Here is a 57,671-nt window from a genome sequence, read left to right on the forward strand (position 1 = left end):
GATCAAACTCTCCATTGTAAAGTTCTTGGCTCTCCTTAAACAAAAGGAAAATAATCTCTATTTGCGTCCGGCTGACCAATCGGAATCAATCCCGATCACAGCCTTCCCGCTTATCTTATTGTGTCTACATCCTTTCAAAGAACTTTTCCGCCCCGCATCCATACCACTCGGCATGCACCGGACAAATCGGCCGCGGACGTTTCCGCGCCATGCAACGAACCGGTCCTGAAACCGCTTCCCCGCTTTTGGGATTGCAAAGGTAGAAAGTTTTCCTACATCCGCAAAGGTTTTTTTTGGTTTTTTTTTTCGAAACAAAACCCGAACATATACCCAGCAAAAACCCTTCTAAACCCCTTTTCAATTCCGCCTTTCAGCGCTTATCCCCCGTTTGGGATTGCAAAGGTCACCATTTATCCGGAACTTCCAAGGGGTAGACGCAAAATAATTCATAAGCCTCCACAAAAGCTCTGATGATCAAGCGAAAAAAATCAATACTTAAATCCAGGGATCACCCGATCCCGCTTCTTGCCAAGCTTGTAATTTAAAAAGGTATAGCGAATAGAGAGCTCATGGGCCCCTCCGGAATTTCTCAGGCCTAGCTTGGAAACCGTAAAATCATAACTGTAGCCGACATCCAAATCATTCGGAAGGGAAAAACCGAGCAGCGCCACGATGGCCTCGTTGTTCGGCAACGCATTTTTCGTAGGAAGGCCGCGGTACCAAAATCCCAATATCACAGGTTGAAAGTAAAACTCTGCACCTATATCCAACTGATCGAATACTCCCTGTCTCTTGTAATTAAATGCGAATGCCAAACTCCGCTCCTGCTCTACATTGTTCAGGTACTCCCGGATCATCCCATCCCGCAAGGGGATTTTATACCCCCCATGAATGGAATAGCGAATAGGCAATCTGTTCATCTCTATTTCCATGAAAGAGATATAGGGTTGGGTGAGGTGGTGTGCAGCCACTCCCAACCAAAATCGGTTGTCGTAGTAATACATCCCTACATTGAGATCTCCATGACTGCGCTGACTATCATCACTCACCCAGGAAGTAGCATCCAAATCGATGGAACCCCGGTCTATATCTAACTGAGTCCCCAAGATGATTTGTTCCACATTTACATACCTGTTTACGAAACTACCCTGGGCTCCAGCATGCAAAAAACTAGATTCTCCGAGTTTTAATCGATAGGAATATAAAAACCCCACTTCCACATTCTGAAGGTCTGCGAAGTTATCCCTTGTAGCATTTGCGATAAAGCCAATCCCACTGTTACGGTGATCGATGAAATGATCGAAGTAGGCCGACATCGTATAAAAGGAATAATCCAAGCCTGGCCATTGATTTCGAAAATTCAACCCTACCCTGGTCCATTCGGTGCTGCCGGCAAATGCCGGATTCAGGTACAAAGGAGATGCATAAAACTGAGAAAACTGCAGGTCTTGCGCTCTCAGACCTCCCTGCACCCAAACAGTAAATATCAATATGTAAACCAATGCCCTCATCGCACCATCAGAAATTTACCTGTCTTGACGATTTCCTCGCCATCTTCTGCCACCATATTTACACGATACACGTACGTACCTGGTGGCGCATCTTTGCCATTTACATTTCCATCCCAACCTAGGGTGTTCAAATCATCGGACTGAAAAAGCAGCTCTCCCCAAACACTGAACACCAAAAGCTCCATTCGGGAAATCCCTTTCGTTTTCGGCCTAAAATGAGTGTTTTGGTTGCTGGTAGGGGTGAAACCGGTAGGAAACATCACTCGATAAGAGCGCTCTATGGCAATATTCATTTGAGCAATGGACTCACAATTTCCCTCACTTCGCACGGTAAGCGTCACTAAAAAATCACCCTTTTCTCCGTAAATATGCACAGGATTTCTTGTTCTACTGGTATTGCCATCTCCGAAATCCCATTCCCAGCCAATGATGGAGCCAGTAGATTGATCTCTGAACCAAATGGGGTCCACCGTCAGCACAAAACCATCGTCATCGGCTTTCCGATCGCTGCCATCTATGCCGTAATCAAAAGCCGCCTCCACCGGTCTGGGGACCACTCTTATCCGAAACTCCAAATTTTCGGACCAACAATCGGTTCCCTTATTCTTGACAGACACATAATAGAGACCCGCTACATATTGCGACATCATCGCCTCATTCACGAGCTCATCCCCGTCAGGAGTGAACACCCGATAATCATAAACTTCTTCGTCATAATCCTCAATGTATTGCCTCACGTCAACCAATTCTTCAGGGAAACAAGCCACAATGGGCGACTCGATGGCCAACTCCGGAAAGGGAGGTTGCTCTACGGTCAATATACTGGACTTGGCGGGGCATCCCAACGCATTGTAAGCCCACACTTCGTATTCGCCCGCGCGGGTTATGACATATTCATTTTCCTGCGTGGTCTCCAACAGTTCCCCAAAACGGTACCACTCGTAGTACTCGTACGTGTCGGTGCCCTCCGCCGTCAACGGAAGCTCATCTCCAGGACAAATATTCCAGGTGGCTATGGGCATTGCATTTACCAGTAAATCAACCGGATTGGGGGTAGTATTGATCGAAAAAGAGAGTTCGGAACCTGCGGAAGTTTTCCCGTAGTTATCCGTAACGGTATAATACAACGATACTTCCTGACCTTCCGAGCCGACAACCGGAAAGAAGGTGATACCTGTACCTGAGTCATCTACCTGGACAACCCCTTCAGCGAATTCCAGTAGTCTGTTGGCATCCCCGCATATTCCCCCTTGAAGGCAAATATCTTCCTCGTCTGTCAGAATGTGATCCAGACTTTGATATAGCCGAACACATTGAATAACGGAGTTATCATTAGGCAACGTTACATCATCGGTGGTCAACGCATAGTTGTTCTCCTGCCCCGCGCAGGCTAGGAGACCGAGCAAGTCGGACCCTACCGGTAACTGCAAATCATCCTCTGCTGATACTTCCACCTGTAAGTTTCTGATTTCGTGAAAATTGGTATTCCCTCCCGTGGAAGCAGAAAAGCCAATCTTTAAATTGGGCGGAGGGGGATAGGGATAGGCAAAATCCCGAAACAAATTAACCATCCTGGGAGTACCTGCCACGGTGGTCACCTGCATATCCATGGTCAACAAAAAACCAACCCCGCTTGGGGAAGGACGAAGGTCGATGAATACCTTCCGATATCCCACTTCATTGGGCCCGTTTACCCTGCCTCGTTCAGATTCTATGCGAAACCGATCCGCTACTGGCAGTCCAAAATCTCCCCCTTGGTTTACCCTCTTACCCGTAACAAAAGGGTACCCTGCAGAGGCTGGGCCCCTCACCACGATGCTGTTTGGCTGCAATTGGTCAAAAGCACCTGGAAAGCCTCCGTTTTTCCCCTCGACCTGATTTCCAAAATTACCAAAGGAATCCAACCCTACCCCAAGATACGCACCAGAAAGGCCCGCCCTGCCATTTCCCTGAGCGTATCCCAAAGACCCGCCAAAAGCTCCGGGAGTGAATGCACCAATTCTTCCATCAAACAGAAACATCGTGAGACCATCGGCCCCATCGCCTCCATAGATAAAATATTCAAAACTGGCCTTGATACCGAAAGAAGAAGCAAAGGGAATATCAATGTACACATAGCCATTCTGATTGGGACTGGCTTGGGTCAGCTGTAGGACCTGCCCAGTCAATCGCGCATTGCCCCCCACGATCGTTTGCTGACGTAGCGTAGTAGACTCAAATGATTCACAATAGGGGAACCCGACCTGGCCATTGGCCAAGTTGGCGATTAGGGCAAACCATGCCATTACCAGGTAACGCAGAAAATATACCGTGGGCCTCAAGGTTAGATTTGGGAAATCATGGGTAGTCGTTATTTTGCATTATTGCCAAAGGGCCTTTAAATTAACCAAATATCCCAGAAAAGAAAAAAGGCTTCCACTTTATGTTAAGGGAAGCCTTTATTTGGGCAATGAATGCTTATCGTATAATGGTCTGTTTCCGGTCTGGCCCCACTGAAACCATCTTGATGGGCACCTGCAGCTCCTCCTCCAAGTAAGTGACGTATTCCCTTAGTTCCTGAGGAAATTCCTCGTAAGAGGTTACGGCTGCCAAGCTAGTATGCCAGCCTTTCATCGTTTTATATACCGGAGTAACCGCAGCCGAATCTGACTCGAAGGAATATCGGTCAATCACCGTTCCATCGGCCAATTGATAGTGGGTACATACCTTGATTTCCTCAAAGATATTCAATACATCAGCCTTCATCATAAACAACTGCGTCACGCCATTGATCATAATACTATACTTCAATGCCGGCAGGTCTATCCAACCGCACCTCCTTGGCCTACCGGTCGTAGAACCAAACTCATTTCCCTCTCGCCGCATCGATTCGCCATCAGAATCAAAAAGCTCCGTGGGAAAAGGACCACTGCCGACACGGGTGCAATAGGCCTTAAATATCCCAAAGACTTCTCCTATCTTCGATGGTGCCACGCCCAGCCCGCTGCAAGCCCCAGAGGTCATCGTGTTGCTGCTGGTAACGAATGGGTAACTACCAAAATCAATATCCAACAACGACCCTTGTGCTCCTTCGGCGAGAATTTTCTCCCCATCCCGGAGAGCCCTATTTACTTCAAACTCGCTCTCCACCAGGTTCAAGCCCTTGAAAAAGTCTATTGCATCAAAGAATACCGACTCCAAAGCCGGCAACTGACTGGTATCAAACCCATAATAATTCAAAATGGAGAGGTGCCGCTCGACGAGTGAATTGTATTTCTCACGAAAATCAGGTGAAAGCATATCCCCTACGCGAAGCGCAACCCTGCCGATCTTATCCTGATAGGTAGGCCCTATCCCTTTGAGGGTAGACCCAATTTTCTTGTCACCCTTGGATTTTTCATAAGCCGCATCCAACAACTTGTGGGTTGGAACGATAATAGTTGCCTTTTTGGATACAAAAAGGTTCTTCGAAAAATCGATATTGAATTTCTTAAGTCCTTCAATCTCTTTTTTTAACACGACGGGATCTAATACCACGCCATTTCCAATTATATTTTTCAGATTACTTCGAAAGATGCCACTGGGAATTTGGTGTAAGACATGCTTGATGCCATCAAATTCCAACGTATGTCCTGCGTTAGGGCCACCCTGAAACCTCGCAACAACATGATACTTCGGGGCGAGGTAGTCAACGACTTTTCCTTTTCCTTCATCGCCCCACTGTAGGCCTAAAAGAACATCCATTTTCATTTGTATAAGCTAGAATTCTTATTATTTACGTTGTTTTTTTTAAAAGACCCGCAATTACGTCAAAAAAAACCAACTGCAATGGTTTTTTGACGGGAATTTCCCAAAGCCTCCATTAAGGTATATTGGCCAAGGCCTCTTCCAGATTGTCATACACGGTAAAAATATTGTTGAGCTTGGTAATGATCAGCAGCTTTTTTACGTGCTCTGAGGGAGAAGTTAAGAAAACTTCTCCGCCTACGTTCCGCATCTTCGTCAAAATAGTAATCAATACACCAATACCACTGGAACTGATGTAACGAACACGGCTCAAATCAATAATGCAATTTCTGGCCCCATCATTAATCGCATCTGAAACCAACCCCATCAACTTGGGACCGGTTTCATCTCCGATTAGATCGCCTGCTATTTTTACGATAAAATTATTTTTGTCTAAGCTGCTCTCAACGTTCACGTTCATTGGTTCAAAAATTCAAGGTTATTTAACGTAGTTGCTTTTGTGGAAAAACCGGAAGGCATGACTCACTTGGCCTTTACCTTCGGTTTAAATTCACAGGACTCGTCCAGGCAGTTGCCGTACAAAATCAGTGAATGGTGGATGATATTAAAATTCAAGACCTCCCCTACCGTGTTCTGGATCGTTTGGATTCTGGGATCACAAAACTCCTTAACTTGGTGGCATTCGGTACATATCAGGTGGTCGTGCTGCTTGTAGCCGTAGGATTTTTCATACTGGGCCAGGTTTTTGCCGAACTGATGCTTGGTCACCAAATCGCATTCCACCAATAAGTCTAGGGTGTTGTACACGGTAGCCCTACTTACCCGGTAGTTTTTGTTTTTCATACTGATGTAGAGGGATTCCACATCAAAATGGCCGCCCCTGCCATAGATTTCTTCTAAAATCGCATATCGCTCAGGGGTTTTTCTTAGTTTTTTGTTTTCCAAATAAGCGGTAAAGATCTTCTTTACCTTTTCAAACAGACTTTCGTTTAATGCCATCGGCGATTTGGTTTTTTGCAAATATACAGTAGAATTCGATATCCGGTAGGCAGAGGTCGTCAATCAAACCTAGATACCTTTAATACTCCACTTACCTTTGAAAGGTTATGGATCAATTTCTCCAGATGGCCGGTACTATGGACATACAGCTTGATAGAACCTTCAAAAATCCCACTGTCCGAGTCCACCGTGATCGAACGCATATTGACTTTGAGTTCATTGGATATCACCTTGGTCAAATCGCTGATAAGCCCCACCCGGTCGGTACCGACAATCCTTAGCCCCGCCAAAAAAGCAATTTCCTGCTGACTGGTCCAGCGTGCTTTAATCACCCGGTTTCCATGGTTCGAAAGCAGCTCCAGGGCATTGGGACAGGAAGTCCGATGTATCTTTATCCCCTCATTGACGGTCACAAAACCAAACACGTCGTCACCCGGAATCGGATTGCAGCATTTTGCCAAGATATAGTCCACCACATCCATATCCTCGCCGATGAGAAGCTGATCGTGTTCGGGACCCTTGAGATTTTTGATTTCCTTGGTAAAGGAGGACTCATCAGTTATCTTGCTCATGGAGCTCTTCTTGTCCTTCTTGTCCAGCTTGAAATCCTTAAACGCCTTAATAGAAGTGGGATCAATAATTCCCTTCCCTACCTTATAATAGAACTCCGTGGTAGTTTTGGTTTCGAAAAAAGCCCTTAGCTGCTCTACCACCATCGAAGAAAACTCCATTTTCATCTGCTTGAGCTTCCGCTGAACAATTTCCTTCCCGTCCAGTATATACTGCTTTTTCTCCTCCTTAAGTGCATCTTTTATTTTGGCTCTGGCCCGGGAAGTCATCACATGCTTGAGCCAATCTTCGTTGGGACGCTGCTTTTTAGAAGTCAGAATCTCCACCTGATCCCCGTTTTTGAGCACGTGGCCTATGGGAACCAGTTTTTGATTGACCTTGGCACCAATACATGAACTTCCTACCTCGGAGTGAATCTCAAATGCAAAATCCAATGCCGTAGCTCCAAAAGGAAGTACTTTTAGGTCTCCTTTAGGTGTAAAAACAAACACTTCATCACTAAAGAGGTTGCCCCGGAAATCGTCCATAAACTCAATCGCCGACCCATCGTTATTTTCCAACACCGTTCGAACCTGGGTGATCCAGTCATCCAACCCTACGGCGCCTTTTTCGGGAGAATTTTCTTTTTCCTTGTACTTCCAATGGGCAGCATACCCCCTTTCGGCGATGTCATCCATGCGTTGGGTCCGGATCTGTACCTCCACCCACTGCCCAGTTTGACTCATTACCGTGGTATGCAAGGACTCGTACCCGTTGGCACGAGGTGTGCTGATCCAATCCCGCAGGCGATCGGGGTTGGGCCGGTAAAAGTCCGTGACCACCGAATACACCTGCCAACAATCCGCTTTTTCGTTTTCCAACTCTGTATCAATGATGATCCGGATGGCGAACAGGTCATAAACCTCCTCAAAAGGGATGTTTTGCTTCTTCATTTTATTGTAAATGGAAAAAATAGACTTTGGCCTCCCTTTGATAAAAAACTTGAAATTCTGCTGCTTTAACTCCGTTTCGATTGGGGCCACAAACGTTTTAATAAACTTATTTCTGGATACCCTGGTTTCCTTAATCTTATTGACGATAAATTCGTACGTTTCCTTATCGGTAAACTTGAGGTAAAGATCTTCCAATTCCGACTTGATACTGTAGAGACCTAACCTATGGGACAAGGGGGCATACAGGTATTTCGTCTCCGATGCAATCTTGAGTTGCTTGTGCCTGGGCATACTGTCCAAGGTCCGCATGTTATTTAACCTATCTGCCAGCTTGATTAAAATCACCCGTACATCGTCGGAAAGGGTAATTAGCATCTTACGGAAATTCTCTGCCTGCTGCGAAGTACCGTATTCAAACACGCCGGAAATCTTAGTCAACCCGTCGATGATCGAGGCTACCTTGGAACCAAACTCACGCTCTATATCTTCCAGTTCCATCTCGGTATCCTCCACCACATCATGCAGCAGCGCGGCAATGATACTCGTGGTACCCAGACCAATCTCCTCCACACAAACCAACGCGACTTCTAGTGGATGGTAGATGTAAGGCTCCCCCGACTTCCGCCGCATGTCTTTGTGGGCATCATTGGAAATATTAAATGCCTTTTTGATTAGCTTTGCGTCATTGTCCCTCAGTAGGGGTTTGGCTACCCGCAACAGCCGTCTATATCGCTTGAGGATTTCCTTACGCTCCTCCTCTATATCTACCTTAATCATACAACTAAATTACATATTAATACGTCCCAAATCGTGCTTTGGTGCAATTATTTTATACTTTTTTAGGCGGCTCTATTGAATCTTAAAAATTCATTTGTACATTTGCATCCACATTGATCAAACACATGGAAAAGGTTGCTTTTCGGCAAAGTTCCAAGTGGTTGAAACCAAGGCGATAATTGATCATTACAGTTGTATTGGCTAGTTGTTTCCTTTATTTATTTTGCGGATGTGGCGAAATTGGTAGACGCACTAGACTTAGGATCTAGCGCCGCGAGGCATGGGGGTTCGAGTCCCTCCATCCGCACACTTCAACTCCCTCGATCTAGATCACTACTTCTACGTAATGGTTCAGATTGAGGGTTTTTGTTATCGGTAACTTTAAACATCATCCCATTGGAAATTACATTAGATAAGCACGCTGCCAATGAAGCCTTCATTAAAATTACGTTAAATGAGGCAGATTATCAACCAAAAGTTGATGCCAAAATAAAGGACTACGCTAAAAAAGCCAACATCAAAGGATTCCGACCCGGAAAAGCTCCCTTTGGCATGGTGAAGAACTTATACGGCACATCGGTATTGGTAGAAGAGATCAACAGCATCCTTTCCAATTCCTTGGGAGATTTTTTGAAAAAACAGGAGTTCAAGGTATTGGGAGATGCACTGCCAATCATCGAACAAGACAAGCAGATTGACTGGAAACATCAAAAGGAGTTTGATTTTAGCTATAAAGTAGGGTTCGTCGAGGCCGTCTCGGTAGATCTAGATACTGCCAAGCAGGTAAAAGCCTACAAAGTAGCGGTTTCCGAAAAAGAACTTGAAGACGCACTCACCAATATCAAGCGCCAATACGGAAAGATGACCAACCCGGAAATCAGTGAGGAAAATGACTTTCTCTATGGTGACCTAAAGTCCGCAGATGGCTCCTTTGAAAAAACACTTTCCCTTCCCCTTTCCAAAATTGACGGCAGAACGGTAAAGAAATTTATCGGCGTGGAAAAAGGTGCGGTGATTGAGTTTGACCCTGCAAAGGCGCTAAAGGACGAACTCACCTCGGTACTGAATATCTCCGAAGAAGAAGCCAAAGTGCTCGCTGGAGAATTTACCTTCACGGTCCAAAACATTAACCGAACCGAAGAGGCGGAACTCAACCAAGATCTGTTTGATAAACTATTCGGACCGGATCAGGTAAAATCGGAGGAGGAGTTTATTGAAAAAGTGAAGGAGATCCTTGCGGAAAATTACAACAAGGAAATGAAAATCTTCAGTGAGGAAGAGTTGAAAAAGCAGCTTATTGAAGGTGCGAAAATCGAACTTCCGGAAAGCTTCCTCAAAGAATGGCTTGTAAAGGCAAATGAGGGCAAAGTAAGCGAAGAAGAGGTGGAAAAGGAATACCCGGCTTATGCACGACAACTTACTTGGTCTTTGATCTCCAATAAAGTAGCTGAAGACAATAGCATCAAAGCAGAACACGAGGATGTGATTGAGAAGACCAAGGAGATGATCCGCGAACAATTGGCTTCTTCTGGACTCGGTGCGCAGATGGAGAGCAACATGGACATGTTCGTGAACAACTACCTGCAGGGCAATGAGGGGCAAAACTATATGCAGATGCTGACCTCCGTCCAAAACGACAAAGTTTTGTCCTTCATCAAGGAAAAAGTCGGGCTTGAAGAGGAAGTTATCTCCGTCGAAAAGTTCAATGAGCTTCTGGAAAACTAATTCCAAGAATTAAATGTTAAATAAAAAGTCCTTTTTTAAGGGCTTTTTTTATTTTTGTAACATTCATAAACCGCAAAGTATGTTGAATAAAAAAGAATTGAGAGATTTTGCCGTCAAACACCGAGGCGTTAACGGTATGGCATTTGACCAATATACCCAACATGTGGAGAGCATGACCAGGGCAGTCATCGAGGAACGGCCTACCAATTTCCGGGAAATAGATGTTTTTTCCCGATTGATTATGGACCGAATCATTTTCCTTGGGACGGGAGTGGACGATCACATTGCCAACATCATCACGGCACAGCTGCTGTTTTTGGAATCCGTTGATTCCAAAAAAGACGTACTGCTCTATATCAACAGCCCCGGAGGGTCCGTGTATGCAGGGCTTGGTATCTACGACACCATGCAATACATCAACCCGGAAGTGGGCACCATCTGTACTGGACTCGCTGCCTCTATGGGCGCTGTACTGCTAGCCGGAGGAGCAGCCGGTAAGCGCGCGGCACTTCCGCATTCCCGCATCATGATCCATCAACCTTCAGGAGGCATGCAAGGCCAATCCAAAGACATGGAGATCACGGTAAAACAGATCTTGGAATTGCGAAAAGAACTCTATGAAATCCTAGCCCATCACAGCGGACAGTCCATAGAAACAATCGAGCGGGACTCTGACCGGGATTATTGGATGAGAGCAGATCAAGCAAAAGAATACGGGTTGGTGGACGAAGTACTGACCAGAAAAAGTAAACAATAAGTAATGGCTCAAACAACGTGTTCCTTTTGTGGTAGGAACAAAAAAGATGTAGACCTAATGGTTTCGGGGATATCCGCCCATATCTGCAATTTTTGCATAGAGCAAGCCTATCAGATATTGGGTGAAGAAGACCGCACAAAAAAGCAAACCAAGAAGCCTAAATTTAAACTACGGAAACCCAAAGAGCTCAATGAGTACCTAGACCAATATGTCATTGGTCAGCAGGAAGCTAAAAAGGTGCTGACGGTAGCCGTATATAACCACTACAAGCGTCTAAGCCAAAAGGATTTTGACGAAGATGAGATCAAGATTGAAAAATCCAACATCATCATGGTGGGCGATACCGGAACCGGAAAAACCTACCTGGCAAAAACGTTGGCAAAAATCTTGGAAGTTCCCTTCTGTATCGCCGATGCGACGGTGCTTACGGAGGCAGGATACGTGGGAGAGGATGTGGAAAGCATTCTTACCAGACTGCTACAGGCAGCCGATTACAACGTGGAAGCCGCCGAACGGGGCATTGTCTACATCGATGAGCTGGATAAAATAGCCCGCAAGTCGGACAACCCCTCCATCACCCGGGATGTAAGTGGGGAAGGCGTGCAACAGGCCCTGCTGAAACTGCTGGAAGGAACGGTGGTTAATGTACCGCCGCAAGGAGGGAGAAAACACCCTGATCAAAAGATGATTGCTGTAAATACGGAAAATATCCTCTTCATCTGCGGGGGGGCATTTGACGGTATTACCCGCCACATCGCCAACCGTCTGAATACCCAGCCCATGGGGTTCAGCAAGAAGTCGGAGACCGAGTTTATCGACCGAAACAACCTGTTGCAGTACGTAACAGCTCAGGATCTGAAATCCTTTGGGTTGATACCCGAATTGATCGGCAGGCTACCGGTGCTTACCCACTTGGATCCGCTGGATCGGGCTACCCTCAAAAAGATCCTGACTGAACCAAAGAATGCGCTGACTAAGCAGTACATCAAGTTGATGGAAATGGAAAATGTAAGCCTGTCCTTCGATGAGTCCGGTATAGATTTTATCGTAGACAAAGCGGTGGAATTTAACCTGGGAGCCAGAGGCCTGAGGTCCATTTGCGAGGCCATCATTACCGATGCCATGTACGAGCTTCCGTCAGACGAGACCGTAAAGGAACTCACCATCGACGAAGCTTACGCAAAGTCGCAGTTCGAAAAATCCAAGTTCAAAAAACTACAGGTGGCTTAGGCGCCTACAGTACATTAGCGTATATCAGCCTCGCAGTTTCCTGCGAGGCTTTTTTTGTGCCCAGTTTTTCCTGGATCAACACATACCCTTCCAATATGCGCTCCCTTCCCGCTCCTTCCTCCATAAGCATTTTCAGTTCGTTGCCCAGATGCTGCATAGTGTACTCATGCTGGATCAGCTCTCTTACAACTTCTTTGTCGGCAATCAGGTTTACGAGGGAAATAAAGGGAACCTTCACCAAGTTTTTTGCTATGGCATAGGTGAATGTGCTGGTCCGGTAAACGACCACCTGCGGCACGTTGAACAGTGCAGTCTCCAGCGTAGCCGTGCCAGACGTAACCACGGCGCCATGAGCGACAGAGAGCAGGTCATAGGTTCGATCAAAAACAACGTTAACACCCGCCTTCCTAGCCTCTGCGTACACCTCCTCTGGGAGATTACGCACACCAGCTATTACAAAATCCCACTGCTGTTGTTCTCGCACCAGCCCGATCATGGTGTCTAGCATGGCCATCACCTCTTGCCTTCTACTTCCGGGAAGAAGCGCTACTATGGGCTTCTTCCCCAAATTATACGTTGCCAAAAATTCCCTGTCAGGAACAAATTTGTCCAATTCATCCCTAAGCGGATTGCCAACATAGGGAACCTCCATCCCAAATCTCTTGAAAAAGGCAGGTTCAAAAGGCAGTATGGCGTAGAGTCGATGACAATACTTTTTCAACGTAAGTGCACGCTTTTGATTCCAAGCCCAGACCTTTGGGGCGATGTAATAGTGTACCGGAATATCTCTGGACTTTGCAAATTTGGCTATGCGCATGTTAAACCCGGCAAAATCGACCAAGATAATGGCATCTGGCCTAAAAGTCTCGATATCCACCTTGATCCGTTTCAGGTACTTGAACACCTTGCGAAACCCCATTAATACCTCCAAAAAGCCCATAAGGGATACCGCTTCATAATGTGCCGCAACCTGAAGGCCCTGAGCGATCATATAGTCTCCACCCATACCCCGAAACTGGGCATTTGCATCCAAGCGTTGGATTTCAGCCATCAGATTGGCTGCGTGCAGGTCACCGGACCGTTCGCCGGCGATAAGGTAATATTTCAAGGCTTACCGGATTAGGATAAAAATCATTCTCCAAAATACTCCACAAAATTCCGAGGGGTTTCGTAAAGCGTCATCTTGTAAAGTCCTCCCTCCTTCACCAACGTGTCCACCTTAGGCTGTAGAATCTTCCAAAACTCAATCACCAGGTTCTCACAACTGGCCATCTTACCTTCCATGAAGGGGACATCCAGGTTAAGGTTTTTATGATCTACCTTGGCAATGATTTCTTGTCGAATCAACGTACTGAGTTTCTTGAGATCCACTACAAAACCCGTCTCCGGATCGGGCTTCCCTTTGACGGTCACGATCAGCTCAAAATTATGGCCGTGCCAGTTCGCATTGGCACAGGGTCCGAACACTTCTGTATTCTTTTCCTCCGACCAATTCGGGTTCCATAACTTATGGGCGGCGTTAAAATGCTCTTTCCTACACACGTGTATCATGGCTGCTTACTATTCGAGGTCCAAAGTTAGGAAAAAAGAAAGAGAATAGACACCTGCTAGCGTTTTGCCTGGACATAATACGCTGAACGGGTTTTTCTTCCAGAAAACAACAACCTGACGTATCTAGGAACACTGCAATCTTGAAAGCTCAAGGTAATGTTACCCAGATAATGGCAGAACCACCACAATAAACAGTGATTTTATAGAAAGTATTTAGACGGATCAGCTCCGACATGCTTAATCATATTGCCTACCCAACTCCAAAAAAGAGATCAGCTCTACTGTTTTACCAGCTTATACTGCACGACCTCCGAGCCAGCCCGAATAATCATCAAATAAAGCCCTTTCACCTCCGGCATTTCCATCTCGTGGGTAACCTGCTGCTGGTTTTTCATCAGTTCAAAGCTGCTGACCAAGACACCGGAACTGGAGTATAGTCCATAGTGAATCATCCCTCTATACCCATTATTGACCGTAACAGTGATTTCCTCGTCGAAAGGATTTGGCCCGATCGAATACCCCCTCCGCGCCAATTCCGGTTCGGGAGCCGGCTCTATGCTGGAAATGACCACAGCCGCAGATAGTCGGTTGCACTGATCATCAATCACAGCTACTTGAAACGACCCTCCTTCTTCTGCCATTAGGGAACGGGAAGTCTCTCCAGGTAGCATCACTCCGTTTCGGTACCACTGATAACGGGAAGCCGGTACCAAGGAAGTAAGTTGTGAGCCATTGACCACAATTTCGGGACGCCTCAAGCTGTTGGGAGTGACTGTTATATTCTGCTGAAACGTACGCTGTCCTCCTGGACCCCTGACCAATAACGTGACCGTGTAGTTCCTGGCATTATTGAACATAAAGGTGGGATTCTCCGCAGTGGAACTACCGAGGTTGCCGAAATTCCAACTATATGAGGTAACTGTTCCCTCCGTGAGATTGACAAATTCTGTTAGACCACCTACACAGGAAAACCGAACCTCAAAATTCGGGAACAACACGTTGTCACAAGAGATGTTCAGCCAATTTGCACTGTTACTGATACTAGCTCCCGGACCCAAGTTGATGATGGCATCTCCTGCCAAATCCACGTTAGTGATACTAATCTGTCGAAAGCAATACTTGCGATAAACTGGATGGGTGATCGTGGCACGTCCCGAAGAGCGTATGCGGGTCGTGCCCGAGCCTACTTCGTCGTGCTGAATACTCGAAGCCACACGTAACGTAGATCCGTCAGCAAGTGACAACTCCACTCCGCGTAGCAGGGCCCAAGTATTTACTTCTACCAATTCTTGGCTGATATTTACGATTCCACTGTTTTGGCGAAGATCGCCAACGCTACCGATGGATTGTAGGTCAATACTTCCTCCATCGGCTGTAAACCCGGAAATGGGGGACCTAGTATCATCATTGAAACTCCCATTGGATCCCGTAAAACGATACGTAAACTGACCGGAAATCGCGGCGTCTGCCGCTATGTCCACTGATCCAGAAAAAACCAATTGCTCCAAACGCCCTTGGATGCTCGCATTCGGGCCAACTGTAAAATCCCCTACCGAAACGCTCGAAAGGTCAAAATTGACCTCTGCATCCGAGAGTACCAAATCGCGCAACGACGGGGCTGTCAAAACCCGCCATCTTCCATTTCGAATCCGTACGCCTACCTGATTTAGGGAAACCTGCCCAAAATCCAACACGTTTTCACTCGTACCTGTATTATCAAAAACCAGCGACCCGTTACTGACCCTCGTTTGGGCATTGCTTGACCTAAACCCGCTTTCCAAGATAAGCTCATTCCCCCCTAGATCAAGATCCAAGGGGCTATTTCCAAATACATTTAGGCTAAACACACGGGTGTTGGAAGTTAACGCAATCCGATTTCCGGGTACAGGCTGGTCAATGACCACGCGGGTACCCTCTCCTGGAATCAATCCAGCAGCAGGTCCATTACTGCTCAATGACCAGTTAGTTGGATTATTCCATCCGGCATTTTGTCCGATCCAATACAGTGTATTCACCTGCCCATCAATCACCCCTGCCGAGAGCACCAAGCTAAATGGCTGACGTCCGTTTTGAAGTGCTCCTTTGTGGCTGACACGAACGGTGTACCGTTGTGATACCGGCGTCCGAATTTCGATTTTCTCCACATTGTCCCGTGCATTGTCGGTATTTCGGGAAGCTACGGCACTGATGCCATTATTTGGGTTTAATGACCATGGAAAGAACACCGTCCCATCCTCACCAATGATCCTTATATCCAGGTCATTGACTAATACCGGGATGCGGGGATTAACGGAAGGCGCCGGGGAGTTTCCCGGTGGATCGGTCCAGGCGATGGTTGCGACGACGGGCTCAACTCCGTCTGAGATAAAATCAAACTCATAGGTTTGACTGTTTTCCAAGGTCAGTTCCCGAATGGCTCTGGAAGAACCGTTCTCATCGATAATCATTCTGGCAGATGCTTCGGCATCCAACAATCCCCAACCAAACATGTAATCGGGTCCGTCGTTCATCCCTGCCTCCTTGGCTGTATGGATAGCTAATGCCTTGACTGTAGCAGAACGCATATACCTACCGGCATTACGGTTTCTATACAGTTCCTGCAATAGCAAAAGTGCCCCTGACACATTGGGAGCAGCCATGGATGTGCCGCTAAGAGAGGCATAACCGTCTCCTGCTCCGTCGTTTATGATCGAAGAGCTGAACACATTCACACCCATGGAAACCAAATCAGGTTTTATCCGTCCGTCATCCACAGGGCCCCAACTTGAAAAAGAGCTCATGACTACAGATTCCGGCCCGGTGTAATTGGTAACCGAGTTGACCGCTCCCACCACGATGTTATTTTTAGCAACTCCTTCCGGACCAATGGAATCTTCCGGGCCATCCGCATCCCGACTTCCATCACCCACATCATTGCGATCATTGCCTGCAGCCCACACCACGGTATAGTATGGCTTTGCAAAGGCTACCTCGTCAATCTGTCGGGTGCGGTTACCGTAAAATCCAAAGCGATAGTCCTCCCTAGGACTTACGCCTTCATTACCTGACCATGCCCAGTTGCCATTATTATCCCTAAACCAGCCAACCAGTATTCCATACGAATGATTGGATACCAAATGCCCGGTGGGTAACAGGTCGGGATCGTAGCCATTTTGAAGCATTTTGGAGATATCGGCATCCCAATTGAAAGCCCATCCCGTAGCTTCGTTGGCCATGCCCCTTGCATTTGGGTTATTTCCGCGTGCCAAGATGGTGCCCGTAACATGGGTGGCATGGTTGCTAATTGTTTCGGTAGACCCGTCAATCTGCGTTACCCTATTGCCAAATTCGTTATGGTTGGCCCGAGGGCGGGTCTGATCGTAAATTCCGATCACCATTCCCTGCCCTGCCAGTCCAAGATTCAAACTGCCACCGGCCTGCAATCCGCGCACCCCATTAGTAATCGCAGCGGCTACGTTATGGGTGGTAAAGTAGACCGGGTGCGCATCATCATCCAAGTATTGAAACCTAGCCTGCCTATCCGAGTCTAGGTCTATTACCATAGGGATTCCTAGCCGCGTCGTAATTTCCAGCTTCTCTTGGGGAGTTAAGGAATAGCGGGCCACCCGCTGCCGCAACCCATCCAACACCTCACGCCGGACTTCAAGCATCTCAGCGCGCTGTGCGTTGATATCCTGTGCACTCACTTGGAGAGCCAGTCCGATTAAGAATATGCAAATGATTCCTATTCTCATAGCCATTTTATATCATGGAGTCACCTTCCTTGTGGAAGCGACATTATTTACCTTATGCCCTCAGAAAGCCCTTAGGGTATTCTGGTCAGCGTTGTCACCCCACTTTCTTCGGCTTCGTTGCTCCAGCTAATCCGAAGCGTTCCGTCTGCGTTAACCCTGCCGGTACCATTGAACGCTCCGCCACCGAAAACCACATCGGGTTGGTCAGTAATGGTAATCTCTCCACAGAGTTCAGTGAATATAGCCGGGTTATCGCTGCCACCAAACACCTGCGAATACACTCCACCGGTAATATCGGAGATGCGATAGGTGAAGGGTTCGATCTCAGTAATCGTCACCTCGTAATTGGTGGTTCCACCAGGTCCTATGGTCACCGTGCTGTAGGTTCCTGCCAAATCGGAAGGACAGGACAACCGGATTTCAACCGTTACTTTGTTATAGTTGGCGCTGATCTTTGTGTTTCCTGCATCCAAGATGGCAAGCACCAAGTTTGGTTCCTCCTCAGAACCCAAATTGCCTGTCAGAATTTCTATAGGGACATCCACAAAACTGGTATTTGGGGCTATGGTTACCTCGCTGACAAGCAACCGAAAATGCACATTCCTGACGGCAGTGGAACTCGGATCTACTCCAATGGTAACTTCGATTGGCTCATTGATATGGGCACCCACCAGATTTACCCGTACGGTGGTTTGATCCACCTGATTAGCAGAGTTTTGTGTTACTACCCGACGCACCGCACCATTTGGTCTGGAAGCTTCTTCAAACTCTACTTCCAAGCCAGTCCATACGATGTTAAACCCAGAATCCTCCATACAGGAGACACCGACCAACCCAATCAGAGCCAACAGTATCGTTACATAAAAATTTTTCATTGCCAGTACCATCATTAATAACCTGGATTTTGGACCAAACGGTCGTTTAACTGAATCTGCTCCAATGGAATGTTTGAAAGGATACGATAATCTGTATAGGGAACTTCTTCAAAATTACCGTGTTTGGTAATGTTCAAACCATTCCGCTTTAGGTCAAAAAAGCGGTGCCCTTCCAAGGCAAACTCTAATCGCCTTTCCAGCAGGATGCGATTACGCAGCGCCACTCCGGAAAGCAGATTATCTACCGGACCCAAGCCCCGCTTTGATCTAAGCGCATTGATATCTGCCCTTGCCCCCGCTGGATTGGTTTGGTACCTAGCTTCGGCGCGGATCAGGTATAACTCTGCGGCCCGAAGAACCGGGATATTTTCCAAAAAGTCACCCTTGTAACCGGTCCATTTTCTGCTGGCATAGACAGGGCCTTCGATCCCGTCTCTTGTCGTTTCAGCCCAGCAGTTTCTCCGCACATCCTCCGGTTCGTAGGCTTCCATCAATTCATTGGATGCTGCAATGATAAATTGGGCATTGGGATCGGTGTTGGACACCAGGGAATTGAGGGAGTTATTTACCCCATCTACACTGCTCCAATCCACCACCCGCAGCTCCAGTTCAAAAATAGATTCCGGGTGGGGCGCACGGGAGAACCCTTGCACATACTGACCTGCTTCGGCTAGACCGTCTCCATTGGTCCGAAGGCCCAGCGCATTCATGACGGAAGTGGCTGCTGCTTCCGCGTCCTCCATTCTACCCCAATACAAATAAAGCCTGGCCAACAGGGTCAGGGCCGCACCCGCGTTGGCGAAATAGGCCCCCTCCGAGCCTACTGGCACGAGCGGCAGCAAGGAAATGGCCTCAAGGAGATCTGACTCAATCTGCTCATACACCTCCGTGACAGTGGCTCGTTCCCTGAAATCCGCATCTGAAGCTGCTACCGTGGGGGTTGTTCGCAAAATTGGACCTAAATTAAACCCGTCCACCTCTCTGCCGGGTTCGTAGCCATACACCCGGCACAGATCGAAATAAAACAGTGCCCGCATAAAATAGGCGTCTCCTTTTATAAAATCCTTTTCCTCCTGATCTCCCCTCACGTTCTCATCGTCTATCCCTGCTAAGATGATATTGGCATCATTGATACCACCGTATATAATGCCGTTCCAAAGACCAATATGGTCTCTATCGCCATTGGCTTCCTCTCCCTGATACCTTCCCGTATTGGCTACCAGTCTCAGGTTATCGGCCAAAATCTCCGGGGCAATCATCATTTGCTGCCCATAATAGGTAAATGTATTTGCCAAACTATACATGGAATTAGCCACCGCCTGATACCCGGCTACATCGCTTAGGGCTACTTCCGGGGTAAGGCTTTGCCTTGGTGTAGTCTCCAAATCTGTACAGGCAATCATCGACACCGTACAGATCACCGAAAATACTATTGATCTCGCATTCATAATCATACCGAATCAGAAATTCACGTTTATGCCAGCCGTCAATTGCCGGGAATTAGGATAGGTTCCGTACGTACTACCCAATGAGTTTACCTCGGGATCCAATCCGTTGTATTTGGTCAGCGTCCATAAATTGATACCTTGAATGAAAAACTTCGCGGATTCTATTTTGGCCTTTTGGGTAAACCGCTGCGGAACCGTATAATCCAAGGTAACTTGCTTTAAACGCACATAACTGCCATCAGAAAGCTGCTTGGTAGAAAACTGCTGATATCCAGAGTGACCGGGAAACCTTCCACCTTCATAGGGCTTTGGAACGTTGGTGATGTCGCCCGGTCTGCGCCAGAAATAAATTTGATCAACCGTCTGATTATCCTGTCCGATGGAACCAGCCTGTGCGATGTTATAGAGATCTTGGTTAAATGCCAAGTTGCCAAACTGGTACTGAAAAAACACTTCCAACGACAACGGCCCGTAGCGGAAGGTGTTGGATAGGCCTCCAAAATTCCAAGGCAAGGCACTGCCAATATACTTTTGGTCATCATCAGATAACAGGTAGGTATATTCTCCAAATTGATCGAAATACATGGGTGCACCATTCGCCGGATTAACGCCCGCATACTCGTATGCGTAATAAAAATCCACCGGCTTACCCACGATCAGTTCATTACCAATCCGATCCAAGCCTCCATAGAGCTCCAATAACTCGTTGGAAAAAATGGAAATATTGAAAGCCGTATTCCAGCGGAATTTGCCCCAAACCACATTCGTTGTCTGCAAGTCGAAGTCAATGCCCTGATTGCGAAGTTTTCCCGTATTTCTGGTGATGGCACCAAACCCTGAGTCTATGGGCAACTGCGTCTCAAACAGCAGTCTACGGGAGTCCTTTCTCCAAACATCGACGGTAGCGATGATCCTTCCATTAAAGAACGTTCCATCCACACCTATGTTGGTAGAGGCAGCTTCCTCCCAAGTCAACAAGTCGTTTCCAAGCTGTGAGAAACGGAGTGCGCCTCCACCCAAATATTGGCCGGAGGTACCTACGAGTGTTCTGGCTACAAAGTTGCCAATATCTGAGTTCCCTGTGATGCCGTATGAAGCCCTTAACCTTAAGTTGTCCAGCCAGGTAGTATTTTGTAGGAACGCTTCTTCTGAAATTCGCCATCCGGCTGATACCGCACCAAAGTTACCCCATCGGGTATTGGCACCAAATCGGGAGGATCCATCCCGCCGGGCGGTGATGTCGAAGGTATATTTGTCGTCGTAATCATACTTTGCCTGCGAGAAAAAACCCGCTCGCTTGTACTCCGTGAAAAAACCACCTACTTCAAAGGGCTGGGCAGCATTCTGAAGATACCTCAACACCGGATTGGGAAATCCGCGCCCTGTAGCAGAGGTAGCTTCCGAGGTTTCCGCTTTGTATTCGTATCCTAGAATTCCCGACAGCGTATGAACACCATTAAATTTCTTGTTTACATTGAAATTGCCATTGGCATTAGAGTTGATGATACGTCGGTCAGTATAGGTGGACGACCCACCGTATGCAGAGAAAGCAGGTATGGTGGACGGACGGTTGTTTTCATCCCGGTTATCCGAAAAATCGATCCCTCCAAAACCAGTGAAGCCCAGCCAAGGTAAAATTTGGTAGGTCATCTGCAGGTTAGATACGGACTGATAGGTCGTGGCCCTACGCAACTCCTGATTCACACCCTGCACAATATTGTATCCAAACAAGTGCTCGTTCGGATACTCGGCAAAGGTACCGTCTTCGTTGTAAATCGGCACATTAGGGCGGGAAACAAACCCCGCCACAAAGGGGCTATTGACGAAATTTCCCCGATCGATGGTTCCATTGGTGATTTGTCGGGACAGGGATATATTGGCATTGATGGTAAATCGCTCGTTTGCCCGGTGGGTGAGATTTAACCTGCCGGTAGTACGGCTGTAATCCGAACGAATAATCTGTCCCTGCTGAAAGGTATGGCCTCCGGATATAAAAAACTGGGTTCGATCATCCCCACCCGAGATAGACATATCGTAAATCCGGAGTCTTCCATCTCTGTAGAGTGCCCCTAACCAATCGGTGGTCTCCAAGTCCCGGTCACCAGGGCTACCAAATAGCTGTTCTGCCTCTAAGGGATTTAGCCCCGCATTGATGTAGGCCTGCCTTTTGATTGATGCTAGCTGATTCGCATCCATCATGTCGTAAAAGGCAATTGGCTGCACAATACCTTCTTGCGCACTGAATCGCACATTGGTTTTTCCTTGCTTCCCTCGTTTGGTCGTAATCAGGACCACCCCATTAGAGGCTTGTGCCCCGTAAATGGAAGCCGCAGCCGCATCCTTAAACACCTCAATGGATTCGATATCGTTGGGATTAATAGATGCCAGCGCATTTTGAGAACCTTGCCCAGAAAGCCCTCCCGGGGCTATCTGCACGCCGTCTACGATATACAAAGGTTGGGTTCCTGCGTTGATAGAGCCCACCCCCCTAATCTGCACGTTTAGGGTGCCTCCCGGCTGACCGGATCCAGCTGTTACCTGTACTCCCGCTACCCTTCCCTGCATCGCACGGTCAAAGGACTGCATGGGAAGATCCTGAAAAATCTCCCCTTTTACCGATGCAATAGCTCCGGTGACCTCCCGCCTCGTTTGATCCCCATAGGCGGTTACCACCACTTCTGAAAGGGACGTAAGCTCAGGCTGCATGGAAATGATCAGATTTGTCCTGTTGCCAATTGTCACCTCTTGGGTTTGCAATCCTACAAACCTGAACACCAACACATTACGATCCTCCGGAACAGAAAGCTGAAAGTTTCCATCCAAATCAGTAATGGTGCCCTGCGTCGTTCCTCGGATGACGACGGTTACACCTGGGATAGGCCCTCCGTCTTCGGCGGAGTTGACTACCCCGCTAATCGTTCGCACCTGAGCGTCCACGGCTAGAGAGATTCCAAGTAGGAAAGTTAACGCCAGTAATGCCTTCATGTGTTAATAACTTTTTTTAATTTCCCGGATGAAATCCCTGACTACCGGCATACAGGTCGCATGATTTATTATCATCCAACTAGGTTTCGATTGCGTCATGCTCGATTTCATCATATTAATTTTTCTAAGTAGTTTACGTCTTCCCAATATATCAAAATTACCACCATAAATAATCGGAGTTTGTCACTTTATTTCTTTCCTGACCGTTACTTTTTGCGCTAAATAAACATGGGGGACCCGATTATATCAGGAAAATTAAGCACGGTTAACGGCTTCACATCTCAAACAGCAAAAGACAACCAATTAAACGGCCTAGCTTTGAAATAAACTCGTTATATTCGAATGAGTTTTAAAAAATCACAAACAATCTGTCCCAAACGGTGAATTTTTTTCAACCGCTCTCTGAAAATCATAAAATAACCACCTCGATTCTTCTGTTCAACGCACGGCCTTCTTCCGAATCATTAGGTGCCAAGGGTGATTTATCGCCTTTGCCCAAAACATCTACCCGTTCGGCATTGATGCCTGCTTGGATCAAAAAATCCTTCACGCTTTCTGCTCGCTGCCGACTTAGTTTTTCATTGTAAGCTGCATTTCCAACGTTGTCGGTATGTCCTTCTATGCGAATGCGCAGGATGGGATTTTGCTTCAGAAAAGCTTGCAGCCTATTTAGAGAAGCCATGGAATTCTCCTTCAAATCAGCTTTATCAAAATCAAAAAACACATTTTCAAAAATAAAGTAGGTCCCACTTTCGATCGGATCCAAGGAAATCACGAGGTTGTCCCGATTCTTGAGGCTGTCTCGCTCCACATTGTAAATTTTGGGAACAAACCCTTCTCGCTCCACATATAGCCCTGCATTTGCTTTGTCCGGGTAGAGCATCAGAAAATCCCCCGTTTTCCCATCTGAACGAAATTCATATAAGGTGCTGTCATTATCCAGTTGCACCAATGATAGTCTTGCATCTATGGGCTGACCGGTTTTAGCATCCTGCACCACCCCTTCAGTGACCAGCAGTTTTTCACCAAGGTAGATCTCCTCTGGGAAATTAAACCGAAAAAGAAAACTACTGTCCGGCCTTCCTTCATAGAAGATATTTTCCGTATAATAGGCATAATCCATCTGTGCAGTAATAAAAAGTGCCAATTGGTCATTTTGGTCATTGATAGGATATCCCAGATTTTGGGGTTCTCCAAACTCCCCAGCGCTGAATCTGGACAAGTAAAGATCCTTGCCCCCAAAGCCCAAATGACCGTCGGACGCAAAGAACAACACCTCGTTGTTAAAAAAAATAAAGGGAGAAACCTCGTCCTTTTCTGTATTTACACGGGGACCTAGGTTCTTTGCTGTACTCCAAGATCCATCGTCCAGTCGTTCGGAATACCAGACATCATTTCCACCAATGCCTTCTCGCCGGTTAGAGGCAAAAAAAAGCACCCTTCCATCCGCCGAAAGAGAGGGCTGGGAGTCCCAGAAGCGTGAATTGACATTTTTTCCCATATTTGTGGGCCGTTGCCACACGCCCTTTGTTTTTTGGGAAATGTACAGGTCGCAGCTGCCATATGAGTCCGGTGTATCACAGGAGGTAAAGATAAGCACATTTCCATCTGCGGAAATGGTGCAGGTTCCCTCGTTGTACCGCGAATTAATGGATTGCGAAATGGGCTGCGGCGCAGACCAGTTTTCGTATTCATCCAAGTAGGAAACAAAGATGTCTTCGTGCTCGTGGTTTTGAAGACCGTCCCTTTTAGTAAATAGAATTTTCTTGCTATCTGCGGTCAAAACGGGAAAATATTGCAGCCGAAAACGATTCAGCGGATCCGGTAGGCGTTCCTTCCGGATATCACGCTTCTGCGCCAATTGCTCAGAAACAAATTCCAGCTGTAGGCTTCGCTGCCGGAACCGGTCAGAATCTCTTATTTCCTCCTGAAGCAGCGGAATGCTCTCCTCGAAGGTCTCTATTGCAGCCTGAAATTCACCTTTCTGAAAATGGATCTCTGACATCAGCCAGGCAAACCGACCTTTAAAATCTGACTGACCCTTAATTCTTCTCGCCCCTTTTTGGGCAATTTCCATCGCCTTATCCAGACTGCCCCTGGTCAATAAAACCTGGGAATGCCTCAGGTACGCTTCAAAAAAATCACTGCTCCGCTCATACGCCGCCTGAAAACTCATGGCTGCTTCATCCCATTGCCTTGTGCCTAAAAACTGCTCCCCCTCTTCATAAAATCGAATGGCACGGCGATCAATAATGGAATACGTTTGCCCAAGCGAAATCAAAGGACTCAACAAAAACAGCAAGAGAAGGGTATTCCGGGCAATCATATCTCAGGGAATGTTCATGAATTTATGGGTCTGCAGGGAAATCTGCCAGCTTGGATGGCTTTTTGCGTAAGCTATTATTTTTTCCAGCATTTCACTGGATTTTGACCATTCTGGCTGCAATAATTTCACACAGTCTGCCGAAACCTTATCCGCATGCTCTTCGGCAAACAAGAAATCACTCTTGTGGTACACCACCACCTTCAATTCGTCTGCCTTTTTATATATTCCAGGGTGCGGTGCCTTGAATTTCTTGGGAGAGAAACATACCCAGTCAAACTCCCCCGAAAAGGGATGTGCACCGGAAGTCTCTATATTGATCTTAAAACCATGCTGTTTCAGAAGCTGTGTCAAGGGACCCAAGTCGTGCATCAATGGCTCTCCCCCGGTGATCACCACCAACCTTCCTGGATACTGCAAAGCACCGGCAACAATGTCCCGTATGTCTACAGCCGGCCACTTGGAAACGTCCCAGGAATCTTTAACATCACACCATACACAGCCCACATCACAGCCTCCGAGTCTGATAAAATATGCGGGGTGGCCGGTATACCGACCTTCTCCTTGTATGGTATAAAAAGCTTCCATCAGGGGCAATTTAAGCCCTGGCTTAGCTACTATTGTTTCTTGCATGAAATTTTTGGTAAAGCGGGTGATTGAACCGCTAATGAATATATAGTAAACGGCTAACTCAAGGATAAATTTTGCGCTCCGCCGCCAAAAGCGTGTTATAAAGCAAAGAGGCGATCGTCATGGGTCCTACTCCACCGGGAACCGGCGTGATGGCCGATGCCTTTGGCGCCACTTCGTCGTACTTTACGTCACCGATCAAGCGAAAACCACTCTTCTTCGATTCGTCGGCAATTCGGTGTATGCCCACATCAATTACCACCGCTCCCTCTTTTACCATATCGGCAGTCACGAATTCAGGCCTGCCCAACGCCACAATGAGGATGTCCGCAGACCTTGCGATTTCGTCGAGATTTTTGGTACGGCTATGGGTGATCGTCACCGTGCAATTACCGGGGTAATCGTTTCTAGCCATCAAGATACTCATGGGCGACCCAACGATATGACTTCTTCCTATGACTACACAGTGCTTACCCGAGGTTTCGATTTCGTGCCGCTTTAATAGCTCCAGAATACCATAAGGGGTAGCGGAGACGTAGGTGGGCCAATTCAATGCCATTCGACCTACATTGGCAGGGGTAAATCCGTCCACATCCTTCTCTGGCTTGATCTTAGCGGTGACTTTCTCTACCGATATATGCTTGGGCAGAGGCAACTGTGCAATCAACCCATCGATATCTGGATCGTCATTGATGCGCTGCACTTCATGAAGCAATGCCTCTTCAGTGATCCCCGCATCCAACCTTACGAGGGTGGATCGAAATCCCACCTGCTCGCAGGCCTTTACTTTGGCACCTACGTAGGTTTGACTGGCGCCGTCGTCACCTACCAAAACCGCTGCCAGATGAGGGATTTTTCCTCCGGACGCCTTGATTTCGCCAACACGAGAGGCTATTTCAGATTTGATTTGCTCAGAGGTTTTCTTCCCGTCTATTAGTATCGCCATATTTTACCTTATCTTATCATTCAAAAATATATCCATAAACCTACCTAAGTCCCGTTTAGACCGACGCTGAAGCCAAGAAGCTAAGAAACTCCGGGGAATTTGTACGAAGCTAATCCAACTTAAGCACTGCCATGAAGGCCTCCTGCGGCACCTCTACGTTACCTACTTGGCGCATGCGCTTTTTACCCTTCTTCTGCTTTTCGAGGAGTTTTCGCTTACGTGAAATATCCCCTCCATAACATTTAGCCAACACATTTTTACGAAGTGCCTTGACCGTTTCTCGTGCAATGATCTTTGACCCAATCGCCGCCTGAATGGCAATCTCAAACATCTGCCTTGGCACAAGTTCTTTGAGTTTTTCGCAAAGCCTCTTTCCCCATTCGTAAGCCTTGTCACGATGTACAATGGCTGAAAGCGCATCCACCGGTTCTCCGTTTAGCATGACATCCAACCGGACCATATGGGACTGCCTGAAGCCTATTAGCTCATAATCCAAGGATGCGTAGCCCCTTGAAATGGTTTTCAACTTATCAAAGAAATCGAACACGATCTCAACCAGTGGCATTTCAAATGCCAATTCCACCCGCTCCGCCGTAAGGTATACCTGATTTTTTATCAGTCCACGCTTATCCATACAAAGCTGTATCACCGGGCCCACATATTCGGCTGCCGTAATAATGGAAACCTTCACAAACGGCTCCTCAATGTGCTTGAAGAGATTCGGCTCCGGCATGTCAGAGGGAGCATTGACGACTTTATATTGGTCATTGTTCATCAGGGCTCTGAACTGTACGGAAGGAACCGTGGTGATCACCGTCATGTCAAATTCCCGCTCCAGACGCTCCTGTATGATCTCCATGTGCAACATACCCAAAAATCCACATCGAAACCCAAACCCCAGGGCAGCAGAAGTCTCCGGTTCCCACACCAGGGAAGCATCATTTAACTGGAGTTTTTCCATAGAGGCCCTGAGTTCTTCAAAATCCGTGGTCTCTACCGGGTATATCCCTGCAAAAACCATCGGCTTCACGTTTTCAAACCCTTGTATACTGGACGCACAGGGTCTCTTCACATGGGTGATGGTATCTCCCACCTTTACTTCTTTGGCTACCTTTATCCCAGAAACCAAGTACCCGACGTTACCTGCTTTCATCGTTTGCTGAGGCTTTTGCTGTATGCCCAATATGCCGATCTCATCGGCTTCGTATTCCTTCCCGGTATTGACGAACTTAATCTTATCACCCTTGTTCATGGTGCCGTTAAAGATCCGGAAGATTACTTCCACGCCCCTAAACGGATTGTACACCGAGTCAAATATCATTGCCTGCAAGGGGGCTTCTTCGTCTCCCTTGGGTGCAGGGACGCGCTCCACGACGGCATTAAGGATATCCTCAATCCCAAGTCCTTCCTTTCCCGAGGCCAAAATTATGTCTTCTCTGTCACATCCAATCAAGTCAATCACCTCGTCAGCGACCACCTCGGGATCCGCTCCCGGAAGGTCTATCTTGTTTAGCACCGGGATAATTTCCAAATCATGGCCTATCGCCAGGTACAAATTTGAAATAGTCTGTGCCTCCACACCTTGGGATGCATCTACAATCAGCAAAGCCCCCTCACATGCTGCGATAGATCGGGACACCTCGTATGAAAAGTCCACATGACCGGGGGTATCGATCAAGTTAAGGGTATACTCCTCTCCCTTGTAGGTATATTTCATCTGTATGGCGTGGGACTTGATGGTAATCCCTCTCTCCCGCTCCAAGTCCATGTTATCCAGTAGCTGATCCTGCATCTCCCTTTCCGAGACTGTGTTGGTAAATTGCAATAAGCGATCTGCCAAAGTACTCTTACCATGGTCGATGTGGGCGATGATACAGAAATTTCGTATTCGTTGCATATCCATAATTGGGTGCAAAAATAGTAAATAGTTAGGGTATTAGAATGGTAACAGCGATTATATTCTTACCACTACTGCTGCCTGTCAAACCTAAAAACCGTTTGGACTGTTTATAATATAATTTTATTTCCCCTAAATTTGAAACATGCTGTTTCCCCCGTTCAAAATTGTTGCCTTCTTGTCTGTTTTATTGTCTCAGATCCATGGATCCTTGGCAGGAAAGGTGATAAATGACGATGAAAAAGTAGCCATTTCTCCCAAACGAACTTTGGAATGGAAGGATTTCAAAACCGTGAAGACCATTCAAGGTAAAAGCAGCATCAACGCACTTTGCTTAAGTACCTGCGATATCGAAATCAAACGGGTAATCCCAAAAGGCAGCTATGTTCAGTTGGAGGTTAAGGCCCTTGTAAACCATAAAAATGACCTTTCACAGGTAACCGAAAACTTCCTGACAACCAACGATGAGGCCACTAAGGCGCAGGTGCTGCACCATGAAAATGGGCATTTTCTCATCGCACAGATCATTGGATACCGTATCGTAAAAGATGCTCAAGGTTTTCAATTTCACCCCAAAAACTACAAAAGCCAGCTAAACCAACTCATCAGTGGGCATTTCCGATATTGGAAACAAATGGATCAACTCTACGACCTAGAGACTACCAAGCCGCGAAATCCTGCAATGCAAAAAAAATGGGATGAATACTTCGCCAAAGAACTCGCTAAATTGAAAGCTGCCATTAACTAACCCGTCCTAACTTGGAAAAAATCGCCCAACAAAAATTCAAGCAGAGCATCGGTGAATACCTCCTCTACATGTACCAAATGGAAGACCTGATCCGATCCTACCAGTTCAGCCTGGCGGATATTAAACAGTATGTGGTCTCCCATTACCCCATTTCAGAGGACGAAAAGAAACAAACCTTGGAATGGTTTGCCGATTTATGCTCGCAGATGAAAGCCGAAAAGATCGAGCAGCGGGGACATCTGGCGAGCGTTCAAAAACATGTAGATCAGCTTGCCGCATTACATTGGGAATTATTGAAATCCGATAGTACCTACTTCGACTTATACCAGTATGCCAAACCCCATGTGGTCGAACTGGTATTGGGCGCTGGAACAGCGGATCCGGGACACGAGATACAGGTGTGCATCCATGCGTTATATGGCCTGTTGCTGAGCCGACTGCACGGCAAGGAAGTGCCCGAACCGATTATCGAAGCCACGACGCATTTTGGAAAAGTCCTTCAATACCTGGATCAGGCCTATGTCAGGTGAACGTTTTTTAGCAAATTCAGGTAAGGGCTAATCAGGTATCTTGTAATTTGACATATCTTTGGGATGTCTAAGACGAAACCCAAACCAAATGCAAACAAACCTCTGCTATTTCTCTTGGCTCATTTTTGGTATATGCTGGATGCACCTCTCCACTTCATTGGCACAAACCAACGCAAGTACAGAAGCTTGGATTAATGAGCTTCAGCTTGGCATGCCCTTGGAACCGCTAAAACCGTCTGTTTACCTTATCACTGGAAAAGAGCAGGTGTATCGAAATAATCCGTGGATGGCACAGAGTTACCTCAGAAACCTAGACCGTGGGATCATAGAGGCAATTTATGAAGGAACAACCGCCAACTACCTCAATGGACGCAAAGCATCGGACACCAAACTTCATTTTTTCAACGAGCACCTCTATAAAATCCGCTGGACCTTCGAACGTAAGGATCTAGGTAATCCCAAAACACACCTGGAAGACTTTAAGGCTTACTTTATCAAAAGATACGGTAATCCTACAGAGGTCCTTTTGGGAGACACGTTTATTTGGGAGCAAGCTGGCCAACGTCTGCAACTCTTTGCCGACAATGAATCCCTACAGGTGGAACTGCGAGACAACGAAATTGAAAAGAAACTGAAAGCCCTTTAATTATCTAGCTTTAGCTGCCTTGCCTACATGGCATAAACCAAGACAAACCGCCATTCAGCTTTCCATCCATTCGTAGATGCTGCTATAGCCTGCTTTCTCATCCACATAGTCTAAAAAGCGTCCATAAAATGGGTGGCTTGCCAGCGTTGAACTGTCGCCCACCACGATCAACCGACGCTTTGCCCGGGTCAATGCGACATTCATTCGGCGTACATCCGATAAAAAACCAATTTCTCCCCCAGGGTTACTTCTTACCAGACTGATCAAAATCAGGTCCCTCTCCTGCCCCTGAAACCCGTCTATCGTGTCAATGGTAAGCAATGTCTCCAGAGAACGGAGGATAACAAAAGCATCCTCACCTGCCACCAATTCCTTGAGGTATTCCACTTGGGCTCTATAAGGGGAAATGACACCAACGTTCCACCCGTTTTCCTTAAAAACCTTATTTCCTACCCGTTTCACCAGGTCAGTCAGCACCTGCAGGCTAAACCTGCCTTCCTCGTTATTGCGTGTGCTCAAGGTTTCCTTGTCAGTAAACTCTGTGTAACCGCTTCCGGCGGTATCGATAAATGTCAGGATCGGCTCATCCCCGAGCTGATGGGACGCCGTATTGGGGGCGGCAATCAACTTATTTTGGTAAAAATACCGACTGGAAAAGCCCATGATGGTATCAGGCATTCTATATTGTGTCCAAAGCATACAGGAAGCCTTGGCTTGCCGGGCTATCACTTTTTCAAATAAGGTCTCGCTCAATCCCTTCTTGGCAGCCTCCAGTGACTTCACCGTCGGGGGCAGTTGGCGGTGGTCACCGGCCATAATTACCTTGTCGCTGATAAGCAACGGAATCCAAGTCGCCGGCTCCAATCCTTGAGAGGCCTCGTCGATAAATACCACCGGAAATCGCATCCCCTTAAGTACCGTAGAAGCTGCGCCTGACAGCGTGGTAGCGATCACCCGAGCCTGCTGCAGCACATCAAACCGAATATAATCCTCCAAATGTGTAATTTCTTCCTTAACCCGGCGGGACTCATCGTACAGACGCTGCTTTTGGCCCCTTTCCGCTGCTCCAAAATGCCTTTTGTATTTTCCAGCTTGCCGCTTCAGTTCTGCATGGGATTTCTTGAGTTTTTTTAGATCCTTATAGCTTGGATGCGTGGAAATCTTGGCGTCGAGGGTCTGACTGATGATCTGATCATCCACCCGGGCAGGATGACCGATTCTCAAGGTTTCCAGGCCAGCGTCTGACAACTTTTCTACCAGAAGGTCTACCGCTGTGTTGCTGGGAGCGCACACCAGCACCTGGACATGTCCTTTAAGTACCTCCAAAATGGCCGCCACCAATGTCGTGGTCTTGCCGGTGCCGGGAGGACCGTGAATAACGGCAACATCCTTGGCCCTTTCAACTAATCGAACCGCTTCGGATTGACCTTCATTTAGGCCTTCAGGTTGGTAATGCTGTTCCGAATGCTCCTCAAACGCTGCCTGCTGCTCTCCCAATAGCACGCTCTTAAGCGTAGCCAATCGCCCAGATTCGGCCCGCAACACGGCGTTTAGTGTAGATTCCATTTGGCGGTAAGTGTTTTCGTCAAATAGCAAATCCACACCCAATTTCCCCTCATAAAGCCAGTCCGGAGGGGTCTCCACGCCTAACGTTAACATCATAGCGTCACCCTTGACATAATTGACCACCCCATTCAGGCTGTCTTTGGAGCTGTCGCCCTCACCCGTATTGGAAAACAACGCGACCGACTTTCCCGACTGAAAACCATGGGACGGGGTACTCCCATTTTGCCGCACTTCGATCATCACCTTATCCGCCAACCCTGCCCTTACCCGCTGTACCTGCACGGGATACCAACAGGTTCCCGCCGTTTTTCTTTCGACAATGGACTTGCCCCAGGTACGTCGTTTATACTGCTCTAAATCCTCTTTCCATTCCGTCCTTAAAAGATTTTTAACGATTACTAATTCTTCCTGTATATTTGCCATGTTGTTTGCTTACCCGTCGTACTTATTATAGCAGTCGCCAAAGTTAATTGTTTTATTCTTTGTGAATTTTCTTGCACACGCATATTTGTCATTTGACCAACCAAAGGTACTGGTAGGCAATTTTATAGGCGATTTTGTAAAGGGAGACCTTACGAAACAGTTTGATTCGGAAATTATCGTGGGAATACAATTGCACCGGGCCATAGACCGGTACACCGATCTGCACCCCGTAGTGAAAGAATCGCAAAAACTGCTGAAACCCGTTTTTGCCAGGTATTCATCCGTGATCACGGATATGTTTTTTGACTATTTTCTAGCTAGAAACTGGCAATCATATCATATAAAACCGCTGGAGGAGTATGTGCAGTCCGTTTATCAACTATTACAAAGCCATGCCGCCATCCACCCGCCTAAGTTCCGAGAAACCTTTAAATATATGCAAAAAGAAAATTGGCTGGTTGCTTATGGAACTACCTCCGGAATCCAACGTGCACTGACTGGGATTTCCTATCGGACCACGTTCAAATCCCATATGGAAAAAGCACCGCAGTACCTGGAAAAACACCACAACGAATTTGAGCGTTATTTTAAAGCTTTCTTTCCGGAACTGATTCGCTTTTCAGAACAGAGATTACGGGAGCTTAGATCACAGAAGCCATGATACACTGCAGACCAAAAACCAACACCTACCTTTCTCTGGGTTTAATCGTACTGATTCTGACGGCTGGCCTAGTATACCTGCTGGTAGACTTTTCCCGAGGGCGAACTTACGCGTTTTGGTTTTACCTGATCGGATGTACACTGATTACCGTCGTTTTGCTTATGCTTTTGGTCAAGATGATGGCCGGGTTTAAATTTATTTCTGCGGGAAACAACGAACTAGTGGTACGCATCCCATTAAAGTCTCTGAAGGCCACGTATCCCCTCAGCTCCATACTGGGATGGCAGGAAGAAATCATTAAAGCCAACAACCGGCAATTCAAGCAATTAAGCATTCTTTTTGACCGTAACACGTCTTTTTCCATCAGCAACCATGAGCACGAACGGTACGATGAATTGGTAAAATACCTGCAACGAAAAATCCCGAAGAAAAAGATTAAAAATTAATTTCCTCCGGGATTTGGCAACGCGAAAAACCTTACTGAAAATCAATGGCTCCAGTCAAACTTATCGATTTTTTCCAAGCATGCCTTTAGCAAATCAATACTGGCTGCAACGTCTTCTTTGTGCGCCATTTCAATCACTTGGTGTAGATGTCGGGTTGGAATGGAAATGGCACCCGCAATAGCCCCCTGTTTGCCCATGCGTTGCACGCCTGCGGTATCAGTACCTCCGGCAGTCAAAATTTCCGGCTGCCACAGAATTCCACGTTCATTGGCTGTCTCTTTCATAAACGAGACCATCCGGTAGTCACATATGGCAGATCCGTCCATGATTTTAATCGCAGTACCCTTTCCGAGCTCTGTAATTTTCTCATGGGGTGAGGCCCCCGGCACGTCATAGGCTATGGTCGTATCCAGGGCGATTCCAAAATCCGGATTAATCAAATGCGCAGAGACACTGGCTCCCCGTAGACCCACCTCTTCCTGTACGGTAAAGGTGGCGTATACATCGTAAGCCGGATCTTTGAGGGTTCGTAGCGCTTCTAGGAGGATAAAAACCGCTACCCGGTTATCTATGGACTTGCAATTTACGCAATCACCCATTTCGATCAGCTCTCGTTCCCTCGTGATGGGATCCCCTACCGTAACGTATTTCTCTACCTCTTCCTTCTTCATGCCCAGGTCTATGAAAAAATCGGTGGTTTTAGGTAGCTTCAGCCGCTCCTCCTGTGTCATCACATGTATGGGCTTGCTGCCCATCACACCCACTAGGTCTTTCTTTCCATGTACAATGACCCGCTGTGCTGTCAGCGTCTTTGGATCAAAACCACCCAAGGTATGAAAACGGAGAAAACCGTTTTCATCTATATGCGTGACAATAAAGCCTATTTCATCCATATGGGCGGCGACCATTACACGCTTTTTTTCAGGGTTTCGACTTCCCTCTTTCACGGCAATGATATTTCCCATGTTGTCTATCTCCACGGTGTCTACCAAGGGACTGACTTCGGCCAAGATAAAATCCCGAACCTTCTTTTCAAATCCCGGAGCCCCCGGTAGTTCACAGATTTTCTTTAACAGCTCTATATTGATGCTCATGATGTGTAAGGGTTACTAATTTCATCGAAACAAGTCTATTGGCAAAATAGGCAGCTGCCTACTACCTGGACAAACCATGGGGAGCAGATTGCTATCAATAGGCTCTTACACCCTTTCCCTCCATGTAGTTGAGAAAGGCCCGGTTTACCACCTTCATGCCTCCATGTGTGGGAAAGTTACCAGTAAAATACCAGTCGCCTAAATGATCCGGACAGGCCAAGTTGAGATTTGCAACCGTTTGATAAATCACAGTCACCTCCGCCTTAATGGTATCGGATGTGATGATCTGGGCGATTTTATCTGAAATCTCCTGATCGGTAAAGTTGGCGTAGATTTCCTTGACAAAGTTTTCTTGGGCATTCGGATAAGCAAGGCATTTATCTTTGACCTGATCCAACACATAATCTTGGCCCCGTTCCTTGAGCAAAGCCACTGCACCGCGAAAAGCAATGAATTCTTTCATCTTTGACATATCGATCCCATAACAATCCGGAAAACGGATCTGGGGAGCGGAAGATACGATGATGATCCTCTTGGGATTTAACTTGTCTAACGTGGTCAGGATGCTTTTCTCCAAGGTAGTTCCCCGCACAATACTATCGTCTATCACCACAATGGTGTCCAATCCAGGACGAATCACCTCATAGGTGGTGTCATACACATTGGAAACCATCACATCCCGGTCATTGTCATTGGTAATAAAGGTTCGGAGTTTCACGTCCTTAGCCACAAGCTTTTCCACCCTGGGTCGAAAACTCAGCAGCTCTTCCAAATCATCCAAGTGTGGTTTCCCCTCTAGCAATACTTCTTTTCGCTTGGTGCAAAGATAGTCTTCCAAGCCTTCGATCATACCATAAAAGGAGGTCTCCGCGGTATTTGGAATGTATGAAAAGACGGTGTTTTTTACGTCAAAATCGATGGCCTTGAGAATCTGTGGCACCAGTGCCCTGCCGAGCTTCTTTCTTTCCTGATAAATATCCGGGTCTGTACCTCTGGAAAAATAGATCCGCTCAAAACTACACGACTTCTTTTCCTTCGGCGGCAGGATCTCAAATTCCCCGTAGCTTCCATCCTTGTTAACAATGAGCGCATGACCCGGCTGTATTTCCTTTATCGCACTGTATTCGATGTTAAACGCTGTCTTGATAGGAGGCTTTTCGGAGGCTATCACAACGATCTCATCATCCGCATAGTAATATGCCGGTCGGATGCCGATTGGATCACGAACCACAAAACTGGCTCCGTTACCAATCAGGCCCGCCATGGCATAACCCCCATCAAAATCGCGGCAGCTGCGGCGTAATATTCGTGCCACGTCCAACTCCTGCTCAATATATTCGGTAATGTCCTTATTCGGTAAGCCTCTGTATTTATCAAAGATTCGCTGATTTTCCTCGTCTAGAAAGTGTCCGATCTTTTCCATTACCGTGACCGTATCGGTTTTTTCCTTCGGGTGCTGACCTAATTTGACGAGATTGCCAAAAAGCTCTTCCACATTGGTCATGTTGAAATTACCTGCCATGACCAGATTCCGGCTTCGCCAGTTATTCTGCCTTAGAAAGGGGTGACAGGTTTCAATGCTGTTTTCCCCATGAGTACCGTAACGCAGGTGTCCCAGCCAAACTTCTCCACTAAACGCAATGTTTTCCTTGATCCAGTCCGCATTTTCCAGATCTTCTTGTGTCCCGACCTTCTTGGCCTTCTTGAATTTCTTGGCGATCTTTCCAAAAATATTGGTTACCGCATCCGACTCTATCGATCGGTACCGACTGATGTAGCGCGTACCTGGGCAGGTGTTGATCTTGATATTGGCCACCCCAGCACCATCTTGACCCCGGTTGATCTGCTTTTGCATCAACACGTACAGGCGGTTTGCTGCATATAGCGGCGTATTGTATTTATCAATATAATATTGAAGGGGTTTCCTAAGCCTGATCATGGCTATTCCGCACTCGTGTTTGATCTGATCACTCATAGGTCGTATGGAAAGTAATATGGGAACAAAGTTAACGGATTTTTTTAGAATTAAATTCTAGAAAAAGGACAACATGCTTTATCAAAAAATAAATCCAAGCCCCTCAGATTCCTGTAAAAAAATTTTGCATTCCGACCTTTAAACTAACGCTTAGGAAATTTTATGACGAAAACGAATACTATTCCCAAAGAGCATACCGCTCTAGCTTGACCGATTTCCCAAAAAACAGGGAGGTGGCATGCTGAAACGCAGCGGTGAAATCTGACACCAAAAACCGATCTTCTCCTGTGGGCCCTTCATTCAAAAGCTCCCGGGTTTCCAGAAATTCCTTCACCGCACGTGCCACAATCTCGGAGCTGTCGATGATGGCTACTTGATGGGCAAAATAGGCGTCGATCTGCCTTTTGATCAAGGGGTAGTGCGTACATCCGAGCACCAATGCTTGTATACCGTGAAGATCTTCCTGGTTCAAATAGGATTGGATGATGGTATCACTCACCTCGTCCCGCTGAAAACCCTCTTCGATCATAGGTGCCAGCAGCGGCGTAGCTAACGCCTGTAAAACGATGCCTGCATGAAGGGAGTCCACCTTTTTGGTGTAAACACCTGAGTTTATCGTTTGTTTGGTGCCTATCAGCCCTACTTTTTGCCCTGCATGATAGATACCTAGATGCGATACCACCGGATCGATCACATTAACAACATGTGCTCTCGACCCAGCGTATTCCTTTACCAGCTCAAAGGCAGCTGCAGAAGCAGAATTGCAGGCAATCAAAATCAATTTACAGCCTGCCTGCAGTAGCACATCTACAATTTTCACCGAATAAGCCTGAATCGCTGCGGTACTTTTATCTCCATAGGGCAAATGGGCCGTATCCCCGAAATAAATCAACCGCTCTCGGGGCAATAATTTTCGGACAGCCTTTGCGACTGTTAACCCGCCGATTCCTGAGTCAAAAACACCTATTGGCTGATTGGCATTCATTCGAATTTAAGCATGTTTTTCTTTTCGCAGAGGCTATAAAAAACCCCCAAGCGCTTGGCTTGGGGGCATCTGTGCAAGCAGAGAGTGAAGAATATATTACGAGGTACAAATATACAAAATATTATCACCTCATGTAGGATAACCTCAATAAAAGCGCAGGTTGAAAGTAAATGGAATCCTCATTCCAGCGTTCGCTTGGAGTAGGTATGATGGGCGACAGCCAATCGAAGGTCAAAATAGCTGTATTTATCCCCAAAAAACTCCTTCAATGGCTTGAGGAATCCGCTTTCCTGCTTTCGGTGTTCCCCCAGAATCTCCTCCATCTCGTCCACCGTCAGAAAACTGCCAACCGGTATTTTACCCTGCTCTACCAGCTCCACCAAGTGTCCTTCCACCGTCCGAGGACTGAGACCCCGCTCAACGGCAATTCCCTCAGCATCCATGCCCCTTTCAAAAAGCTTAAGGGTTTGGTAAACCGTATCCGCAGGAACGCTTCTGCCGGACTTCTTCACGGACACGGTGATCGTTCGCTTCGGCTTTAGCTGGTTCTCTACGACGTAGTTTCGGATTACACGCAGAAAATCATCGCCAAACCGCTCTGCCTTTAGTTGCCCTACTCCATGGATCATCCGGAATGCCGAAGAATCCTGTGGATAATGTACTGCCATCTCCACGAGAGTCGCATCTGAAAACACCAGGTATGGTGGTACGCCCAGTTTGCGAGCAAGGCTAAACCGCAAGTTTTTCAGCTTCTCAAACAATCCCTTATCGTAACTTTCCTCGCCTACAAGACCTTTCCTAAATTCATCGCTTTCGAGTGCCAGCTGAATTTTCTCCTTGCTCTTTAACTTTTCCCAAGCTAGCGGACTTAGGGAGAGCACCGGATAGGGATCGCCTGCACTTATCAAGTAACCCTCCCGCACCAACGAGTTGCCCAGCTTTTTCCAGTGATCCTCGGTTTGGCCTTTTCCGATTCCAAACACACTTAAGGACTTGTGCGCTTCCTGAATCTTAGCTGACGCAGATCCCCTCAGCACCAAAATAACATAGCCCATACCAAAGCTTTCCCCCAAGCGGACTACCGTGGAAAGGAACATTTGCGCAGGAATAGTAGCATCCAACTGCTTTCCCGCCCGGAAGCAAACGTCACAATTGCCACAGTCTTCGCTGGGCTTTTCCCCAAAGTAAGTCAATAAAAAACGCCTTCTACAGCTACTTAGCTGGCAGAACTGGACCATTTTAGCCAATTTAGCTTTGGCTACGTTTACATATTCGGGGTTTTCCGCATTTTCAATCATGCGGGTAAGCGTGACGCTATCTCCATAGCTGTAAAACAACAACGCTTCGCTAGGCAATCCATCACGCCCTGCCCGCCCCGTTTCTTGATAATAAGACTCAATGCTTTGCGGCATATTCATGTGAACGACAAACCGCACATTGGACTTATCTATACCCATTCCAAAAGCGATTGTGGCCACCATGATCTTTACTTCATCCTTGATAAACAGTTCCTGGTGCCGATCTCTAACCTCCTTGTCCAGGCCGGCATGGTAAGGCAGCGCACTGAATCCCAGAGCGGCTAACTTTTCAGCTGTTTCTTCCACGCTCTTTCGGGAGAGGCAGTAGATGATGCCGGAATCCTCGGATCGGCCGGAGAGAAATCCGGTCAGCTTTTGAAAGGCATCGCTGCGAAGCGCTACCTGATAAGAGATATTGGGACGGTCAAAGGAGGAGATAAACCATTGAGGATTCCTCAGCGCCAATTTCTCGGCGATATCCCGGCGGGTTTGGGGATCGGCCGTAGCAGTGAGTGCCAAAAAAGGGATATCGGGAAAGGCCTCTCGCAGCAAGCCAATCTTAAGGTATTCCGGGCGAAAATCATGCCCCCATTGGGATACACAGTGCGCTTCGTCTACGGCCACCAGGCAGAGGTTCGCCTTTTTCAAAAACCCCATCCATCCATTTGATCCGGAAAAAAGCCTCTCGGGTGCAACATAGAGCAATTTCACCTTTCCCTGCAATACCTGTTCGGAAATAAAGCGCTGCTCGCTCACGCTCTGGGTCGAATTGATGAACGTGGCCGGTATGCCTAGCCCATTTAATGCATCCACCTGATCTTTCATCAAGGCAATCAGCGGAGAAATGACCAACGTGAGCCCAGACAACACCATGGCGGGCACCTGATAACATACCGACTTACCCGCTCCCGTCGGCATTAGCGCGATGCTATCCTTCCCCTGCAGCATCGCCGTTATCACTGCTTCTTGGCTACCGCGAAACTTACTGTAGCCAAAAAAATCAGTCAATACCTGCAATGGAGTCATTTTAAACACGATTTAGGAAACAGATGAAACCACCAATTTAAAAAAAATCCACTCAATGAAGAAAGATACCCTTGCGTAAAAATTCACGGGCAGCTACTTTTTGATTCCTTTCAGACCTGAAACCTCCATCTCCACGGTCAGTTCGATCACATACATACCCTTGGGGATCAACCGAAAGGCATCTACCTAAAGTAGATTTATACTTAGCCGAAACAGCCCATACATTTAACTAAAAACAATCCCCATACCTACCCCTTGGGTCAAAAAGGCAGATGCATAGGACCTTCCGAAAGACTAGTAAAAAAAAAATAGCCATTAAACAGGTATACGTGCCTCACAATTACAAAAAAATATTGATAACTTACAGACGGATTTTTACGGTTACCTGTATTTTTCCGGTCAAGAAATTATTGGTTCGTTTACCCCGCTCACACCGGGACTGTAATGATTTTTAAAAAACGTTTTTGCTGGACTTTTGTAGCCACGTTTTTAGGTTTGCTACTGCCGATTATCACGGCAGAGGCACAGGTTGAAAACAGGCTTCCCTTTCGACAGCGGGTTGGGAACCCCGCTCCGGAAAACAACCTTTTTCGTATCAAGGGCGACTTTGCGATTATCGGAAACGCCAATTTGACGCTTGCCGATTATGATGACAACAGAGAAAATTCCCTTAAGGAGATGGTCTTTGTAGACATAGATCAAGATCCCACGACGGCAAATTCCTCCTCGGCCACCTTGGTTTTTTCGGAGGAAAACGGCGCTGTCCCTTCCTGTTCAGACATTCTTTACGCTGGGCTTTATTGGTCGGGTAGAGCCAAACAAGGGCTTGGAATAAGCTTTGACGTACTGCAAGGCTACGTGCCTGGGCAACCGCAGGAAATCGACAAGACTATCCAACAGCTATACACTGATGACAGCCTTCATTATTCCAACTATTTCTCCTATTCGTTTCCTTTGGACGAAGAGGAGGACTATTCGCTTTTCCCAATGTTTTTGCTGGTTTCAACAGCAGGCTTGGATGACATTGCATTTGAATTCAGAAATCACGGAACCGACAGGGTTCGCTTTGGTATTGGAGGAACAGATAACATGCAGCCTGTTACCGGTCTAAAAATCAGTGAAACGGATTCAACCATCACCGCTATCTTTGACCCGGTCACTTTTTCCGAAAATGGCATGCATTACCAGGTGGATAAGATCACCCGTACATCCGGCACCGATTATCATACAATCAGGAATGAGCTTAACTCGATGGAGGTCACCCTTTCAGGAACCTATATCCCCCAGTTACCCCAGATCAAACAATTTGACAAGCGTAAAGTAAAAATAAAGGGACCTTCCGCCTCGGAGTATACCGAAATCACCGCAACTGGAAACCAGATTCTATTCCCCGTAGGAGAACTTTCGGACATGTACGTCGGATACACGGATATCACCCAGTATGTAAAAACGCAGGGCCCGGGTGAGTATACCGTTGCAGACTTGGCATTGACCGGTGGTATGGGAGATGCCACCGGCAATTTCGGACACTGGGGATTGATCGTGGTGTACCAAAACCCCGAAATGCACTGGAGGGACGTGACCATATTTGACGGGTATTCATTGGTGCAGGCACTTAACTTTGCAGAACAGAGTGGTGAATTCAGTATAGCGGGCTTCGAGACCGTCAATCAGGGGCCGGTAAACCTAAAGCTCGGAGTGATGGCCGGAGAAGGAGACCGGACGATTGAAGGGGATTTTTTAGAGATCATCAACCAACAAGGCGAGTGGACGCGCTTAAGCCATCCTCTCAACACTGTCAATAATTTTTTCAATTCTTCCATCTACACCCCCGTTGCCGATCGCGACGGTTTCTTGGTACAAAATCCCAGGAACCCAGAATTATTGAACAATACGGGCATAGACATCGTCCAATGGGAAATCCCCAATCCTGACAACTCGATCATAGGAAATGGTCAGAAATCAACACGGTTTCGCTTCGGAACCAAGCAGGATATCTACAACATCTACGCTATGGCATTCTCGGTACGCAGTTACGTTCCGGAAATTCAGGCATTGAATCAGCTGACCGCTATAAACGGTACACTTCCCGGTGAAGACCCATCGGTAAAGCCCGGAGAAGAGATGGGCTTTACTTTGGGAATCAGAAACCGCGGAAACGAAGAAACGTCTGAAACCCATGTCGTCATTCCCCTCCCCTACAACACCGCATTCGTAGATGCCCAAACGATTCCTTCCGACTACGGAACCATCCTTTTTAACCCGGATTTAGGCGTAGCAGGTTCCTTGATTTGGGAAATCGGACCGGTGCCGTTGGTTGCCAATTCCGACTTGCCGATAGCCTCTCTGCAGTATACGCTCAAGGTTACCGAGGATTGTAATATCTTGGCAACTAGCCAATGTGAATCGACCATTGCCGTCCGAGGAGGGATCTATGGTACCGGAAAAACCACCCAGAGTACCTTTGCCAATATCCCCTTTATCCAAGGAATCGAGAAAGACGACTGTGTGGGCAGGGAGATCGTAGATCCCCTGGAGCTCACACTTACGGGCGTATCGGAATTTGTAGAGGCTCAATGTGGAGATATAGAACTGGTTCCGGGTTTGGGAACCATTGACCTCCCGGATTTCTGTCGAGGAGATTCCCCTGTAGACCTGAGTACGTTGATTAAACCCACACGGACGGGATTCTCTATCTTTTATTTTTCGGATGAACAAAATAACAGTCCTTTTTACGAATACAAAGTGAATACCAGTTTGATCGGCGTAGATACTGTCTGGATAGCAGAAGGCCCATCGATTACCTGCACCGGCCAACGGATACCCGTGAGAATAAATGTACTGCCCAGATCGCCATCGCCCAACGTCTTTGATCAACGGGTATGCAGCGAGGAATCCGTTTTAAACTACGGAATACAACACAATGGGATCTATCACTTGATTTACTATCCCGACAACGATCCCGATAGCGATCCAATCTCCGGTATTCCATCGGTGGACATGTCAGTGCCTGGAATATATACCGTTTGGGTAAGTCAATCCAAGGAAGATGAGTGCGAGAGCCTTCGTCGAGAGGTGCACATAGACGTGCAGGATTGCAGCCTAAACGGTGACATCAACGTCAGCATTCATACGGACATTCAGACTTATAGCACTGTAGGAGAGGTAATTACCTACACCATTGAGTTAAAAAACACAGGGAAAGTAGCACTTTTCGACGTGCAGTTAACAGAAAGCCGGAATAATTCATCTTGGGAAATCCCGCTTTTGGAGGTCGGGGAACAGTTGACTTTCACGGTCACCTATACGATTACCTCGGAGGACTTAACTAATGGCAACGTATACAACTACACCCACACGGTAGGACATGCGAATGAATTTAGCCAAGTGATCGATGAGGAGCATACTACTATTTACCGATTGCCTAAAGGGTTTCTGGATTTCCAGATCACTCCCTTCGACGAAAACTGTCCAAATCTAGGCAGTCCCACTGGGAAGATCGAACTGAAATTCCTTTCTACCCGCCAAAGCGGGAGTTACCGACTGGTAAGTGAGGAAGACGGGAGTGAATACAGCGGAGGATTTGAGCAAGAAAACTTGCTGAGCATTAACGTTCCTGTGGGGACCTACCGGATGACACTCATCCCCCCAGGGGGCTATGAGCATCTTATAGACGAGTCCTATGAAGTCAAAAAAAAGGAAACGGTTGAGTTTACCGTTCCTGACCTTATCGATGCGTGTTTATCTTACACATTCCTGCCGGACTACTCCCTGCAACTAACCTATATTCTCCATGGGCCCGACGGTGCCGTCATTCGCCCAGGACAAGGAAACAGTTATGAACTGGCTCAAAGTGGCACCTATACCCTTTGGGGATCGGATCCTAGCGGCAGCAAGTGCCAAACGTCGAAAACCTTTCAGGCTACCATCACTCAGCCTTCCGACCTCAACTTCAACGTCACGCCATTCTGCGGAGACCAGGCATTTAGCACCATCGAATTGGATTCACAAGGATTGTTGGTAAACTGGTACCTATTAGAAGAGGGCAAGGAAGTTCTATTGCCTTGGGCGCAGGGCTATGAATTACTATTTGTAGAAACCGAGGGAGACTATATCGCTACCCTTACGGATCCGGAAGGATGCAGAGTTGCGGAAGGGCACGTATCTGTCAAAAAAACCAATGTACTTGCCCCCGTTTTAGAACCGCTATACAGCATCTGTTCAGCCAAAAAAGTGGGGGTAACCCTACAGGCAGGCAATGATTTTGCCCAAGCAGCCTGGTATAGAGAAGGCATTTTGGTGAGCAATGCCCCACTTTTCTCCGTCGAAGCGGAAGGTGCGTATACTTTGCTAGCTACAGATCAGGCTGGCTGCGAATATAGTGTTGAATTTGAAGTGGAAGATAAGTGCAAATCCACCCTACGCTATCCCAATGCGGTATCACCCGGTAACCCCGAACAAACGTTTGTGATTTATCCCGACAATTTGGTCGAATGGCTGGAGGTGACTATCCAAAACCGATGGGGTGAACTGATCTACTTTTGCAAAGATAGTGCTCCGGTCTCAGGTAAGCCATCTTCCTGCATTTGGGACGGAACCATCCATGGAAAGCGGGCCATCACCGGTTCTTACTCTGTTCAGCTGCGCTATGGTGTCAAAGGACATGGCGAAGTAGTCACCGAACGAGGCGGCGTATTTGTGGTGGAATAATCGGTTTGGAGCTTGGGATGCTTCAGTACTGCCAATAATCCTTCACCGCTTGCTGAATTGCCTACGTTTTCCCTTAAAGCTTCATAACCTTAAGGTGATGTACCTGGCTGTCAGCTACGACCTCGATCATACATAGGCCCTTAGGCGCCAATCGAATTTCCTCCGCTACCATCAGAGATAGCGTTTCCAAGCTTTCAGCCTTGAGCAGCTTACTGCCACCCCAAGATTTGAAAGTGGCCGTAACGGTGTGTGTTCCTACATTAGCATGCTCAAAACGAATTTGAAATTTATCCCCATTGGTAGGATTAGGGTAGGCTATCAGTCTACCAGCATGCTGCAGACTGGAATTTTCCACCTGCACACCAAACACCTCTGAAAAAGCCGACTTTCCATCAAAGTCTACTTGCCTTATTCGGTAATAAATCATTCCACTCATCAACGGCAGGTCTGTGTCCAAAAACTGATACTCACTTGAAACATCGGACCAACCGACCGCTGCAACCTCCTTCACTTCATGAAAGCCTTGAATGCCGGAAACTGATCGCTCAATAACAAAGTGGCTGTTGTTCTTTTCCGCCGCCGTGACCCATCCCACATGTACCTGCCTTTTAGTTTGCTGAAAAGTAGCCTGAGTGGATTTCCAAAGTACCGGTAAGGGTATGCAACCGGTGCCATAAAAACTGTCGCCCTGCCGACTAACATGATAGGTGCCTAACTGTGTGGAATTTGGATAGTCACAAATAAACACCGAAGAGCTACTAGTGGTGGTGACCCTACCCCCATTGGATGCAACTAGGCGTCCACCTACATTCAACTCCGCTGCGTTTCCAGTTTGAATTTCGCCATTAGGAAGTGACACGTCCTTGACGATGATTCCACTCGCCTGATCAGACAAGATCAGCTTGCCGCCACCACTCATCTCCAGTCCTTCGTCAAACCGGAAATTAGCGGCATTTCTTGACCTAAATGTAGCTCCATTGGGTATGCTTACCTGCTGTGCAAACATGGCCGAAGCGGATTCTCGCAAGTCAATCGTGCCACTTTGCCCGACGTCTGTCTTGCCGGCTACCTCCAACTTGGCGCTACTACCGAGGTTCAGCGTACCATTGGATACCGTAAGGTCCCCCTCCACTGAAATCGAAGCCAAAGGATCGGATGCATTGACCGTTCCTCCGGAGGTAAATGATAGATCTTTGGTCAGGAATTTTCCAGAAAGATTTAGGGTGCTGCGACTGCGTAGGGTGGTTGTTTTGTGAACAATCAACTCTCCGCCTTCCTCCACTGTAATCACAGGGCTATTATTACCAATCACCAATGCATTGACCACCATGCGGGAACCAGCAGGAATGGTGATTAATACAGGTCTATCCAGTGTAAATGTACCCTCTACGTGAAATTCCGCTCCCGGTGAAAGCTGAAAAGTCGGTACAGATCCCCCTCCATTTATCGTCAAATCTCCTTTAAAAGTCAGCTTGCCCGCAGAAGCTATGGACACACTCGCAAACACTCCCGATCCAAATCCCGATGCATTTCCCGTGTAGGCTACCTGGTGGTTAATAAATACAGAAACACCGCAGCCCCAGTTCTTTGAGATGGGAGGAAATCCTGTGGAAGGGTTTTGATTCTGACCACAGTTACCTGCTGTAGTCCATGTGGCTACATCCTGCCAAGTAGCATCCCTTTGTGAGGTAAACTCTTGAGCGGAAATCCTTTCAGTGGTAATCAAAAATACCACAACAAAAAGGAAACCCAACAGCGTGGAAAAACCTGCTTTTTGATCGGATATGGCTGCTTGACGTAACATAGGCTTGCGTAGATTTCTAAATGACTGACACAAACCTACGCGCCAACATTCACCGTTTTAAAAAAAATCGGTAAACCGGTGCCTCTGATCGTCAAACACGGGCCAAATTGAGGATGAATTTTTTATAAAAATATTTTTTATGTATTTGAAATGCGTTTTTTTATGCGCAATTCACTCTAAAAACCCTTCACCCGGTTTTAGAAACCATCCACAAAAAAATCCTGCCTTATCGCTAAAGCAGGATCGATTCAAAAGTATTTTATTAAGCAGATTATCCATTCATGCTGATCAAAAATTCCGCATTATCACGGGTACCGCGCATACGTTGCAACAGAAACTCCATCGCCTCCTGCGAGGTCATGTCGGACATCAACTTTCGCAATATCCAAACCCGCTGCATTTCTTCCTTGTCCATCAACAGATCTTCGCGGCGAGTACCTGATCCAGGTACATCGATCGCCGGATAAATCCTTCTGTTGGAAAGCTTTCTGTCCAAAGAAAGTTCCATATTGCCGGTGCCTTTGAATTCCTCAAAGATTACCTCGTCCATTTTGGAGCCTGTCTCCACCAATGCCGTGGCAATAATGGTCAGCGATCCTCCATTTTCCACGTTTCGGGCTGCACCGAAAAAGCGCTTGGGCTTATGGAGTGCATTGGCATCCACACCTCCGGAGAGAATTTTACCGGAAGACGGTACTACCGTATTGTGCGCACGTGCCAGCCGGGTAATGGAATCCAAGAGAATTACCACGTCATGGCCGCACTCCACCATTCGCTTGGCCTTTTCCAAGACCAAAGAAGCCACTTTCACGTGTCGCTCTGCTTGCTCGTCAAAGGTAGAGGAAATCACCTCTGCCTTCACCGATCTGGCCATGTCGGTTACTTCTTCGGGACGTTCGTCGATCAGTAGGATCATAAGGTGAACTTCCGGATGGTTTTCCGCTATGGCATTGGCGATTTTCTGTAGCAGCACCGTTTTACCGGTTTTCGGCTGTGCCACAATCATACCTCGCTGTCCTTTCCCAATAGGCGCGAATAAATCGACAATACGTGTGGAATAATTATCCGGTGTGGTGGTTAATCTAAGACGCTCCTCCGGAAAAAGAGGAGTCAGGTATTCAAAGGGAATCCGATCCCTGATTTCGTCCGTTGTTTTGCCGTTTACAGAGATGACTTTAAGCAGGGCAAAATATTTTTCTCCCTCTTTGGGAGGTCGGATTTGTCCCTTTATGTTGTCACCGGTTTTGAGTCCAAAAAGTTTGATTTGGGAGGGCGATACGTAGATATCGTCCGGTGAAGCCAAGTAATTATAGTCCAATGAACGCAAAAAGCCATATCCGTCGGACATGATCTCCAACACCCCAACATTTTCGATGATCCCGTCAAATTCCTTGATGGTCATCGCTATTTTCTTCTTGGACATGTAAGGGGTCGAGGAATCAGAAGCCGGAATCTGCGGCTGCTCCTCGAAATCCTTCATGTTCTTTCTTTTGGGCAGCTCTACCTCTGATGCTACTGGTTGCTCTGACGTATGGCGTTCCTCCTCAATATCCACTACGGCGCGGCGTCTGGGCCGGAAACTTCTTCCTTTTTGATCCTCAGACTGGGGCGAAGGCTGCTCTTTTTTGGCTTCGGAAGGAGCAGGGGTGGTCTCCGTTTTCAATACCGTTTCCTTTGCTGGCGTAGGTTCCTTTCGTTCCTCTGCTTTTGCTGTCAATCGATCTTCCCGACTTCGAGGTCTGGCTTCCCTGCTTTCGCGGGGGGTTGGCTTTTTAGCGGACTCTTCCTTATCACTAGGTGCAGGATTGCCCTCGCCCGTCTCTTTGGGGATTTCGGTTACATTTTGTCTCTTAAACTTCGGCTTTTCCTCTTTGGCTGCGGGAGCCTTTTCAGCGCTTTCATCTTCCTTGGATACAGCAGCAGGTACAGGCTCTTCTACTTCTACTTTGGAAGGCTTCTTCTTCGGAAGAGCATTTTCAGGTAAAATAGCCTGCTGATCAAGAATCGCGTAAACAAGCTCGTCCTTCTTTAGAGACTTAAAATTTTTCACGCCAAGTTCTTCGGCTATTTCCTTGAGTTCGGACAATAGCCTAATTCGTAATTCTTCTATGTTATACATAAAAAACGTATGAGGGTAATTTCAACTGATTAATTGAGAGATGTGTATCTTGATTGCTGTAAAAAGGTACTCAGATTATACTAAAATCTCCAGGATTGGGATTTTGGACACAATGACGCTACAATATTACAGTAACATATCTTAAAACGCAAGCATTAACAAAAATGTTGCGGATCATGCGGATGACCAAAGGTAATCAAAAAAACACCAATTTTGGGAAAGAATCTTCATTATTAGAAAAAAAAGGGCACAAGGTGCTTTCCTAGGTACCTTGTAGGGGAAATGCTTATCTTTGTCGCATAATCAAAAAAAGGTTTCCCATCACACGTAATCTATGCTTCAAGTAACGTTTATCAGAGATAATTTTGACCTAGCCGTAAGGGGACTTCGCAAGAGAAACCTTGACGATGCCGAAACATTGCTCAAACAAGCCATTCAATTGGATGACGAGCGAAAAAGTATTCAACTGCAACGCGATCAGCTTCAAGCAGAATCCAACAGCATCTCCAAAACCATCGGCGAACTCATGAAAAGCGGCCAAAAGGCCGAAGCTGAAAAGGTGAAGTCACGCACAAGCGAAATCAAACTTCAAGTTAAGCAATTGGAGGTTAGCTACATCGAAAAGGAAACCGCGCTCAACCAACTCCTCTATACGCTGCCCAATATCCCACACGAATCCGTTCCTTCGGGCAAATCAGCAGATGACAACGAAACTGTCTTCACACACGGCATCCTACCAAATTTAGGTGTAGATGAAAAATTGGCCCATTGGGACTTAATCAAAAAATACGACATCATCGACTTTGAGCTTGGAGTGAAAATTTCCGGTGCCGGATTTCCTGTGTACAAGGGAAAGGGTGCCCGACTTCAGCGGGCTTTGATTAATTTTTTCCTAGACGAGGCCCTTCAGGCTGGATATACGGAAATTCAACCGCCCGTTTTGGTCAACGAAGACAGTGGATATGGTACGGGTCAGCTTCCCGACAAGGAAGGGCAAATGTATTTTGCCCCGGTAGATAACCTATACCTAATACCCACTGCGGAAGTGCCCATCACGAACATCTATCGAAACGAAATATTACAGGAAGAACAGCTACCTATCAAAAACGTAGGATACACCCCTTGCTTCAGACGGGAAGCTGGCAGTTGGGGGGCACATGTAAGAGGGCTCAACAGACTACATCAATTCGACAAGGTAGAGATCGTCCACATTTGCCACCCGGATAAGTCCTATGAGGCGTTGGAAGAGATGAGTACTTACGTACAAGGATTGCTGCAAAAGCTTGAGCTGCCCTACCGGGTGCTGAGGCTATGCGGTGGGGATATGGGCTTCACCTCCGCACTTACCTACGACATGGAAGTATTTTCTGCTGCACAGGAGAGGTGGCTGGAAGTTAGTTCTGTTAGTAACTTCGAAACATTTCAGGCAAACCGCCTAAAATTACGCTTCCGGGATGAAAGCAAAAAAACCAATTTGGCGCATACGCTAAACGGAAGTGCGCTTGCCTTACCGCGGATCGTAGCAGCAATATTGGAAAACAACCAACACGCCGAGGGCATCAAAATGCCGGAAGTATTGGTCCCTTATTTGGGATTCGATTGGATTCGGTAACCATAGCCACTATACTCTATTGGAGAGGTCTTGATTCTGCGCTCTAGTGGAATCAAGACCCTTTCCTTTCTGATCCTAAAAGCGAGGACTGGACTTACCGCTCGATTACCAGAGCGAATCAATGCCCAATCGCTCCTGCCACCCTTTTACTTCGGTCAATAAATTATCCAAGACCTGCATTTGGGCTCTTTCCAACGGGGCATCCGTACTGCGGCACTTCACCGGGGTTTCAAAACCTCGCTTGGATAAAAAGTAACGAGCTCCAAGCTGATACTGTTTGCCGATTTTTTGTTCTGCCACCCGAAGCCTTTCCTGCAGCCATTCCACCTCATGGCGATGGCGGGGATTCGATGCATGATCGCACATCCAAGTGATGATGTCGGGATAAAAATTACCAGCAATAGGGGAAAGACCTGCCCCTCCATATTGTAACGAAGCGGCCGCACTGCCGATATGGGCATTATAAATCTCTAAGTCAGTACCCTTGCTTTTATCCAACTTAGCCCTGATCTGCGCAATATCTTCGGTAGTATCCTTGTGATAAATAAAACGCTCGGATGCTACCATAAAATCCATTATGGCGGGCGTTACGATGCGCTTGTAGGGAGACGGACATTCGTAGGTTCCCATACGAATCCCATCGGTATCCTGCAAGAATTCGTCAAGGCGTTGGATCAAGCGTCCATCCGATTCGGACTTCTCCGCAAAATGACTGGTTATCAAGATCACGGCGTCGACACCGGTATCCCGCATCTTTTTGGCAAAATCAGCTTGCGACCTAACATTCTCTCCAAAAGAGCCGGTAGCCACTACCGGAATCTTGCCTCCGACATGCTTAACCACGTGGTTTGTCAGTTGAATACGTTCCTCACTGGACAGATGATACATCTCGCTGCTCAGGCAGTTGGCAAAAAATCCCGTCGCCCCAGCTTGAAGGTAGTAGTCCATGAGACGGCTCATTCCACTGTAATCGATGGCACCATTTTCTTTGTACACAGTCAGCATCACAGGAATAAACTTTTGACGTTCCTTAGGGACCGATGGAGATTCAACTAGGCGGGAGGCCATCGGCTGGGCCACGCCCTGTAGACCAACCGTTGTCATTCCCAAGCCCAAACCAAGCTTGCTCAAAAAGTTTCTTCTCGACACATAAATTGATGAATTCATTGTTATGGGAGTTAATGGGTTATTTCTTGATAGCTTCATCGGGTGATAAGGTTATGGTAGGGAATCAATAGTCTATACCTACTGAATGCATACTGCCAACCTAGCAAAACAGACCAGTGGAGAACGAACTTTTTACTCTTCACCTCTTTTTCTAGCGAAAATACCTTACTTCCCCGATAGCTTGTATCTTTGCAGCATGATGCGGCAGGAAATCATCACCTTGGTAAAGAAAGAGGCAACGCTGGAATGGCGGCAGAAATACGCCCTGAACGGCATATTGCTCTATGTGATCAGCGCGGTTTACATCACCTACCTAAGCGTGGGAGTCAAAGGTGGCACTCTTCAGGTTCCTACATGGAATGCCCTTTATTGGATCATCATTCTGTTCTCTGCCGTGAATGCGGTAGCCAAGAGCTTTATCCAGGAAAGTCAGGGCAGGCAGCTTTATTACTATATGATCGCCTCTCCGGAAGCAATCATCCTTTCCAAAACCATTTATAACACAGGGCTCACGCTGTTGCTTTCTTTGCTGGGGTATGCGGTTTTTTCCGTGATTATGGGAAACCCGGTTCAAGATCAACCCATGTTTCTACTGAACCTCCTGCTGGGCGCCGTCGGCTTTTCTTCTAGCCTCACGATGGTTTCCTCCATTGCAGGCAAGGCTGGAAACAACGGCACACTGATGGCTATTTTGAGCTTCCCCGTCCTCATTCCCATCCTACTACTCACCATTCAAATCTCTCAAAACGCCATCGATGGGCTAGACAGAAGCGTCAGTTACGATAAAATGATCACCCTATTGGCCATCAATGGGTTAGTCGGTTCATCCTCTTACATACTCTTCCCCTATCTCTGGAAAAGCTAACCGCACATACCGATCAAATAAGCAACTAACACGCCCGTTCAAGTCCCAATTACGTTGATCAAATAAACCCTATTATAATAAAGAATTAGGGATTTAAACCTTACTTTTGTCGTAAGACTATGTGAAATCGAACATACGGAAAGGGTCGCACGTAAAATTGATTATGATGCGGCAACCTGTATCCCGAAAGGGAGGCTGTAGACCCGTGACGAATAAATTATAAACACATGAAATCAACTTGGTGGAAGGTATTGGCCATTATCTTACTGGCGTATACCATCATTGCAGGCGTCCTAGCTGACGTGCCACGCCTCCCCATTCTTAATGAAACGATCCGCGCATTGTATTTCCATGTAACCATGTGGTTCAGCATGATCCTATTGCTTACAGTGGGAATCGTGTATAGCATTCGGTTTTTGAAAAACAACCGCTTGGAAGATGATGATATGGCCGTGGAGTTTACCAATGGCGCTATTTTGTTTGGCGTGATTGGAATCGTCACAGGCAGCCTATGGGCCAGGTTCACCTGGGGGGCCTACTGGACCAATGACCCGAAACTGAACGCTGCAGCGGTGGGACTCCTTATGTATTTTGCCTATCTCATTCTTCGGAATTCCCTTACGGACATGCATCAGCGGGCCAAAATCAGCGCCGTATACAGCATATTCGCCTATGCGGCGTTTATCCCACTGATATTCGTCTTACCCCGCCTTACAGACAGTCTTCACCCCGGAAACGGCGGAAATCCCGGATTCAATGCCTACGACATGGACAGTCAGCTTAGAATGGTCTTCTACCCGGCGATTGTCGGATGGACACTCTTGGGGGCTTGGGTCAGCACGGTGCGCGTAAGGCTACGGAGAATGGAGCGTAAAATGGAGGAAAACTTAATTAATCAATAGACACATGAAATCGAGCACGAGGCAAGCAGCACACGGAGGGACGCCCCGATAGTTATCGGAGAATTCGTGCGACCTGCCTGCCGGTAGGCAGGGATTCCATCTGACCGCTTAAAGACAAATTATATACACATGAAATCGAGCACGACGCAAGCGACACACGGAGGAACGATTGTAATACGTGCGAGATTCCATCTGACCGCTTAAAGACAAATTATAAACAGATGAAAAAATTACTGTTCATTTCGCTGATCCTGCTTTCCCTTTCGCTCAAGGCCCAGGATAAAATCGAAATAACTGGGGAAGACTACCAAAACACCGGCGTAGAGATGGCTGATGTGATGCGGTCAAATGGCAAAATCTTCGTTTTGGTGGGGATAATTGGAATTGTTTTGGGGGGAATTTTGGTTTATGTGATACAGACAGACCGGAAGATTTCCAAACTGGAAGAGCAATTTAAAGATCTATCTTAAAATAGGGTAAGGTATGCCTGCATAAATTCAACTGGTAAAAGGATGGAATTAAGCATGACGTAGCCGAGACGCAAAGGGACAACGAACATACATGCTGCCTACCAGTAAGCAGGCATTCCGAAAAATCGAAAAAGGTTGTGACCACTGAAAATCAATTATTGACACATGAAATCGAGCATGACGTAGCTGTCACACAGTGGGCTGCCCCGATAGCTATCGTGGCAACCATGCGAGATTCCATCTGACCGCTAAAGAACAAATTATAAACAGATGAAAAAAGGACATATCATAGGACTGGGAATCATTGGCGTAGCCATAATGATCATTATCACTTCAATAGGGGATGCCAGTACTTACGAGAGCTTCTCAACCGCTCGCATACTTGCCAGCAATGGTGACGTAAAACCGATCCACGTAGTAGGAGAACTTAAAAAGAACGACGCGGGAAAAGTAGTCGGTATCGAAGTGGGAGAAGACAAAACCTCTTTCACCTTCCTTATGGTGGACAATGACGGCACCGAGCAACAGGTGTACTACAACGAACCTGTACCTGCGGATTTCGAGCGTTCTGAGCAAGTGGTCGTGATCGGTTCCTACAAAAATGAATCCATCTTTGTGGCCGAAAAAATCCTCATGAAATGTCCATCTAAGTATCAGGAGACCGATGTCCAAGCAGCCTCCATGTAATTACCATTCTCACTTGTAAATCAACCCAAAGGATAATGATCAATACCTTCGTTGGTAATTTGGGGCACCTGATGACGATAGTCGCTTTTGTGACGGCCATCATCACTGCCTTTTCCTACTTTCAATATATCAAAGCCCCGGAACTAGAAAAGGCTTCTTGGAGAACGTTTAGTAGATTCACCTTTTATGTGCATTCGATTGCCAGCGTAGGAATGGCAATAGCGTTATTTGAGATTATCTACAGTCATCGGTTTGAGTATTTTTATGCATACTCCCACTCCTCTGTAGCACTACCCGTCCATTACATGATATCGAGTTTCTGGGAAGGGCAGGAAGGGGCTTTCATACTTTGGATTTTTTGGAACGTTGTTCTAGGACTCATACTCATCCATACCAATAAATTCTGGGAGGGTCCGGTCATGTTGGTATTTGCTTTGGTTCAAGCGTTTTTGGTTTCGATGATTTTGGGGGTGGTGATTGGCGACCTGAAAATTGGTAGTTCCCCCTTTATCCTTTTACGGGATGTGTCAGACGCTCCGATTTTCCAAATCAACCCAGACTTTATCCCAGAAGACGGTACGGGATTAAATCCCCTTCTTCAGAATATATGGATGGTAATCCACCCACCCACGCTATTTTTGGGATACGCTTCTACCCTGGTTCCCTTTGCGTACCTGATGGGAGGGTTGATCATGAAAAAATATTCCGACTGGGTCAGGCCGGCCCTCCCTTGGGCGATATTTTCTGCCATGATATTGGGCATGGGAATCATCATGGGGGCTTACTGGGCTTATGTCACCCTTAACTTTGGCGGTTATTGGAACTGGGATCCGGTGGAAAACGCAGTATATGTACCTTGGCTGGTGATGGTGGCAGCTATACATACCATGATCACCTATAAGAAAAGCAGTACGGCACTGAAAACTTCCATCGTCTTAGTGATCAGCTCTTTTATCTTGGTATTATACGCTACCTTCTTGGTGCGCAGTGGAGTACTGGGAGATTCCTCCGTCCACTCCTTTACCGACTTGGGGCTATCGGGGCAGTTATTGATCTACATGCTGTTTTTTCTGTTCGTGGCAGTATTTTTTTCTGTCAAGGAATGGAAGCACATTCCGACTTCAGAAAAAGAGGCGTCCGTGTATTCCAGAGAGTTTTGGATATTTATCGGCGCCACTACGCTGGGTTTGATGGCATTTCAGGTGATCGTACCTACCTCTATTCCTGTGTATAACGCCATTGTAGAGGGGCTGGGTGGCATCTCCAATATGGCTCCGCCTGCAGACCAAGTTGGCTTTTATACCAAATTTCAGCTATGGTTTGCCGTTGCTCTGGCACTGTTAACGGGGGTTGGCCAGTATTTCTGGTGGAACAAAATGGATAAAAAGGACCTGAAGGATGCTCTGGGAACGCCCTATGTCATTTCCATGATCCTGGCGGCAGCCATTATCACCCTTGGAAAGGTCTATGATGTCAGTTATATTGTGGTAGTATTGGCCGGAGCCTTTACCATTGTTGCAAACGGTTCCATTCTGATCAAGTTGATTAAATCGGGCTCTCTAAAGCTTACGGGAGGATCCGTAGCCCATATAGGCTTGGGTATGGTACTGATCGGTGTCATGTTTTCTTCGGGGTATTCCGACACGATCTCCATCAACATGTCCGGCCTGACCTATAAAAAAGACTGGGAGGACGAACTCAACAAACAAAACGTGCTTCTCTGGATCAACAAGCCCCTTCAAATGAAGGAATATGAGGTCATTTATCGGGGCCGTCATAAAAAAGTATCCGGTGTACCCGGTTATGTAAAAGCCGATCTGCTGGAGTCTACCGACGGTGTCAATCAAGCAATAGCACTGGATGATATTCGGATCAAGGACAAACTTTACCATAGAAAAGGGGACACGGTGGACATTGTATTGGAACAAAACAGCTACTTTAAGGTAGAATACTATCAGAAGGACGAGCTGCAGTTTACGCTGTACCCCATGTCCCAACCCAATCCCACCATGGGCCTGATCTCATCTCCGGATTCCAAGCGGTACTTGTCGAGAGACTTGTACACTCACGTTTCGGCCATCAACGACTATGAAGAACCGGAGTGGAAAGAAGATCAGTTTGAGGGTGCTGCCCCCGGAGAGCAGTTCTTCATAAACGATTTTGTCACGTTTTTTGAAGGTGCCGAAATTGTTAAAGAAGTCGATGGTGTGGAACTTATGGAAGGGGATATCGCAGTAAAAGCGACACTGATTATCAACGATTACGACGTGGAAAAAAGATTGGAACCTATCTTCCTCATACGTGGAAATCAGGTAGGAAAAATATCCCACGTCGACAATGACCTCGGCATTAAGGTGGAAATCGAAAATATTGTCCCGGAAGATAATAAGTTCATGTTCAAGTACAACACCTATCAAAAAGACTACGTGGTGATGAAGGCTTCAATTAAGCCGTTCATCAATGTACTCTGGATGGGCACCATCATCATGCTGATAGGTTTCACCGTGGCGATATATCGCCGCTACGACGAGTTTACCAAAATGAGAAATAAGGGTTTGGAATAAATTTTCAAGACATATTAACTATCTTCATAGCCCCTGACCTAGGTCAGGGGCTTTGTTGTTGTAATTTGACTGGAACAATGGAATTTAAAATCGCCATACTTGGTACCGGAAACGTTGCTTGGCACCTGGGTGGGGCCTTGGAAAACGCAGGACACATCATCACGGAGGTATATGGACGAAACCTACAGCATGCCGAGAAAATCACCAACCGCCTATATGCCACAGAAGCCAAGTGCGATCTCGATTTCAGCGAAAGCGAAGCAGAAATTTTTATCCTAGCGGTGTCAGATCAAGCCATCGCATCCCTCGCAGATGCGGTGATTTTACCGGAAGGGAGTATTTTAGTGCACACAAGCGGTACCATGCCTTTGGAAATCCTTGGGTACAGTTCAGCAACCTTCACCGGCATTCTATACCCCCTCCAAACCTTGAGTAAATACCATCCCCTGGATTTTTCAGAAGTGGCCCTCCTGCTGGAATCGGATGACTCAGACACATTGAAAAAATTGCGAAAACTTGCCAACAGCCTAAAATCCCCACACTACACGGTAAAATCCAAAGACCGGCAGGCGGTACATGTGGCGGCCGTCTTCGCCAGCAACTTTACCAATCACCTGCTAGGGATTGCTGAAAGAATCATGGAACGGCATGGCCTGGATTTTGAGATGCTAAAGCCATTGATTATCGAGCAAATCAGCAAATCGCTGGAGATTGGGGCCAAAAGAGCCCAAACCGGACCTGCCGTAAGAGAGGATTT

The 57,671-nt window shown here is 47.0% G+C and carries 40 protein-coding genes and 1 tRNA gene (1 of these 41 running past the window's edge); 17 read left to right on the forward strand and 24 right to left on the reverse strand.

All coding sequences use genetic code 11. The features are described from left to right. Positions 1-488 precede the first annotated feature (488 nt). From IAQ59_RS16770 to IAQ59_RS16795, 6 genes are all read right to left on the reverse strand, one after another. Positions 489-1,511, reverse strand: a complete 1,023-nt coding sequence (locus tag IAQ59_RS16770) for a PorP/SprF family type IX secretion system membrane protein (RefSeq protein ID WP_209331999.1) — start codon at positions 1,509-1,511, stop codon at positions 489-491. Next, positions 1,508-3,832, reverse strand: a complete 2,325-nt coding sequence (locus IAQ59_RS16775; protein ID WP_209332000.1) for a PKD domain-containing protein — start codon at positions 3,830-3,832, stop codon at positions 1,508-1,510. Before IAQ59_RS16775 ends, IAQ59_RS16770 begins: the two co-directional genes overlap by 4 nt. A gap of 136 nt (positions 3,833-3,968) precedes the next feature. Further along, positions 3,969-5,240: an adenylosuccinate synthase gene (locus tag IAQ59_RS16780; RefSeq protein WP_209332001.1), complete on the reverse strand. Its 1,272-nt coding sequence runs from the start codon at positions 5,238-5,240 to the stop codon at positions 3,969-3,971. Between the two features lie 112 nt (positions 5,241-5,352). After that, positions 5,353-5,697 carry an STAS domain-containing protein gene (locus IAQ59_RS16785; RefSeq protein ID WP_209332002.1) on the reverse strand — a complete coding sequence of 115 codons (345 nt, stop codon included), beginning with the start codon at positions 5,695-5,697 and terminating at the stop codon, positions 5,353-5,355. 62 nt (positions 5,698-5,759) lie between these two features. Then, the gene (locus IAQ59_RS16790; protein WP_209332003.1) at positions 5,760-6,236 is read right to left on the reverse strand and encodes a Fur family transcriptional regulator; all 477 of its coding nucleotides are present in this window, start codon (positions 6,234-6,236) and stop codon (positions 5,760-5,762) included. 59 nt (positions 6,237-6,295) lie between these two features. Continuing rightward, positions 6,296-8,515: a RelA/SpoT family protein gene (locus IAQ59_RS16795; protein WP_209332004.1), complete on the reverse strand. Its 2,220-nt coding sequence runs from the start codon at positions 8,513-8,515 to the stop codon at positions 6,296-6,298. Between the two features lie 225 nt (positions 8,516-8,740). Here IAQ59_RS16795 and IAQ59_RS16800 point away from each other — a divergent pair. From IAQ59_RS16800 to clpX, 4 genes are all read left to right on the forward strand, one after another. Next, positions 8,741-8,822, forward strand: a tRNA-Leu gene (locus IAQ59_RS16800). An 89-nt stretch (positions 8,823-8,911) separates the two neighbouring features. Then, positions 8,912-10,240: a trigger factor gene (locus tag IAQ59_RS16805; protein WP_209332005.1), complete on the forward strand. Its 1,329-nt coding sequence runs from the start codon at positions 8,912-8,914 to the stop codon at positions 10,238-10,240. A 79-nt stretch (positions 10,241-10,319) separates the two neighbouring features. Next, positions 10,320-10,997 (forward strand): ClpP family protease, encoded by a 678-nt coding sequence (locus IAQ59_RS16810; protein WP_245189670.1) that lies wholly within the window; start codon positions 10,320-10,322, stop codon positions 10,995-10,997. A gap of 3 nt (positions 10,998-11,000) precedes the next feature. Next, on the forward strand, positions 11,001-12,227 hold the full coding sequence (gene clpX / locus IAQ59_RS16815) for an ATP-dependent Clp protease ATP-binding subunit ClpX (RefSeq protein WP_209332006.1): 1,227 nt from the start codon (positions 11,001-11,003) through the stop codon (positions 12,225-12,227). Positions 12,228-12,231: 4 nt separating this feature from the next. On the opposite strand, the gene lpxB is transcribed toward clpX, so the two are convergent. From lpxB to lepA, 10 genes are all read right to left on the reverse strand, one after another. Next, positions 12,232-13,335, reverse strand: coding sequence for a lipid-A-disaccharide synthase (gene lpxB, locus IAQ59_RS16820; RefSeq protein WP_209332007.1), 1,104 nt, complete (start codon positions 13,333-13,335; stop codon positions 12,232-12,234). A 23-nt stretch (positions 13,336-13,358) separates the two neighbouring features. Then, the gene (locus tag IAQ59_RS16825; protein ID WP_209332008.1) at positions 13,359-13,778 is read right to left on the reverse strand and encodes a 6-pyruvoyl trahydropterin synthase family protein; all 420 of its coding nucleotides are present in this window, start codon (positions 13,776-13,778) and stop codon (positions 13,359-13,361) included. A gap of 278 nt (positions 13,779-14,056) precedes the next feature. After that, positions 14,057-17,512 (reverse strand): S8 family serine peptidase, encoded by a 3,456-nt coding sequence (locus IAQ59_RS16830; protein WP_209332009.1) that lies wholly within the window; start codon positions 17,510-17,512, stop codon positions 14,057-14,059. Positions 17,513-17,583: 71 nt separating this feature from the next. After that, positions 17,584-18,402, reverse strand: a complete 819-nt coding sequence (locus IAQ59_RS16835; protein ID WP_245189671.1) for a DUF4843 domain-containing protein — start codon at positions 18,400-18,402, stop codon at positions 17,584-17,586. Continuing rightward, the gene (locus IAQ59_RS16840; RefSeq protein ID WP_245189672.1) at positions 18,402-19,835 is read right to left on the reverse strand and encodes a RagB/SusD family nutrient uptake outer membrane protein; all 1,434 of its coding nucleotides are present in this window, start codon (positions 19,833-19,835) and stop codon (positions 18,402-18,404) included. The genes IAQ59_RS16835 and IAQ59_RS16840 overlap by 1 nt, the downstream gene beginning before the upstream one ends. A gap of 12 nt (positions 19,836-19,847) precedes the next feature. Then, positions 19,848-22,820 (reverse strand): SusC/RagA family TonB-linked outer membrane protein, encoded by a 2,973-nt coding sequence (locus IAQ59_RS16845; RefSeq protein ID WP_209332011.1) that lies wholly within the window; start codon positions 22,818-22,820, stop codon positions 19,848-19,850. 409 nt (positions 22,821-23,229) lie between these two features. Beyond that, positions 23,230-25,146 (reverse strand): OmpA family protein, encoded by a 1,917-nt coding sequence (locus IAQ59_RS16850; protein ID WP_209332012.1) that lies wholly within the window; start codon positions 25,144-25,146, stop codon positions 23,230-23,232. A gap of 3 nt (positions 25,147-25,149) precedes the next feature. Next, a complete protein-coding gene (locus IAQ59_RS16855) occupies positions 25,150-25,776 on the reverse strand; it encodes a 7-carboxy-7-deazaguanine synthase QueE (RefSeq protein WP_209332013.1) in 627 nt (208 codons plus the stop codon). Between the two features lie 58 nt (positions 25,777-25,834). Further along, positions 25,835-26,719: a bifunctional 5,10-methylenetetrahydrofolate dehydrogenase/5,10-methenyltetrahydrofolate cyclohydrolase gene (locus IAQ59_RS16860; protein ID WP_209332014.1), complete on the reverse strand. Its 885-nt coding sequence runs from the start codon at positions 26,717-26,719 to the stop codon at positions 25,835-25,837. 109 nt (positions 26,720-26,828) lie between these two features. Beyond that, positions 26,829-28,622 carry a translation elongation factor 4 gene (gene lepA, locus IAQ59_RS16865; protein ID WP_209332015.1) on the reverse strand — a complete coding sequence of 598 codons (1,794 nt, stop codon included), beginning with the start codon at positions 28,620-28,622 and terminating at the stop codon, positions 26,829-26,831. Between the two features lie 172 nt (positions 28,623-28,794). Between lepA and IAQ59_RS16870 the strand changes: the two genes are divergently transcribed. From IAQ59_RS16870 to IAQ59_RS16880, 3 genes are all read left to right on the forward strand, one after another. Further along, positions 28,795-29,364 (forward strand): hypothetical protein, encoded by a 570-nt coding sequence (locus IAQ59_RS16870; RefSeq protein ID WP_245189673.1) that lies wholly within the window; start codon positions 28,795-28,797, stop codon positions 29,362-29,364. An 11-nt stretch (positions 29,365-29,375) separates the two neighbouring features. After that, positions 29,376-29,894: a DUF4924 family protein gene (locus tag IAQ59_RS16875; RefSeq protein ID WP_209332016.1), complete on the forward strand. Its 519-nt coding sequence runs from the start codon at positions 29,376-29,378 to the stop codon at positions 29,892-29,894. 88 nt (positions 29,895-29,982) lie between these two features. Beyond that, the gene (locus tag IAQ59_RS16880; protein ID WP_209332017.1) at positions 29,983-30,540 is read left to right on the forward strand and encodes a hypothetical protein; all 558 of its coding nucleotides are present in this window, start codon (positions 29,983-29,985) and stop codon (positions 30,538-30,540) included. Between the two features lie 54 nt (positions 30,541-30,594). Here IAQ59_RS16880 and IAQ59_RS16885 read toward each other — a convergent pair whose 3' ends face one another. Beyond that, on the reverse strand, positions 30,595-32,529 hold the full coding sequence (locus tag IAQ59_RS16885) for an AAA domain-containing protein (protein ID WP_209332018.1): 1,935 nt from the start codon (positions 32,527-32,529) through the stop codon (positions 30,595-30,597). Between the two features lie 61 nt (positions 32,530-32,590). Between IAQ59_RS16885 and IAQ59_RS16890 the strand changes: the two genes are divergently transcribed. Together IAQ59_RS16890 and IAQ59_RS16895 are read left to right on the forward strand one after the other, a co-directional pair. Continuing rightward, positions 32,591-33,190, forward strand: coding sequence for an acyl carrier protein phosphodiesterase (locus IAQ59_RS16890; protein ID WP_209332019.1), 600 nt, complete (start codon positions 32,591-32,593; stop codon positions 33,188-33,190). Next, positions 33,187-33,636, forward strand: coding sequence for a hypothetical protein (locus IAQ59_RS16895; protein WP_209332020.1), 450 nt, complete (start codon positions 33,187-33,189; stop codon positions 33,634-33,636). The genes IAQ59_RS16890 and IAQ59_RS16895 overlap by 4 nt, the downstream gene beginning before the upstream one ends. A gap of 41 nt (positions 33,637-33,677) precedes the next feature. Here the strand turns inward: IAQ59_RS16895 and IAQ59_RS16900 are convergent, their stop codons facing one another. The 4 genes from IAQ59_RS16900 to recQ all read right to left on the reverse strand — a co-directional run bounded on the left by IAQ59_RS16900 (position 33,678) and on the right by recQ (position 40,014). Then, the gene (locus IAQ59_RS16900) at positions 33,678-34,730 is read right to left on the reverse strand and encodes a M42 family metallopeptidase (RefSeq protein WP_209332021.1); all 1,053 of its coding nucleotides are present in this window, start codon (positions 34,728-34,730) and stop codon (positions 33,678-33,680) included. A gap of 94 nt (positions 34,731-34,824) precedes the next feature. Continuing rightward, complete coding sequence (locus IAQ59_RS16905; RefSeq protein WP_209332022.1) at positions 34,825-36,705, reverse strand: amidophosphoribosyltransferase; 1,881 nt, start codon at positions 36,703-36,705, stop codon at positions 34,825-34,827. Positions 36,706-36,883: 178 nt separating this feature from the next. Then, the gene (gene murI / locus IAQ59_RS16910) at positions 36,884-37,690 is read right to left on the reverse strand and encodes a glutamate racemase (RefSeq protein WP_209332023.1); all 807 of its coding nucleotides are present in this window, start codon (positions 37,688-37,690) and stop codon (positions 36,884-36,886) included. 179 nt (positions 37,691-37,869) lie between these two features. Next, positions 37,870-40,014: a DNA helicase RecQ gene (recQ, locus tag IAQ59_RS16915; protein WP_209332024.1), complete on the reverse strand. Its 2,145-nt coding sequence runs from the start codon at positions 40,012-40,014 to the stop codon at positions 37,870-37,872. A gap of 444 nt (positions 40,015-40,458) precedes the next feature. On the opposite strand from recQ, the gene IAQ59_RS16920 reads away from it, so the two are divergent. Beyond that, complete coding sequence (locus IAQ59_RS16920; RefSeq protein ID WP_209332025.1) at positions 40,459-44,724, forward strand: DUF7507 domain-containing protein; 4,266 nt, start codon at positions 40,459-40,461, stop codon at positions 44,722-44,724. A gap of 73 nt (positions 44,725-44,797) precedes the next feature. Here the strand turns inward: IAQ59_RS16920 and IAQ59_RS16925 are convergent, their stop codons facing one another. Together IAQ59_RS16925 and rho are read right to left on the reverse strand one after the other, a co-directional pair. Next, positions 44,798-46,528: a hypothetical protein gene (locus tag IAQ59_RS16925; protein ID WP_209332026.1), complete on the reverse strand. Its 1,731-nt coding sequence runs from the start codon at positions 46,526-46,528 to the stop codon at positions 44,798-44,800. A 271-nt stretch (positions 46,529-46,799) separates the two neighbouring features. Continuing rightward, complete coding sequence (gene rho, locus IAQ59_RS16930; RefSeq protein WP_209332027.1) at positions 46,800-48,647, reverse strand: transcription termination factor Rho; 1,848 nt, start codon at positions 48,645-48,647, stop codon at positions 46,800-46,802. 334 nt (positions 48,648-48,981) lie between these two features. Between rho and serS the strand changes: the two genes are divergently transcribed. Beyond that, a complete protein-coding gene (gene serS, locus IAQ59_RS16935) occupies positions 48,982-50,259 on the forward strand; it encodes a serine--tRNA ligase (protein WP_209332028.1) in 1,278 nt (425 codons plus the stop codon). Between the two features lie 105 nt (positions 50,260-50,364). On the opposite strand, the gene IAQ59_RS16940 is transcribed toward serS, so the two are convergent. Further along, entirely contained in the window at positions 50,365-51,426 is a 1,062-nt protein-coding gene (locus tag IAQ59_RS16940; RefSeq protein WP_209332029.1) for a dihydrodipicolinate synthase family protein, read from the reverse strand. A gap of 199 nt (positions 51,427-51,625) precedes the next feature. Here IAQ59_RS16940 and IAQ59_RS16945 point away from each other — a divergent pair, with 199 nt between their 5' ends. From IAQ59_RS16945 to IAQ59_RS16970, 6 genes are all read left to right on the forward strand, one after another. After that, the gene (locus IAQ59_RS16945) at positions 51,626-52,291 is read left to right on the forward strand and encodes a heme exporter protein CcmB (protein ID WP_209332104.1); all 666 of its coding nucleotides are present in this window, start codon (positions 51,626-51,628) and stop codon (positions 52,289-52,291) included. A gap of 227 nt (positions 52,292-52,518) precedes the next feature. Further along, positions 52,519-53,193, forward strand: a complete 675-nt coding sequence (gene ccsA / locus IAQ59_RS16950) for a cytochrome c biogenesis protein CcsA (RefSeq protein WP_209332030.1) — start codon at positions 52,519-52,521, stop codon at positions 53,191-53,193. Positions 53,194-53,414: 221 nt separating this feature from the next. Next, positions 53,415-53,663 carry a CcmD family protein gene (locus IAQ59_RS16955; RefSeq protein WP_209332031.1) on the forward strand — a complete coding sequence of 83 codons (249 nt, stop codon included), beginning with the start codon at positions 53,415-53,417 and terminating at the stop codon, positions 53,661-53,663. A 270-nt stretch (positions 53,664-53,933) separates the two neighbouring features. After that, positions 53,934-54,350 (forward strand): cytochrome c maturation protein CcmE domain-containing protein, encoded by a 417-nt coding sequence (locus IAQ59_RS16960; protein WP_209332032.1) that lies wholly within the window; start codon positions 53,934-53,936, stop codon positions 54,348-54,350. 35 nt (positions 54,351-54,385) lie between these two features. Further along, positions 54,386-56,914 carry a cytochrome c biogenesis protein CcsA gene (ccsA, locus tag IAQ59_RS16965; protein WP_209332033.1) on the forward strand — a complete coding sequence of 843 codons (2,529 nt, stop codon included), beginning with the start codon at positions 54,386-54,388 and terminating at the stop codon, positions 56,912-56,914. A 77-nt stretch (positions 56,915-56,991) separates the two neighbouring features. Then, on the forward strand, positions 56,992-57,671 hold the 5' portion of the coding sequence (locus IAQ59_RS16970; protein WP_209332034.1) for a Rossmann-like and DUF2520 domain-containing protein. It continues 109 nt past the right edge of the window; the window shows 680 of its 789 coding nt (coding positions 1-680); it begins with the start codon at positions 56,992-56,994; the stop codon falls past the right edge of the window.

The organism is Lunatimonas salinarum, from assembly GCF_017811155.1.
Lineage (GTDB): Bacteria > Bacteroidota > Bacteroidia > Cytophagales > Cyclobacteriaceae > Lunatimonas > Lunatimonas salinarum.

Coding starts and splice junctions, on each gene's coding strand:
- IAQ59_RS16770 (WP_209331999.1), bottom strand. CDS start 1,511: ATGAGGGCATTGGTTTACATATTGATATTTACTGTTTGGGTGCAGGGA.
- IAQ59_RS16780 (WP_209332001.1), bottom strand. CDS start 5,240: ATGAAAATGGATGTTCTTTTAGGCCTACAGTGGGGCGATGAAGGAAAA.
- IAQ59_RS16785 (WP_209332002.1), bottom strand. CDS start 5,697: ATGAACGTGAACGTTGAGAGCAGCTTAGACAAAAATAATTTTATCGTA.
- IAQ59_RS16790 (WP_209332003.1), bottom strand. CDS start 6,236: ATGGCATTAAACGAAAGTCTGTTTGAAAAGGTAAAGAAGATCTTTACC.
- IAQ59_RS16795 (WP_209332004.1), bottom strand. CDS start 8,515: ATGATTAAGGTAGATATAGAGGAGGAGCGTAAGGAAATCCTCAAGCGA.
- IAQ59_RS16810 (WP_245189670.1), top strand. CDS start 10,320: ATGTTGAATAAAAAAGAATTGAGAGATTTTGCCGTCAAACACCGAGGC.
- clpX (WP_209332006.1), top strand. CDS start 11,001: ATGGCTCAAACAACGTGTTCCTTTTGTGGTAGGAACAAAAAAGATGTA.
- IAQ59_RS16825 (WP_209332008.1), bottom strand. CDS start 13,778: ATGATACACGTGTGTAGGAAAGAGCATTTTAACGCCGCCCATAAGTTA.
- IAQ59_RS16830 (WP_209332009.1), bottom strand. CDS start 17,512: ATGAGAATAGGAATCATTTGCATATTCTTAATCGGACTGGCTCTCCAA.
- IAQ59_RS16835 (WP_245189671.1), bottom strand. CDS start 18,402: ATGATGGTACTGGCAATGAAAAATTTTTATGTAACGATACTGTTGGCT.
- IAQ59_RS16840 (WP_245189672.1), bottom strand. CDS start 19,835: ATGAATGCGAGATCAATAGTATTTTCGGTGATCTGTACGGTGTCGATG.
- IAQ59_RS16845 (WP_209332011.1), bottom strand. CDS start 22,820: ATGAAGGCATTACTGGCGTTAACTTTCCTACTTGGAATCTCTCTAGCC.
- IAQ59_RS16850 (WP_209332012.1), bottom strand. CDS start 25,146: ATGATTGCCCGGAATACCCTTCTCTTGCTGTTTTTGTTGAGTCCTTTG.
- IAQ59_RS16855 (WP_209332013.1), bottom strand. CDS start 25,776: ATGCAAGAAACAATAGTAGCTAAGCCAGGGCTTAAATTGCCCCTGATG.
- IAQ59_RS16860 (WP_209332014.1), bottom strand. CDS start 26,719: ATGGCGATACTAATAGACGGGAAGAAAACCTCTGAGCAAATCAAATCT.
- lepA (WP_209332015.1), bottom strand. CDS start 28,622: ATGGATATGCAACGAATACGAAATTTCTGTATCATCGCCCACATCGAC.
- IAQ59_RS16880 (WP_209332017.1), top strand. CDS start 29,983: ATGCAAACAAACCTCTGCTATTTCTCTTGGCTCATTTTTGGTATATGC.
- IAQ59_RS16885 (WP_209332018.1), bottom strand. CDS start 32,529: ATGGCAAATATACAGGAAGAATTAGTAATCGTTAAAAATCTTTTAAGG.
- IAQ59_RS16895 (WP_209332020.1), top strand. CDS start 33,187: ATGATACACTGCAGACCAAAAACCAACACCTACCTTTCTCTGGGTTTA.
- IAQ59_RS16900 (WP_209332021.1), bottom strand. CDS start 34,730: ATGAGCATCAATATAGAGCTGTTAAAGAAAATCTGTGAACTACCGGGG.
- IAQ59_RS16905 (WP_209332022.1), bottom strand. CDS start 36,705: ATGAGTGATCAGATCAAACACGAGTGCGGAATAGCCATGATCAGGCTT.
- murI (WP_209332023.1), bottom strand. CDS start 37,690: ATGAATGCCAATCAGCCAATAGGTGTTTTTGACTCAGGAATCGGCGGG.
- recQ (WP_209332024.1), bottom strand. CDS start 40,014: ATGACTCCATTGCAGGTATTGACTGATTTTTTTGGCTACAGTAAGTTT.
- IAQ59_RS16920 (WP_209332025.1), top strand. CDS start 40,459: ATGATTTTTAAAAAACGTTTTTGCTGGACTTTTGTAGCCACGTTTTTA.
- IAQ59_RS16925 (WP_209332026.1), bottom strand. CDS start 46,528: ATGTTACGTCAAGCAGCCATATCCGATCAAAAAGCAGGTTTTTCCACG.
- rho (WP_209332027.1), bottom strand. CDS start 48,647: ATGTATAACATAGAAGAATTACGAATTAGGCTATTGTCCGAACTCAAG.
- serS (WP_209332028.1), top strand. CDS start 48,982: ATGCTTCAAGTAACGTTTATCAGAGATAATTTTGACCTAGCCGTAAGG.
- IAQ59_RS16940 (WP_209332029.1), bottom strand. CDS start 51,426: ATGAATTCATCAATTTATGTGTCGAGAAGAAACTTTTTGAGCAAGCTT.
- IAQ59_RS16945 (WP_209332104.1), top strand. CDS start 51,626: ATGCGGCAGGAAATCATCACCTTGGTAAAGAAAGAGGCAACGCTGGAA.
- ccsA (WP_209332030.1), top strand. CDS start 52,519: ATGAAATCAACTTGGTGGAAGGTATTGGCCATTATCTTACTGGCGTAT.
- IAQ59_RS16955 (WP_209332031.1), top strand. CDS start 53,415: ATGAAAAAATTACTGTTCATTTCGCTGATCCTGCTTTCCCTTTCGCTC.
- IAQ59_RS16960 (WP_209332032.1), top strand. CDS start 53,934: ATGAAAAAAGGACATATCATAGGACTGGGAATCATTGGCGTAGCCATA.
- ccsA (WP_209332033.1), top strand. CDS start 54,386: ATGATCAATACCTTCGTTGGTAATTTGGGGCACCTGATGACGATAGTC.